At 72.5% G+C, this 56774-nt stretch carries 51 protein-coding genes (2 of these 51 only partly in view); 18 read left to right on the top strand and 33 right to left on the bottom strand.

Features of this window, described 5'->3' with window-relative positions:
• Positions 1-3395, bottom strand: the 5' portion of a protein-coding gene (smc, locus tag ABZU74_RS16715; protein WP_355424118.1) for a chromosome segregation protein SMC. Its footprint begins 220 nt before the window's first position; the window shows 3395 of its 3615 coding nt (coding positions 1-3395); its start codon is at positions 3393-3395; its stop codon lies beyond the left edge, outside the window.
• A gap of 347 nt (positions 3396-3742) precedes the next feature.
• Positions 3743-3937: a hypothetical protein gene (locus tag ABZU74_RS16710; RefSeq protein WP_007456482.1), complete on the bottom strand. Its 195-nt coding sequence runs from the start codon at positions 3935-3937 to the stop codon at positions 3743-3745.
• 371 nt (positions 3938-4308) lie between these two features.
• On the opposite strand from ABZU74_RS16710, the gene ABZU74_RS16705 reads away from it, so the two are divergent.
• Positions 4309-5472, top strand: a complete 1164-nt coding sequence (locus ABZU74_RS16705) for a CAP domain-containing protein (protein WP_355424115.1) — start codon at positions 4309-4311, stop codon at positions 5470-5472.
• 117 nt (positions 5473-5589) lie between these two features.
• Entirely contained in the window at positions 5590-6432 is an 843-nt protein-coding gene (locus tag ABZU74_RS16700) for an endo alpha-1,4 polygalactosaminidase (protein ID WP_355424112.1), read from the top strand.
• 123 nt (positions 6433-6555) lie between these two features.
• On the opposite strand, the gene ABZU74_RS16695 is transcribed toward ABZU74_RS16700, so the two are convergent.
• From ABZU74_RS16695 to ABZU74_RS16680, 4 genes are all read right to left on the bottom strand, one after another.
• The gene (locus ABZU74_RS16695; RefSeq protein WP_355424109.1) at positions 6556-10269 is read right to left on the bottom strand and encodes a S8 family serine peptidase; all 3714 of its coding nucleotides are present in this window, start codon (positions 10267-10269) and stop codon (positions 6556-6558) included.
• 236 nt (positions 10270-10505) lie between these two features.
• Complete coding sequence (locus ABZU74_RS16690) at positions 10506-11114, bottom strand: bifunctional 4-hydroxy-2-oxoglutarate aldolase/2-dehydro-3-deoxy-phosphogluconate aldolase (RefSeq protein WP_355424106.1); 609 nt, start codon at positions 11112-11114, stop codon at positions 10506-10508.
• A gap of 67 nt (positions 11115-11181) precedes the next feature.
• Positions 11182-12207 (bottom strand): sugar kinase, encoded by a 1026-nt coding sequence (locus tag ABZU74_RS16685; protein ID WP_355424103.1) that lies wholly within the window; start codon positions 12205-12207, stop codon positions 11182-11184.
• 85 nt (positions 12208-12292) lie between these two features.
• Positions 12293-13153 (bottom strand): S1 family peptidase, encoded by an 861-nt coding sequence (locus ABZU74_RS16680; protein ID WP_355424101.1) that lies wholly within the window; start codon positions 13151-13153, stop codon positions 12293-12295.
• Positions 13154-13325: 172 nt separating this feature from the next.
• On the opposite strand from ABZU74_RS16680, the gene ABZU74_RS16675 reads away from it, so the two are divergent.
• Positions 13326-14507: a low temperature requirement protein A gene (locus tag ABZU74_RS16675; RefSeq protein WP_355424098.1), complete on the top strand. Its 1182-nt coding sequence runs from the start codon at positions 13326-13328 to the stop codon at positions 14505-14507.
• 144 nt (positions 14508-14651) lie between these two features.
• The gene (locus ABZU74_RS16670) at positions 14652-15839 is read left to right on the top strand and encodes a low temperature requirement protein A (protein WP_355424096.1); all 1188 of its coding nucleotides are present in this window, start codon (positions 14652-14654) and stop codon (positions 15837-15839) included.
• Positions 15840-15849: 10 nt separating this feature from the next.
• Here the strand turns inward: ABZU74_RS16670 and ABZU74_RS16665 are convergent, their stop codons facing one another.
• The 14 genes from ABZU74_RS16665 to ABZU74_RS16600 form a co-directional block, all read right to left on the bottom strand.
• Positions 15850-16422 carry a nucleosidase gene (locus ABZU74_RS16665; protein WP_355424093.1) on the bottom strand — a complete coding sequence of 191 codons (573 nt, stop codon included), beginning with the start codon at positions 16420-16422 and terminating at the stop codon, positions 15850-15852.
• Positions 16423-16459: 37 nt separating this feature from the next.
• Positions 16460-19150 carry an Hsp70 family protein gene (locus tag ABZU74_RS16660; protein ID WP_355424090.1) on the bottom strand — a complete coding sequence of 897 codons (2691 nt, stop codon included), beginning with the start codon at positions 19148-19150 and terminating at the stop codon, positions 16460-16462.
• 102 nt (positions 19151-19252) lie between these two features.
• Complete coding sequence (locus tag ABZU74_RS16655; RefSeq protein WP_355424087.1) at positions 19253-19711, bottom strand: GNAT family N-acetyltransferase; 459 nt, start codon at positions 19709-19711, stop codon at positions 19253-19255.
• 202 nt (positions 19712-19913) lie between these two features.
• Positions 19914-20471 (bottom strand): DinB family protein, encoded by a 558-nt coding sequence (locus tag ABZU74_RS16650; RefSeq protein WP_355424084.1) that lies wholly within the window; start codon positions 20469-20471, stop codon positions 19914-19916.
• Positions 20472-20565: 94 nt separating this feature from the next.
• Positions 20566-21273 (bottom strand): dihydrofolate reductase family protein, encoded by a 708-nt coding sequence (locus ABZU74_RS16645; RefSeq protein WP_355424081.1) that lies wholly within the window; start codon positions 21271-21273, stop codon positions 20566-20568.
• A complete protein-coding gene (ribA, locus tag ABZU74_RS16640) occupies positions 21270-21962 on the bottom strand; it encodes a GTP cyclohydrolase II (RefSeq protein ID WP_355424078.1) in 693 nt (230 codons plus the stop codon). Before ribA ends, ABZU74_RS16645 begins: the two co-directional genes overlap by 4 nt.
• Positions 21963-22020: 58 nt before the next feature.
• Positions 22021-22959: a lysylphosphatidylglycerol synthase transmembrane domain-containing protein gene (locus tag ABZU74_RS16635; protein WP_355424075.1), complete on the bottom strand. Its 939-nt coding sequence runs from the start codon at positions 22957-22959 to the stop codon at positions 22021-22023.
• A gap of 66 nt (positions 22960-23025) precedes the next feature.
• Positions 23026-23844 (bottom strand): class I SAM-dependent methyltransferase, encoded by an 819-nt coding sequence (locus ABZU74_RS16630; RefSeq protein ID WP_355424072.1) that lies wholly within the window; start codon positions 23842-23844, stop codon positions 23026-23028.
• Positions 23841-24869 carry a glycosyltransferase family 4 protein gene (locus tag ABZU74_RS16625; protein ID WP_355424256.1) on the bottom strand — a complete coding sequence of 343 codons (1029 nt, stop codon included), beginning with the start codon at positions 24867-24869 and terminating at the stop codon, positions 23841-23843. Before ABZU74_RS16625 ends, ABZU74_RS16630 begins: the two co-directional genes overlap by 4 nt.
• Positions 24870-24931: 62 nt before the next feature.
• A complete protein-coding gene (locus ABZU74_RS16620) occupies positions 24932-25330 on the bottom strand; it encodes a 6-carboxytetrahydropterin synthase (protein ID WP_355424069.1) in 399 nt (132 codons plus the stop codon).
• Positions 25331-25332: 2 nt separating this feature from the next.
• On the bottom strand, positions 25333-26316 hold the full coding sequence (locus ABZU74_RS16615) for a dehydrogenase (RefSeq protein WP_355424066.1): 984 nt from the start codon (positions 26314-26316) through the stop codon (positions 25333-25335).
• Positions 26317-26524: 208 nt separating this feature from the next.
• Positions 26525-28078: a hypothetical protein gene (locus ABZU74_RS16610; RefSeq protein WP_355424063.1), complete on the bottom strand. Its 1554-nt coding sequence runs from the start codon at positions 28076-28078 to the stop codon at positions 26525-26527.
• A gap of 9 nt (positions 28079-28087) precedes the next feature.
• Positions 28088-28951: an alpha/beta hydrolase gene (locus tag ABZU74_RS16605; protein ID WP_355424061.1), complete on the bottom strand. Its 864-nt coding sequence runs from the start codon at positions 28949-28951 to the stop codon at positions 28088-28090.
• Positions 28952-29087: 136 nt separating this feature from the next.
• Entirely contained in the window at positions 29088-29684 is a 597-nt protein-coding gene (locus ABZU74_RS16600; RefSeq protein ID WP_196923396.1) for a helix-turn-helix transcriptional regulator, read from the bottom strand.
• A 75-nt stretch (positions 29685-29759) separates the two neighbouring features.
• Between ABZU74_RS16600 and ABZU74_RS16595 the strand changes: the two genes are divergently transcribed.
• The 3 genes from ABZU74_RS16595 (at position 29760) to ABZU74_RS16585 (ending at position 34846) form a co-directional block, all read left to right on the top strand.
• Entirely contained in the window at positions 29760-31334 is a 1575-nt protein-coding gene (locus ABZU74_RS16595; protein ID WP_355424058.1) for a bifunctional NAD(P)/FAD-dependent oxidoreductase/class I SAM-dependent methyltransferase, read from the top strand.
• 255 nt (positions 31335-31589) lie between these two features.
• Entirely contained in the window at positions 31590-33266 is a 1677-nt protein-coding gene (locus ABZU74_RS16590) for a hypothetical protein (protein ID WP_355424055.1), read from the top strand.
• A 185-nt stretch (positions 33267-33451) separates the two neighbouring features.
• Positions 33452-34846, top strand: coding sequence for an FAD-dependent oxidoreductase (locus tag ABZU74_RS16585; protein WP_355424052.1), 1395 nt, complete (start codon positions 33452-33454; stop codon positions 34844-34846).
• A 26-nt stretch (positions 34847-34872) separates the two neighbouring features.
• Here ABZU74_RS16585 and ABZU74_RS16580 read toward each other — a convergent pair whose 3' ends face one another.
• The 3 genes from ABZU74_RS16580 to ABZU74_RS16570 are packed head-to-tail and all read right to left on the bottom strand — an operon-like array spanning position 34873 to position 37500.
• The gene (locus ABZU74_RS16580; protein ID WP_355424049.1) at positions 34873-35640 is read right to left on the bottom strand and encodes a nucleotidyltransferase domain-containing protein; all 768 of its coding nucleotides are present in this window, start codon (positions 35638-35640) and stop codon (positions 34873-34875) included.
• A 37-nt stretch (positions 35641-35677) separates the two neighbouring features.
• Complete coding sequence (locus ABZU74_RS16575) at positions 35678-37018, bottom strand: hypothetical protein (protein WP_355424046.1); 1341 nt, start codon at positions 37016-37018, stop codon at positions 35678-35680.
• Between the two features lie 5 nt (positions 37019-37023).
• Positions 37024-37500, bottom strand: a complete 477-nt coding sequence (locus tag ABZU74_RS16570) for a hypothetical protein (RefSeq protein ID WP_355424044.1) — start codon at positions 37498-37500, stop codon at positions 37024-37026.
• A 103-nt stretch (positions 37501-37603) separates the two neighbouring features.
• On the opposite strand from ABZU74_RS16570, the gene ABZU74_RS16565 reads away from it, so the two are divergent.
• The gene (locus ABZU74_RS16565; RefSeq protein ID WP_355424041.1) at positions 37604-38470 is read left to right on the top strand and encodes a copper resistance protein CopC; all 867 of its coding nucleotides are present in this window, start codon (positions 37604-37606) and stop codon (positions 38468-38470) included.
• A gap of 248 nt (positions 38471-38718) precedes the next feature.
• The gene (locus tag ABZU74_RS16560) at positions 38719-41124 is read left to right on the top strand and encodes a ricin-type beta-trefoil lectin domain protein (protein ID WP_355424038.1); all 2406 of its coding nucleotides are present in this window, start codon (positions 38719-38721) and stop codon (positions 41122-41124) included.
• A 32-nt stretch (positions 41125-41156) separates the two neighbouring features.
• On the opposite strand, the gene ABZU74_RS16555 is transcribed toward ABZU74_RS16560, so the two are convergent.
• Together ABZU74_RS16555 and ABZU74_RS16550 are read right to left on the bottom strand one after the other, a co-directional pair.
• A complete protein-coding gene (locus ABZU74_RS16555) occupies positions 41157-41558 on the bottom strand; it encodes a hypothetical protein (RefSeq protein ID WP_355424035.1) in 402 nt (133 codons plus the stop codon).
• 122 nt (positions 41559-41680) lie between these two features.
• A complete protein-coding gene (locus ABZU74_RS16550) occupies positions 41681-42067 on the bottom strand; it encodes a DUF2267 domain-containing protein (RefSeq protein ID WP_355424032.1) in 387 nt (128 codons plus the stop codon).
• 180 nt (positions 42068-42247) lie between these two features.
• Between ABZU74_RS16550 and ABZU74_RS16545 the strand changes: the two genes are divergently transcribed.
• The 4 genes from ABZU74_RS16545 to ABZU74_RS16530 all read left to right on the top strand — a co-directional run bounded on the left by ABZU74_RS16545 (position 42248) and on the right by ABZU74_RS16530 (position 44641).
• Positions 42248-42580, top strand: a complete 333-nt coding sequence (locus tag ABZU74_RS16545; protein ID WP_355424029.1) for a nuclear transport factor 2 family protein — start codon at positions 42248-42250, stop codon at positions 42578-42580.
• A 34-nt stretch (positions 42581-42614) separates the two neighbouring features.
• The gene (locus ABZU74_RS16540) at positions 42615-43451 is read left to right on the top strand and encodes an oxidoreductase (protein ID WP_355424026.1); all 837 of its coding nucleotides are present in this window, start codon (positions 42615-42617) and stop codon (positions 43449-43451) included.
• A gap of 155 nt (positions 43452-43606) precedes the next feature.
• On the top strand, positions 43607-44158 hold the full coding sequence (locus ABZU74_RS16535) for an ATP-binding protein (protein WP_355424253.1): 552 nt from the start codon (positions 43607-43609) through the stop codon (positions 44156-44158).
• A 105-nt stretch (positions 44159-44263) separates the two neighbouring features.
• Positions 44264-44641, top strand: coding sequence for a nuclear transport factor 2 family protein (locus ABZU74_RS16530; RefSeq protein WP_355424023.1), 378 nt, complete (start codon positions 44264-44266; stop codon positions 44639-44641).
• 7 nt (positions 44642-44648) lie between these two features.
• Here the strand turns inward: ABZU74_RS16530 and ABZU74_RS16525 are convergent, their stop codons facing one another.
• The 4 genes from ABZU74_RS16525 to ABZU74_RS16510 form a co-directional block, all read right to left on the bottom strand.
• A complete protein-coding gene (locus ABZU74_RS16525; protein WP_355424021.1) occupies positions 44649-45170 on the bottom strand; it encodes a hypothetical protein in 522 nt (173 codons plus the stop codon).
• 108 nt (positions 45171-45278) lie between these two features.
• Positions 45279-46061, bottom strand: a complete 783-nt coding sequence (locus tag ABZU74_RS16520) for a nucleotidyltransferase domain-containing protein (protein ID WP_355424018.1) — start codon at positions 46059-46061, stop codon at positions 45279-45281.
• Complete coding sequence (locus tag ABZU74_RS16515) at positions 46058-46756, bottom strand: nucleotidyltransferase domain-containing protein (RefSeq protein ID WP_355424015.1); 699 nt, start codon at positions 46754-46756, stop codon at positions 46058-46060. The genes ABZU74_RS16520 and ABZU74_RS16515 overlap by 4 nt, the downstream gene beginning before the upstream one ends.
• A 97-nt stretch (positions 46757-46853) precedes the next feature.
• On the bottom strand, positions 46854-47324 hold the full coding sequence (locus tag ABZU74_RS16510) for a molybdenum cofactor biosysynthesis protein (protein ID WP_355424012.1): 471 nt from the start codon (positions 47322-47324) through the stop codon (positions 46854-46856).
• A gap of 105 nt (positions 47325-47429) precedes the next feature.
• Between ABZU74_RS16510 and trpB the strand changes: the two genes are divergently transcribed.
• Genes trpB through ABZU74_RS16495 form a run of 3 tightly spaced genes read left to right on the top strand, consistent with a single transcriptional unit; the run spans position 47430 to position 50118 of the window.
• A complete protein-coding gene (gene trpB, locus ABZU74_RS16505) occupies positions 47430-48611 on the top strand; it encodes a tryptophan synthase subunit beta (protein ID WP_355424009.1) in 1182 nt (393 codons plus the stop codon).
• Positions 48608-49330, top strand: a complete 723-nt coding sequence (gene trpA, locus ABZU74_RS16500; protein WP_355424006.1) for a tryptophan synthase subunit alpha — start codon at positions 48608-48610, stop codon at positions 49328-49330. The genes trpB and trpA overlap by 4 nt, the downstream gene beginning before the upstream one ends.
• Before the next feature lie 56 nt (positions 49331-49386).
• Positions 49387-50118, top strand: a complete 732-nt coding sequence (locus tag ABZU74_RS16495) for a GntR family transcriptional regulator (protein WP_355424003.1) — start codon at positions 49387-49389, stop codon at positions 50116-50118.
• On the opposite strand, the gene ABZU74_RS16490 is transcribed toward ABZU74_RS16495, so the two are convergent.
• Together ABZU74_RS16490 and ABZU74_RS16485 are read right to left on the bottom strand one after the other, a co-directional pair.
• Positions 50115-52238: a PQQ-dependent sugar dehydrogenase gene (locus tag ABZU74_RS16490; RefSeq protein ID WP_355424000.1), complete on the bottom strand. Its 2124-nt coding sequence runs from the start codon at positions 52236-52238 to the stop codon at positions 50115-50117. The genes ABZU74_RS16495 and ABZU74_RS16490 overlap by 4 nt on opposite strands.
• A 37-nt stretch (positions 52239-52275) precedes the next feature.
• Positions 52276-53220, bottom strand: coding sequence for a LamG-like jellyroll fold domain-containing protein (locus ABZU74_RS16485; protein WP_355423998.1), 945 nt, complete (start codon positions 53218-53220; stop codon positions 52276-52278).
• Positions 53221-53354: 134 nt separating this feature from the next.
• Here ABZU74_RS16485 and ABZU74_RS16480 point away from each other — a divergent pair, with 134 nt between their 5' ends.
• Both ABZU74_RS16480 and ABZU74_RS16475 read left to right on the top strand, forming a co-directional pair.
• Positions 53355-54389, top strand: a complete 1035-nt coding sequence (locus ABZU74_RS16480) for a LacI family DNA-binding transcriptional regulator (RefSeq protein ID WP_355423995.1) — start codon at positions 53355-53357, stop codon at positions 54387-54389.
• 86 nt (positions 54390-54475) lie between these two features.
• Complete coding sequence (locus tag ABZU74_RS16475) at positions 54476-55351, top strand: alpha/beta hydrolase (protein ID WP_355423992.1); 876 nt, start codon at positions 54476-54478, stop codon at positions 55349-55351.
• A 15-nt stretch (positions 55352-55366) separates the two neighbouring features.
• Here ABZU74_RS16475 and urtE read toward each other — a convergent pair whose 3' ends face one another.
• Together urtE and urtD are read right to left on the bottom strand one after the other, a co-directional pair.
• The gene (gene urtE, locus ABZU74_RS16470) at positions 55367-56059 is read right to left on the bottom strand and encodes an urea ABC transporter ATP-binding subunit UrtE (protein ID WP_355423989.1); all 693 of its coding nucleotides are present in this window, start codon (positions 56057-56059) and stop codon (positions 55367-55369) included.
• On the bottom strand, positions 56059-56774 hold the 3' portion of the coding sequence (gene urtD, locus ABZU74_RS16465; RefSeq protein ID WP_355423986.1) for an urea ABC transporter ATP-binding protein UrtD. Its footprint extends 61 nt past the window's final position; 716 of the gene's 777 nt are visible here — the last part of the coding sequence; the start codon falls outside the window, past its right edge; its stop codon occupies positions 56059-56061. The genes urtE and urtD overlap by 1 nt, the downstream gene beginning before the upstream one ends.

Here is a 56774-nt window from a genome sequence, read left to right as displayed (position 1 = left end):
GCCGCCTCGACCTCGTCCATGATGTAGAACGGGCTGGGCCGGGCGCGGAAGATCGCCACCAGCATGGCCACCGCTGTCAGCGACCGCTCACCACCGGAGAGCAGCGACAGCCGCTTGATCTTCTTGCCCGGTGGGCGGGCCTCCACCTCCACGCCGGTGGTGAGGAGGTCGTCCGGTTCGGTGAGGATCAGCCGCCCCTCGCCACCGGGGAAGAGCACTGTGAACACCTGCTCGAACTCGCGGGCGGTGTCCTCGAAGGCGCTGGCGAAGACCTCCAGGATGCGCTCGTCCACGTCCTTGACCACTGTGAGCAGGTCCCGACGGGTGGCCTTGAGGTCCTCCAACTGCTCGGAGAGGAACTTGAAACGCTCCTCCAGCGCGGCGAACTCCTCCAGCGCGAGCGGGTTGACCTTGCCGAGCAGGGCGAGTTCGCGTTCCGCCTTCGCGGCCCGCTTCTCCTGCACCGGCCGCTCGTAGCGCACCGGCTCGGGCACCGGCAGACCGTCCCGTTCGGCCGCCGCGACGTCGACAGCGGTCGGCGGAACGGGCTGACTGGGGCCGTACTCGGCGACCAGGGTCTCCACGTCCAACCCGAAGTCCTCGGCGGCCTTCGCCTCCAACTGCTCGATGCGCAGCCGCTGCTCCGCTCGGGCCACCTCGTCGCGGTGCACCTGGCTGGTCAGCCGCTCCAGCTCCGCGCCGAGCCGCTTGGCGGCCCCGCGTACCTCCTGAAGCTCGGCCTCCCGCGCGGCGCGCTCCAGGGCGACCGCGTCGCGGTGCTCCTCGGCCGTCGCGATCGAGGCGGTCAGCCGGGTCAGCGCCTCCCGGGCGCCACCGGCGACGGACCGGGCGATGCCCGCCCCCCGGGCGCGGGCGGCCCGCCGGGCCGCCGCGCGCTCACGGGCGGCCCGTTCCGCGGTGGCCTGCCGGGCGAGCGAGTCGGCCCGGCCGGCGATCGAGGAGACCCGCTCCTCGGCGGTACGCACGGCGAGCCGGACCTCCATCTCGTTCTGCCGGGCCTGCGGCACCATGGCCGCCAGTTGATCCCGTTCCTCGGTGGAGGGCTCGGCGTCGACCGGGGTCTCCTCGGCCAGCCGCAGCCGCTCTTCCAGCTCGGCGAGGGCGGTGAGGTCCCGTTGGCGGGCGGCCTCGGCGCGGGAGCGGGAGTCGCCGAGCCGGTCAGTCTCGGCCTTCGCCGACCGGGCCGCCGCGCCCAGCTCGGCCAGCCGGCGGGCGGCGGCGTTGCGGTGGCTCTCCGCCTCGCGCTTCTCGGCGGCGGCGTGCTGCACGGCCTCCTTGGCGACGGCCACCTCGGCGCGCGCCTCGACCAACTGATCACGCAGCTCCAGGCCGGCGCGTTCGGCGGTGAGCCGGTTGGCGCGGGCCTCCTCGACGGCGGCCTGCACCTCGATGTAGCTGGGGGCCTTGGCCGACCCGCCCGCCGCCGCGTACGCCCCGACCACGTCGCCGTCCGGGGTGACGGCCCGCAGCTCGGGGTTGCTGGCGACCAGTTCGGCGGCGGCGGCGAGGTCGTCGACGAGCGCCACGTCCCGCAGGGCGCGGTGCACCGCCGGACGCAGCTCGGCGCTGCACTCCACCAGGTCGGGCGCCCATCGGGCGTCGTCGGGCAGCTTCGGTCGCAGCGCGTCGGCGGAGCCGGTCATGCCGGGCCCCGCCGGGCTGCCGACCAGCAGACCGGCCCGGCCGGCGTCGGAGATCTTCAGCAGCCGCATCGCCTCGACGGCCTCGTCGACTCCGCTGACGGCGACCGCGTCGGCGAGGCCGCCGAGCGCGGCGGCCAGCGCGGCCTCGTGACCCGGCGCGACGGTGAGCAGGCTGGCGAGGCTGCCGAGCAGGCCGGGCACGTCCCCGGCGCGGGCGAGCAGCGCCCCGGCGCCGTCCTTGCGCCGCAGCCCCAGGGCGAGCGCTTCCTCGCGGGCCTTCCAGGTGGCGGCGTCCTTCTCCGCCGCCCGCTCGGCGTCGGCCAGCGATCGGACGCTGGCCTGCGCCCGCTCCTGCACGGCGACCGCCTCGGCGTGCCGGGCGTCCAGGTCCGCGTTGTCTCGGTCGGCCTCGGTGGATTGGGCGGCGACCGCGTCCAGCTCGGCCTGTGCCTGCTCGGCGCGGCCCAGCGCGTCGGCGTGCGCGAGCGCGAGGCGTTCGATCTCCTCGCCGGCGCTTGTGGTCCGAGCTCGGGCAGAGTTGACCTGGCCGGTGAGCCGGGCCATCCCCTCCCGCCGGTCGGCGATGGCCTTGGCCGCGGCGACCAGCTCGCGCTCGGCGGCGGCGAGCTGCCGCTCCAGTTCCTGGCGGTGCTCGACCGCCTCGGCGAGTCGGATCTGGTCGTCGGTGAGCGCGCCGCGCAGCTCCTCCTCCTGCTCGCGGACGCGTTCCGCCTCGGCCTCCAGCTGGTCCGGGTCGCGGCCGGGTCGTTCGTCGTCGCCGGTGGCGCTGAGGTGCCGCAGCCGCTCCCGGGCCAACTGCTCGATCGAGCGGAACCGTTCCTGCAGGGCGGAGAGCTTGTACCAGGTGTCCTGGGCGGCGGCGAGCAGCGGAGCGTCCTCCGCGAGGGCGGCCTCCAACTCGCCGAGCCGGCCCTGCACCTCGGCGTGCTCACCCTCGATCTGCTCGCGCCGCTCGCGCAGCGCGGTCTCGTCGGCGATCTCCCGGTCCAGGGTGGTCCGCAGCGTGGCCAGGTCGTCGGCGAGCAGGCGCAGCCGGGCGTCACGCAGGTTGGCCTGGATGGCGGCGGCGCGCCGGGCCACCTCGGCCTGCCGGCCGAGCGGCTTGAGCTGACGACGCAGCTCGGCCGTGAGGTCGGTGAGCCGGTTGAGGTTTGTCTGCATCGCGTCGAGCTTGCGCAGCGCCTTTTCCTTGCGCTTGCGGTGCTTGAGGACGCCCGCCGCCTCCTCGATGAACGCCCGGCGGTCCTCCGGCTTGGCGTGCAGCATGCCGTCGAGCCGGCCCTGCCCGACGATGATGTGCATCTCCCGGCCGATGCCGGAGTCGGACAGCAGTTCCTGGATGTCGAGCAACCGGCAGGAGTTGCCGTTGATCTCGTACTCGCTCTCGCCGGAGCGGAACATCCGGCGGGTGATGGAGACCTCGGTGTACTCGATGGGCAGCGCGCCGTCGGTGTTGTCGATGGTGAGGGTGACCTCGGCGCGACCCAGCGGTGCCCGGCCGGCGGTGCCGGCGAAGATGACGTCCTCCATCTTGCCGCCACGAAGGGCCTTGGCGCCCTGCTCGCCGAGGACCCAGGCGATGGCGTCGACGACGTTGGACTTGCCCGAGCCGTTCGGGCCCACCACGCAGGTGATCCCGGGCTCCAGCTTCAACGTCGTCGCGGAGGCGAAGGACTTGAACCCCTTCACCGTCAGGCTCTTGAGATACACCTACTCGATCCTCGTCCGGTGGCCGCCGTACCGTCGCCGGCTGTGGGGACCTGGGTGAACTCGCAGACTAACCCGGCGGTGGGAGCGGGCCGGCACGCGACCCGCCCCGCGTCGCGTCGACGGTGGGCGCGCTGTGGTTCCGTTGACCGCGAGAAAGGTAAGCGCCTTTCATGATCGGCTTATCGGTCGACGCGCTTTTCGGTAACTGTGCGCGGCGCTTCCGGCACGCTCGATACAAGATCATGAATCGTCGACGTCGAAAAGGCGCCGGACAGTGTTGCGCGCCGGCACAGAGGTGTCGGCGCGCATTTTTGCGGTGGTGCGATTCAGTTTTTACGACCTGAAGATCAGGTCAGCGCCGGCTCGGCCAGACGGAGCAGATCGTCCGCCTCCGCCGCAGCCGCCGCGAGCCGATCATTGTCGGCACGCAGACGCGTGATCTCGAACTCCAGTGCCTGGACCCTGGCACGCAGTCGGGTGACCTCGTCGAGCAGACGCCGGTCGGGCGCTGCACCTACGTGGCCGTAGAGGGCCTTCGCCATGCTGACTCCTTGATATGCGCTGCCGGAAAGGCCGGCCAACGCGCGCCCAATTTGTACGCGGCTGTCATTCCAGGTGTATCTGGGCATGACCGGGCGCGACTGGCGACACCTATATATTGAGCCGCAAACCCCTCCTTCGTCAAGTTCTCGCAGGCCGTAGATCATCTCCACGTCGACCTGTCCACTTGTCGGGGGGCTGCCGCAAGGCACGGACACTCTCTGTCCGGACGCCTTTACTGTACGCCCGGATCTGCGGAAGTCCGCACCCTGGCGTCCGACTTCCCCTTAACTCTTTCTTAGCCACGTTGCCGCAGGTCGTAGGCGCGCCGTAGCGTCACCCCGGCCCGCAACGGACCCCTGGAGGCATAGGCGTGTACGGCTGGACCGATCCGATGGACCCGAACGGCGCCCCCCGGCGCGCCGAGGGACCGACCGACGAGCCGGCCTGGCTGCACGACCGCCCGGAGCCCCGCTCGGCCTACCTTTTCGGCGACGAGCCCGGTCAGCCGGGCGACGAGTGGCACCGGCAGCAGCCCTCCGGCGGCTGGCAGGAAGACCCGGCGACCCCCGCCGAGGCGGCCGACGCCCACACCGCCGCCTGGCCGGCTCACCAGCCGGAAGACGAGACCGGCGGCTGGGGCGACAACCGCCCGGCCCGGGACACCACCGCCGGTTGGCGCACCGAGGCGCCCGGCGGCTGGCACACCGACACCGACCCGGAGACCACCGACGGCTGGCGCGGCGCCGCCGAGACCGGACGGCCCGGCGAGGGACGACACCGCTCCCCACGCCGCTGGCGCCGACCGCTGATGATCGGGGGCGCCGCCGCGGCCGCCACCCTCGTGGTGAGCTTCGGCGTCGGCGCGCTCACCCTGCCCGGTGGTGACGACGGGGCCGCGCAGCCGACCGCCGTCGACGACACCTTCGCCGCGTCGGCCGCGCCGACCGAGGAACCGGCGCTGGACACCCTCACCGCGCCCTCCCCGTCCGCCACCCCCAGCCCGACGTCTCCGAGCCCGTCGCCGAGCAAGGTGGTCAAGCCCACGCCGGCGTCGTCGCGGAGCACCGCCGCGTCGCGCCGCAGCGTCCAGCGCACCAGCGCGCCGAGCAACACCGGCAGCTCCCCTGGTTCCACCGGCTCCAGCGGCACCGTCAGCGCCCAGGCCCGCGAGGTGGTGGACCTGGTCAACGCCGAGCGGGCCAAGGCCGGCTGCAAGGCGCTGAGCATCGACACCAAGCTGATGACCGCCGCCCAGCGGCACAGCCAGGACCAGGCCGACCACAAGAACATGTCGCACACCGGCAGCGACGGCAGCAACGCCGGCACCCGGCTGGACCGGGTCGGCTACGCCTGGCGTACGTACGGCGAGAACGTGGCCTGGAACCAGCAGACCCCGGCCGCGGTGATGGACGCCTGGATGAACAGCTCCGGCCACCGGGCCAACATCCTGAACTGCGCGTTCACCGAGATCGGCGTCGGCATCGCCAACAGCAACGGACCGTACTGGACGCAGGTCTTCGCGGCGCCGCGCTGACCGCGCGTCGTTCCCGACCCCGCGCTCGTTTGACCCGGTGAGGTACGCCGGTCCGGAGCGTGCGGGCCGCGTACCGGTGCGGACGGCGAAGGGCCGTCCGAGACCCGGGAGCTGCCGATGCGGATCCGGCCGCGGCGACGCGACGCCGTACGCCCACTGCGCCGCGTCCTGTCCGCCGGCGTTGTCCTCGTGCTGGTGGTGCCGGCGTACGGGTGTCGGCCCGCGCTGACCCCGCCCGGCGCGCCCACCGCGTGGCCGGCGGCGCAGGCCCGGCACTGGCAGTGGCAGTGGCAGCTCAGCGGCCCACTCGACCCGACTGTGGACGCCGACGTCTTCCTGCTCGACCCGGTGGCCACCACCGCCGCACAGACCGCCGAGTTGCGCTCCCGGGACCGCCGGTTGATCTGCCAGGTCAACGTGGGGTCAGTTCGCTCCGCCGACCCGGACGCCAGCCGATTCCCGGAGGTCGTCCAGGGCGCGGCCGGGCGTCGACCCGACAGCCGGTGGCTGGACGTCCGGAGTTGGGACGCGCTCCGTCCGGTGCTGGCCGACCGGTTCCGGCTCTGCCGAGGCAAGGGCTTCGGCGCGGTGGCGCTCTTCGACGCCGACGGGTACGCGGCGCGCACCGGCTTCGCGCTCGACTTCGACGACCAACTGCTGTTCAACCGCCAACTGGCCGAGCTGGCCCGCTCGCTGAGCCTTTCCCCGGGGCTGGCCAACGATGTGCCGCAGCTCGCCGCGCTGGCCCCGGACTTCGACTTCGCGGTCAACGAGGAGTGCGTTCGGCTGGCCAAGTGCGCCAAGCTGCTGCCGTTCAGCGACGCCGGCAAGCCGGTGTTTCACGTCGAGTACACCGGCTCGACAGACGACTTCTGTGTCACCACCGTCGGCTACGGCTTCGCGTCGATCCGCAAGGACCGCACGTTGGACGCGTCCCGGCAAGCCTGCCCCCTGCCCTAACGCCACCCACCCCGCCCCGCTGCCGGGCCCCGCCGCCCCGCCCCGCCCCGCCCCGCCCCGCCCCGCCCCGCCCCGCCGCCGCGGGGGGGGGGGCCCCCACCCCGGCGGCGGCCGGCCGTGCGGTCAGCGCAGGCCGAACGCGCGGGTGATGCGCTGACTCACCGTGTTGCCGGCGGTGTCCCGCGCGGTGGTCCGCAGGCTCACGAAGCCGGCCTTCGCGGGTGCGGCCAACGAGGTACGCCAGCCGTCGCCGTGCCGGGTCAACTGCTGCTTCTGCCAGGTCGCCCCGTCGTCGTAGGACACCTCGACGGTCACCGCGTCGATCGTGCCGGTGACGTCGGGCAGGTGGGACGCGACCACGGTCAGCGGTGCCCGCCGCGACGCCGTGCCGGCGGAGTCGATGGCCACCTGGTAGTCCAGCTGGATCATCGGCAGCACCTCGGCCGACTCCTCCCCGGTGACCGCCGAGTGGAAGCCCCACTCGGTGCGGGTCTGCCGGGAGTACGGGTTGGTCCAGGCGGCCCGGTCGTTCTCCACCACCAGCCGGTACGGCAGACGCTGCTCGGCCAGGCCGGGGACCTGGAGGTACTCGGCGTTACCCCAGTTCAGCTCCTTGTCACCCTGGTAGAGGGTGGTCCGGTTGACCATGTCGTAGTTGGCGTACGCCTCTCCGATGTGACCGCCCCCGTCGCCCCACCCGGGCGCGGGCAGGTAGACGGTGTCCAGGTACCGGACCGGCACGTAGCTTCCGCCCATCCGGGGTCGCTGGATCGGCCCGAACCAGGTGACGGCGCTCGGCTTGCCGGCCGGGTAGGTCGTCACCGCCTGCAGGTGCTGACCGGTCTCGCCGGCGATGAACGCGTCGTCGATCCACCGCTGGTCGGCGCTCACCCAGTCGGTCCGCCGGCCCTGCGCCGGGGCCGGCTCCTGGTTGCTCGACGCCCAGCCACGCCAGATGTCGGTGCGGAACTCCAGCGCCTTGCCCTGCCGGTAGTTGCGGAACTCCACGTCCACCCGGGCCAACTGAGCCTTCGTGGGCCGGTAGGTGGGGTCGGCCGGCACCGTGCCGGTCCAGTGGTGCGCCACGTCGTACAGGTAGCTGGTCTCCGGGTGCGACTCGACGGTCAGCCGCACCGCGCCGCGCTCCAGCGTGGCGATGAGCTGCCCACCCTCGTCGGCGCCGAGCGTGGCGACGGTAACCGGGGCCGGGCTCTCCGGGCTCCACGCGAACTCGTCCCAGGGCTGGAGCCGACCGATGCCGTCGTTGACGACGAGCAGCAGCTTCGCCCCGGCCGCCGCGGCGGCCTGCGCCTGGGTGGCGATGTCCACGCTGTCACTGCGGCGCACCACCACGGCCCGGTCCCGGACCGGCCGCTTGGCCAGCCCCGCCGCCGACGCGTCGGCGACGTAGACCGCGTCCAGTTGGCGACGACCGGCGGGCAGCGCCGGGGTCGCGCGCTTCACCAGCAGATCGTCGTACGAGCGACCGCCCGCCGAGACGGTCAACGCCGGCTGCTCCAGCCGCCACCGGGCGCCGAACTCGAACTCGCCGTCGGTCACCGGGCGGCTCGTCGGCAACGCCCACATGCTGTCGTACGAGTCGTCGGGCAGCACCTGACTCTCGGTGAGACCGTTCTTCGTGGACCGGTGGATGTCCATCCGCAGCGCGCTGGCGGTGGCCTCCTGCGGCACCCGGGCCTGCACCTGTCGGGCGGCCCGCGCGTCCAGGATGACGGTCTGGTCGCGGTCCAGGTTGACGTCGGTGAAGCTGAGCATCGCCATGCCCTTGGAGTGCGGCCCGTGCGCGCCGCGCACGTCCGCGGAGATCCAACCGTTCCAGCTCGCCACCGGCAGCCGCAGCGTGGCGGTGCCGCTCTCGGGCAGGTCCACGGCGGTGAACAGGGTGTCGGCGGTGAGGATGACCTTGCCGGCGAGCGGCTTGCCGTCCCGGTCCTTCGCGACAAGCGTCAGGTTCTGCCGCTGGCCTTCCTTGCCGGCCCCGACCAGGGTGCGGCCGCGCACCGTACCGGCGTCGTCGGTCGCGACGATCATGCCGCTGACCTGCTTCTCGACCGGCAGCTTGTCGTACGCGGCGGTCACCGTCACGGTGGCGGTGCCGCCCGCCGGCACGGTGACCCGGTCGGCGGAGAGCGCGAAGAGGCCGGCCGGCGCGGTGGCCGCGTCGAGGGCCAGCTTCAGGGCCACCGGCGTGCTGCCGAGGTTGGTGTAGGTGACCGTACGGTCGACTGTCGCGCCCGGCTGCTGCGGCCACGCCTGGAAACCGGAGTAGGCGCTCGGGGTGGCGAAGACCGTGGCGTGCGCGGCGGCGACCGCGTCGACCCGGCCGGCACCCGCCTGGTACGGGGTGTATTCCGGGGTGGCCTTGACCGTGCTGACCAGCGCTTCCTTGATCCGCTGACCGGTCCAGTCCGGGTGTGCGGCGGCGACCAGCGCGGCCGTGCCAGCCACGTGCGGGGTGGCCATCGAGGTGCCGCTCATCAGCGTGTAGTCCCCCGAGCCGCCCCGCACCAGGTGCGAGCGGGCGGCCAGGATGTCCACGCCGGGGGCGGTGATCTCAGGCTTGAGCCCACCGTCGCCGGCGCGCGGGCCCTGGCTGGAGAAGTCGGCGAGGTGGTCGGTGGCGTCGACGGCGCCGACGGTGAGCGCCGAGTTCGCGGCACCCGGGCTGCCGATGCTGGCCGGGCCGCTGTTGCCGCCGGCGATCACGAAGAGGGCGCCGGTCTCGGCGCTGAGCCGGTCGACCGCCTGGCTCATCGGGTCGCTGCCGTCGGTGGACTCGCCACCCAGGCTCATGCTGACCACCCGGGCCTTCTGCTCCCGGGCCGCCCACTCCATGCCGGCGATGATCCAGGAGTCCTGCCCGCTGCCCTCGCTGTTGAGCACCTTGCCGATGTGCAGCCGGGCGCCGGGGGCCACACCCCGCTCGGCGCCACCGGACGCGGCGCCGGTGCCGGCGATCGTCGAGGCGACGTGCGTGCCGTGCCCCTTGTAGTCGAGGATGTCGGGCTCCTCGGGCACGAAGCTGCTGGACTCGGCGATCTGGCCGGCGAGGTCCGGGTGTTCGGCGTCCGCCCCCGAGTCGAGGACCGCGACGTCGACCCCGGCGGCGGTGTTGCCCTCGGCCCACAGCTTCGGCGCGCCGATCTGCGCCGTGGACTCGGCCAGGTCGGCGTGCACCCGGCCGTCCAACCAGACCTTCGCGATGCCGTTGGCCAGGGTCGGGGCGTCGCCGGTACGCCGGGTCGAACCGGCGGTGAGCGCGGTCCAGAACCGCTCGGCGGTGGCGCGCTGGCGGGTCAACGCCGCGCCCTGCACACTGTCCAACTGTCGGACCAGCTCGGCGCCGTCCACGGCGGGGCGGGTGCGGTTACGGGCCGCCGCGTCGGTCATCGTGACGATCAGCGGAAGCGCGTCGGTGTGCGCGTCGTCGTAACCGTCGGCGATGAGGTCGGTGACGTTGAACAGTTGCCGGTCCAGCAGGCCACCTGTCACATAGGACAGCGCCGCGTCCGGGTAGACGTAGGTGTCGCCGTCGCGCACGGTGCGGTGGAAGCTCGGGGTGCTGCCGTCCGGCCGACGCACTGTCGACACGGTGCTGCCGTCCGCCGCGGTGGTGACGGTGACCGTGTCACCAGTGATCAGGGTGACGGTGGACGCGCGTCCGGCGGCGGCCGGGGGTTGGCCCGCCGGGCGGCCGGGGTTGTTCGGCGGGGCGGCGGCCGCTCCCGCGCCGGGTGGGGTGAACCCGGCCGCCAGGGTGAGGGCGGCGCCGAGGGCGATCAGCCCGGATCGGCGGCGCCGGTGAGACAGAGTCACGATGACCTCTTTGTGTCGAGAAGTGGTACGCACCACAGCATCGACGCAGAGGCCACAGCAACCCCGCCCCGCACCCCGACGCACTTGCGCCATGGCGCAACCCCGCCACCCCATCCCGAGTCCCGCCCGCGCTCTCCCCCGCCCATTCCGCCGCGATCGTGCACTTGCTGTCCCGACCAAAGTCGCGAATCAGGACGAGCGGCGACCGTAAGTGCAAGATCGGCGGGAGGAGGGGGTTAGAGGGAGGGGCGGGTCAGCTTGGCCAGGGCGTCGAGTTGGGTGGGGTCGGAGAGCGCGGAGCCGACGGCCACCACGCGTACGCCGGCTTCCAGGAACGCGCCCGCGTTGCCCGCGTCGAGACCGCCGGTGGCGACGAAGCGCAGCTGCGGCAGCGGGCCGGCCACGGCCTTGAACCAGGCCGGGCCGAGGGAGATCGCGGGGAACGCCTTGAGCCAGGTGAGGCCGTGCCGCAACGCCTGCTGGGCCTCGGTGGGAGTGGCCACGCCGGGCAGGTGCGGCAGGCCACGCGCGGCGGCAGCGTCGGCGACCGCGAGGTCCAGGCCGGGCGCGACGGTGAACCGGGCGCCCGCGTCGGCCGCTGCGGCGACCTGTTCGACGTCGAGCACGGTGCCGGCGCCGACGATCCGGTCGCGTTCGGCTCCCGCCTCGACGGCGGCCCGCAGCGCCGGCACCGCGTCCGCGGTGGCCACCGGAACCTCCACCACGTCGATGCCGAGGTCCCAGGCCCGATCGGCGAGCCGAACGGTCTCGGCGACCGGCAGGCCGCGCAGGATCGCCATCACCCGGGCACCGCCGAAGATGTGGTCGAAGTCCGGTGTGGTCATGGTGCACTCCATCCGAGGTCGCGGTGAAACTGTTGCTGCTGGCCGGGTCGCCACCCGGCGGCCCGACTCAGGTCGTCGCCCCCGGGTCGGTCAGGTCGAGCGGCGACCAGGCGTCGGCGGGGGCGTCGATGAGTTTCTCGAACCAGGCCCACGGCGGGACCGGGGCGTTGTCGCCGCTGCTCGTCAACGCCTGCGCGGCGACGAGGTGGCCGAGGCGCAACCGCCGCACGGGGTCGAGGTCGCGCAGCAGCCCGGCCAGGTAGCCGGCGGCGAAGGCGTCTCCGGCGCCGACCGGCTCCACCACGGTCACCCGGGGCGCGGGCACGAAGACCGGTTCGGCGTCACGGACCAGCGCGGTGGCGCCCACCGCGCCGTCCTTGATGACCACCGTCTCCGGTTCGGGCAACAACTCGCGTACGGCGGTCGGGTCGGTGGTGCCCCAGAGGGTCTCCGCCTCGTCCTGCCCGACGAAGACGAGGTCGCAGCGGTTGGCGAGGTCGCGGAGCACCGGCGCGGCCTGCTCGGCGGGCCACAGCCGGGCCCGGTGGTTGACGTCGAAGCTGACCAACGACCCTGCCAGCGGTCGGTCGGTCACCGCGTGCTCGACGAGCGCCCGGCAGGACGCGGAGAGCGCCGGGGTGATCCCGGACAGGTGCAGCACCCGGGCACCGGCCAGCGCCGGGTCGGCCAGCGTGGCGGGGTCCATCCGGGCGGCCGCCGAGCCGGCCCGGTAGTAGTGCACGGCGGTCCCCTCCGGGCCCGGGTCCTTGACGTACAGGCCGGTGGGGGCGGTCGGGTCCACGCACACCTGGTCGACGCGGACGCCGGCGGCGGCGACGTGTCGGATGACGGCCCGACCGAAGGGGTCGTCGCCGACCCGGCTCACCCAGCTCGTCCGGTGTCCCAGCCGCGCCAGGTAACCGGCCACGTTGGACTCGGCGCCACCGACCGACACGGCGACCCGCTCGGCGTGCTCCAGCGGCTCACCCGGCGCGGGGCAGAGCACCACCATCGTCTCCCCCACCGCGGCCACCTCGACCGACGGGAGGCCGGCCGGGACACTCGCCTGGTCAGGTCGGGGATCGGTCGGCATCGGGCACACGTCCTCGCGGCGGGGGTGCTGGGCGTCGCCGAGCCTAGGTGTCCCGCGCGGGACGGGCAACTCGGTGTCCCACCGGTCAGGGCAACGTCAGCCCGTACGCGGCCAGCACCTCCGCGATCGGCTGGTAGTAGGTGGTGCCGCCGGCGGTGCAGTTGCCGGTGCCGCCGGAGAGGATGCCGAGGATGGTGCCGGTGGAGGCCACGTAGAGGGGTCCACCGCTGTCCCCCGGCTCGGCGCAGATGTTGGTGCGGATCAGGCCGTAGATCACGCCGGTGGAGTAGTTGACGGTCTGGTTGAGACCGGTGACAGTGCCGCAGCGCACCCCGGTGGTGCTGCCACTGCGGCACACCGCCTGACCGATGTACGCGTTGCCCGGGCCGGTGATGGTCAGCAGGCCGGGGTAGGTGTAGACCGCGCTCGGGTGGGTGATCCGGCCGGTGTAGCGGATCAGCCCGTAGTCGTTGGTGGGGTAGCTGGTGGCGGTGCGGTTGCCGAGCACGGTGGTCTGGGCGCTGTCGGCGTACCAGGTGGCGGCGGCGGTGGTGCAGTGCCCGGCGGTGATCACGTAGTAGGTGCTGCCGCTGCGCGCGTTCGCGCCGAGCGAGCAGCGCGCCCCGCCGCCGTAGATGGCCTGCCCGCCGGCGATCAGGGGGCGCAGGGTTCCGGGTTCGCGGCGCAGCAGCACGCCGGCCCGGTCGGTGATCGCCCGCAGTGCGGCCAGTTCGCCGGGGGCAACGGTGTCGTCGACGGTGAGGGTCATCCGGCCGGTGGCGGGGTCGAGGCCCCAGGCGGTGCCCGCGGTGCGTACCCCGGTCAGCGTGGCCGCCTGGTCGGCGGCGGGCGCGGCGGCCTGGTCGGGGACGGCGGCCTGCGCCGCGCCGGGCGCGATGAGCAGCAGGGCGGTCAGGACGAGGGCGATCAGCGGGGAGCGGCGCATCCGAACCTCCGAAGAGATCGAGCTTGATGGATGCGGCCAAGCATCGCCCGACGCCCGACGCCGTGGCAACCTCCGGCCGCCCTCTTCCCCGACCAGCGGGAATCACCGATCCGGGGACGGCCCGTGTCGATGCCGCCGATAATTCCCCGGGAGACGCGGCGGGAGGCCAGGCATGACCACCAAAGGGAATGCGGCGCTGGTACGTCGGCTGGACCAGTCGACCCGGGCAACACTGCTGGAGTTGCTCTTCGACGTGGTCTTCGTGGCCGCCCTCGCACTGACGTCGAAACTGTTGTCCGAAGAGCTCTCCTGGTCCGGCGGCGCCAAACTGCTGCTGATGCTGACCGCCGTCTGGTGGACGTGGTCGGTCACCACGACCACCACCGAGTTCTACGATCCCCAGCAACGCCCGATCCAGGCCATCCTGATGATCGCCATGGTCGGGTCGGTGGGGATGGCGGCATCGCTGCCGATGGTCAGCATCGGGCACCTGATGCTCTTCGTGATCTCGTACGTCGGCACGCACGTGATTCGCTGCATCATCCTGGTCGCCGCCCTGCACCTGAAGGGGCACCGGACGGCCAGGGAGCGGGCCACCCGGTTTCTCTTCTGGTTCACGGTGTCCGGCGTCTTCTGGGTCCTCGGTGCGCTGTCGGAGACTCCGAACTGGGGGCTCTGGACGATCGCCATAACGATCGACCTGCTCGGCGGGGCGGCCCGCTACCCCACACCCCGGCTGGGCCGGGTGCCGCTCGCCCAGTACGGGCGGACCACCGAGCACCTGGGCGAGCGGTACCAACAGTTCATCATCCTGGCCCTCGGCGACATCATCCTGTTGCCGACGCTGCAGGTCAGCCGGGGCCACCTCGACCACCTCCGGCTCACCTCCCTGCTCTGCGCCTTTGCCACCATGCTGCTGCTCTGGCAGGTCTACGTCTTCCGCGCCGGCGAGTTGTTGGTGGCGGCCGGGGCCCACGGGAGCCGGGCAACACGACTGGCCCCGTTCACCCATCTGGTCATGCTGGCCGGCGTGGCCAGCACTGCCGCCAGCTTCGACCTGGTCGTGACCAGGCCGACCGGAACGACGCCGGTGCCGTGGCTCGTACTGATCATCACCGGCCCGACGCTGTTCGTGATCGGCCGCGTCATCTTCACCCTGGCGGTGTCGTGGGTCATGCCGTGGCGGCGAGTTGCCTGGCAGCTCCTGCCGCTGCTGGTGCTGCCGTGGGCCGGCGGCTGGCCGCCGGTGCTGGTAGCCACGATCGTGGCGCTCGGGTTGGCCGGTCACATCCTGTCTCCCGGTGCGGCCCGGGAGACCACACCGGGCCTGCGGATGCGGCAACCCGACAACTGACCCGCCACGCTCAGCCGGAGTGTCGACCGGCGCTCGCCGTGGCAACCTCCGACCGCCCTTGCCCGACGGGCAGGAATCGCCGATCCGGGGACGGGCCGCGCCGGCACCGCCGATAATTTTCGGAGACACGGCGGGAGGCCGGGCATGACCACCGGAGGCAGCGCGGCGCTGGTACGCCGTCTGGACGGGTCGACTCGGGCGACGCTGCTGGAGTTGCTCTTCGACGTGGTCTTCGTGGCCGCCCTCGCGCAGACCTCGAAGTTGCTCGCCGACCAAGAATCCTGGGCGCGCAGCCTGGCGGTGTTGCTGATGCTGACGGCGATCTGGTGGACGTGGTCGGTCACCTCCACCACGACCGAGTTCTACGACCCGCAACAGCGCCCCATTCAGGCCATCCTGATGGTCGCCATGGTCGGATCGGTGGGGATGGCGGCATCGCTGCCGATGGTCACCAGAGGGCAGTCCCTGGCCTTCGCGCTCGCCTACGTCGGCACCCACGTGGTACGCGGCATCGTCCTGGTCAGCACGTTGTACCGGCAGCAGCACCCCTCGGCCATGGCGCGAGCAACCCGATTCCTGTTCTGGTTCCTGGTGTCCGGCGTCCTCTGGATCGTCGGGGCGATGGCAGGCACCGCTCGGTGGTGGATCTGGACCACCGCGATCGCCATCGACCTGCTCTCCGCGGCGGCGCGCTACCCCACACCGTGGCTCGGCCGGGTGCCTCTCGACCAGTACGACCGGACCACTGCGCACCTGGGCGAGCGGTACCAGCAGTTCGTCATCCTGGCCCTCGGCGACATCATCCTGGTGCCGACCCTGGAACTCAGCCGCAGCGAGTTCGACCGCCTCAGAATCATCGCCCTGCTCTGCGCGTTCGCCATCATGCTGCTGCTGTGGCAGATCTACGTCTATCGGGCCGGCGAGTTGCGCGAAACCGCGTCCGCGTCAATGCCCGGCCGGTCCTCCCGGATCGCTCCGTACACCCACCTGGTAATACTGGTCGGCGTGCTCGTCACGGCGGCCTCCTTCGATCTTGTCGTCGACCGACCGACCGGAACGACACCGGTACGGTGGCTGCTGCTGATCATCGGCGGACCGCTGGTGTTCGTGCTCGGCCGGGCAGTGTTCGCCTACCTGCTCTCCGTCCGCGTGCCGTGGCGGCGAGTGGCGTCGCAACTGCTCCCCCTGCTGCTGCTGCCCTGGGCCGGCGGCTGGCCACCCGTGCTGGTCACCGCGATTGTGGCCCTCGCGCTGGGAGTGCACGTCCTGTTCCCCAGGGGCGGCCGCCGGGAGACCCGGCGCGGGCTCGGGCCACGACCGCCCGCCGGATGACCCTCGACGGTCAGGCGAGGTGCCGACCGGCCCAGTCGGCGAGGTCCCGGGCGCAGGCGTCCACCGACTCCTGCCAGGTGCGGGCCGCGCCGTCGCCCGCCTCGTCGCTGACCTGCTTGACCAGCCGGCACGGCACACCGGCCTGGGCGGCGGCCCAGGCCACCGCGTACCCCTCCATGTCGACCAGGTCGGCGCGCTGCGCCAGCCGGTCCCGCTCCGCGTTGTCGGCCACGAAGGTGTCACCGGTGGCCAGCACCGCGCCCTCGGCGGCCAGCGACAGCGGCGCCCCGTAGGTCTCGCCGGTGAGCGTGCGCAGCAGGTCGGTGTCCAGGTCGTGCTGGAGCACTGTGGCGACCTCGTGGATGCCGGCCAATCCGGGGCGCAACGCCCCGGCCGTACCCAGGTTGAGCAGCAGGGCGGGGCGCGGCCCGGCGGCCAGTACCGCGGCCACCGCGCTGGCGGCGTTCACCTTGCCCATCCCGGTGAGCAGGACCGGCAGCTCGGGCGGCAGATAGCGGGCCTCCTCCCCGACGGCGAGCACCACCAGCGGACGATCGGCGCGGACCGTGCCTCGAAGATTCACCGGAGCATCGTACGAGCCGACCCGTTGGCCGTTGACGTCAGTCGTCGGTAAAGCGGTACACCACGAAGTCCTTCTCCGCGCCACAGGCGATCACCTGGGTGTTCCACGAGCAGGACGAGCTGCGCACGTCCTTCAGCTCACCCAACTCGTCGACCTCGCCGGACTCGGCCCACACCCCGGCCAGCACCCGGTTGTCCGCGACCACGCTGGGCGCCTTGGCGAAGACCAGCAGGTTGCCCTCGTCGAGGCGGACCGCCACCCCGCCCCGGTCCCGCAGCACCGGCTTTCCGGCGGCGTCGAAGACGGTGACGGTCGGCTCCGGGAACTCCCGTTGGGCGAGCACCTGCTCACCCAACGGGACCAGGCTGGTCACGCCCGGCGCCGACCATTTGGTCATGCGCTCGCCCTCGGTGGCCGCCACCACCTCGGTGCGCGCGACGTCGTTGTTCGGCACCTGCAACAGGCAGGCCCGCCGAGCACCGCAGGCCACCAGCTCTTTCGGGCGGTAGTCGTCGTTCCCGGACCGGTGCAGCACCACCGGTTCGGCGTCGGAACCCAGGTCGTACGCGAGCAGCTGGAAACCACCCTCGTTGGCGGCCACGTAAAGACGGTCCTCGTGGGCGACCACCAGGTCGTCGAGGTCGGCGACGCTGCCCCACTGACGCAGCACCGCGCCGGATGCCATGTCGAGCAGCCGCACCGACCGGTCCGCACCCACCTGGACAAGTCGCCGCCCCTTGCTGGTCCACGGGTCGCGGGGCGTGCCGTCGAGGAAGGCCGGCCCGGCCGCCGCCGCGTCGGTGCCGACCGGCCGGACCACGGTACGGCCACCGGTGAACTGACCGCGGGGGTTGGGTGTGGTCCACTTCGCCGAGCCGTTGGTCAGGCGCAGGCCAACCAGTTCGTCAGCGGCCCGGTCCACCAACACCGCCGTGTCGTCGGCGAAGTAGACGTCGTCGTCACCACGCAGAACGCGCTGCCAGCGCTGTTCGCCGGTACGCCCGTCGAGGACGGCCAACGGTCGGGGGGTGCTGTCGCCCGGCGCGTCGGCGAGGACCGCGACCGCCCCCGGGACGGCGATGATCGCCTCCCAGTCGTCGGCCCGCACGTCGGTCTGTTCGCGCCACACCTCGCGGCCGTTGCCCGCGTCGACGGCCACCACCTCCAGCCGGCCGTCCGACAGCGGAAACGCGAGGTAGGCCCGATCGTCGAGCACCGCCGTCCACATGTCGGCCGGACGCTCGGCACCGGCCGAGTGCCGGGACAGCTCGCGCAGCGAGGAGAACTCCAGATCCGGGTAGCGGTCCCGGGTCAGGTAGAGCGTCGCCGCGGTGGCCAGCCCGGCCAGGGCCAGCACCGCGCCGAGCACCACCCAGCGCGCCCGCCGCCAGCGGGTCGCGCCACCCGGCGGGGTCGGGGTGGGGCCGGCCAGGCCCGGCCCGGGGGGCGGGCCCGCCGGCGGGGTGGATCCCGGCCAGGGCTGCGACGGTACGACCGGGGCGGGGGCTGCGGCCGGGGCGGGTGGGCTCACCGGAGCCGGCGCGGGTGGCGCGAGCGGCGGTCCCGCGTACGCCGGGGCGGGTAGCGCCTTGCGCAGTGGCAGGTCGGTCAGGGCGCCCTCGGCCACCGGCAACTCCGGCTGGTCCAGCACCGTCGGCGCGATCCCCAGCTCGGCGTGCAGCATGCGGGCCACCAGCGGGATCCGCGACGATCCGCCCACGAGGAACAGCCCGGCCAGCTGATCGGGGCTGAGGCCGGCGGCGGCGATCACCTCCCGGGCCCGCTGCACCGCGCGGCGCAGCAGCGGCGTGGCCACCCGTTCGACGTCCGCCCGGGTCAGCTGGATCGTCTCGGCCACCCCCGGCACCGCGACCGGGGCGGTCGCAGACCGGGACAGGGTCTCCTTCGCGCCTCGTACCTCGTCCCAGAGCCGGACCTGGTCGCGGCGCTGCGCCGGATCCGCCGGCCGGGTGAGCCGGGCCCACTGCGCGGCGTGCCGCTCACCGATCAGCTCACCAACGCGCCGCACCAGCGCGGCGTCGAGGTCCAGGCCGCCCAGGTCGGGCAGCCCACCGTCGGCGACCACGCTGAAGCCGGAGTCACCCCACGGGTCCGCGCCCTCGTTGCGCAGCACCGCGACGTCGAGCGTCCCGCCACCGAAGTCGAACACCGCGATCGCCCCGCCGACCGGCACCGGACGGTGCAGCACCTGGGTGTAGTAGCGGGCGGCGGCCACCGGTTCCCGCAGCAGGCGGGTGCCCGGCGGCGTCGGCCCGGCGAGGGTGTGCTCGGCCGCCTGCGGCCAGCCCGCACGCAGCAGCGCGTCGGCGAGGACCTGCCGCCGCGTCGCGTCCCAGGCGGCCGGGCAGGTGACCACGGCCGGGGGCAGGAAACCCACAGCGCCCACCGCGGCCCGTCCGACCGCCGCCAGCACCGCGGCGAGCAGGTCGGCCGGACGGTACGCGCGGTCGCCGAGCCGCACGGTCGGCTCGTCCACCCGACGCTTCGGGTTCGCCTCGAACCGGGCGGGGTCGGCCTGCGCCAGTCGGCGGGCGTCCCAGCCACTGTGCAGGGTGCCGTCCGGGTCGGCGTAGACAGCGGACGGACTGAGCGGTTGACCGTCCATCAGCAGCGGACGGGTCCGCCCGTCCGGCCAGCGCAGCACCGCGACGGTGTTGGACGTACCGAGGTCGACGCCGAGAGCGAAACCCTCGTGCTGGCCTGCCATTGACCGATACCTCCGCCACGACGAGGGGAACTCGACCCCGCATCGTACGCAGGCCCCGCCGCACTGCTGATCACTCGGTCCGGGGTGGCCGGCGGCGTCCGCTCAGTGAGTGGTGTGGACGCCCACCACCTCGTCCTCGCTGGTCTCCCCGGTCAGCTGGAACCCGAGTTTCAGATAGAACCGCTCCGGGCCGTCCGGCCCCGGCTTCCATGTCGTGTAGACGTGGTCGTGCCCACGTCGGCGGGCCTCGTCGCGGACGGCCTGTACCGCGAAGCGGCCGTACCCCCGGCCCTGGTGCTCGGCGGCGATGTTCAGCCGCCACAGCCCCGAGCGCCTGTCGTCCGGTTGGGCCGGGTCCCACACGATGTCGAAGAAGCCCATCAGGAAGCCGACGATCTCGTCACCCTCGACGATCAGACGCGGCCACGCGATGTCGGGCTGCGCGTACGCCTCGGCGAGGGACCAGGCCACCGGAGACGAGAACTTCTCCTGGTCGGGCCGCACGCTCACCCGGCACGCGGCCTCCACGTTGTCTTGAGTGATTTTCACCAGTCGCGGCACGCCGGCCACCCTACCGAGCGGGGCTGCGCAACAGGCCGTCGATCAGCCCGCACAGTCCGAACGGGAACCAGGTGTCCAGGTCGGTGTGGCGTCCCGGCAGCCGACGAGGTCACCGTCGGTCGCCTTCGTCCAGGCGGATACCGCTCCTCGGCAGATCGAGCTGGTGGGCCAGCCGAACGCAGCGTGGAGGCGGCCAGGTAACTCACGGTCGAGTTGGTCGAGTCGGGCCGTCCGGATCGGTCCGTGCGGCACGGAGCAGCCGGAGCTGACCGATCTCCGCGACGTTCTTCATCAGCTCGGAGTTGACCCACCCGATCGTGTGCGTGACGGTGTGGTCGGTCCCGTCCGGCCAGGGGAACGTCGCGATGCGGTCGAGGTCACGCTCGCTGAACTGGTCGAGTAGACCCAGCCACTCGGAGCGCAGGCCACGCAGCCAGGCGACACTCGGCTCGCCCGGGCCCGGCCAGGCGACAGCCGTGCGGTCCCGCGCCGGCACCCCCCGGAGATGGTCCATCGTCACGGTCCACCACCAGCCGACGTGCCAGGTGAGCCAACCGATCGTCGGCACCGGGACCGGGTCGGGTTCGGTGTCGGCCCAGTCCGGAACCCAGGTGCCGTCCGTGCCCTGCCGCACCGACCAGCAGTGGGCGGCCGGCTCCCACAGGAAATCCGCGGCATCGAGTCGCTCGAGGTGGTACTCGAACAGCGACCAGGTCAGGTCGAACTGCCAGCGCAGAAGGGCCAGCGGCGGAACGGACATCCGGGAATTCTGTCCGGGCGCCGGCACCGCCGTCGACAGAATAATCACCCGACGGCTCGCGACAGAGCCCGGCGGCTCGGTGCGGCGGCCCTGATCAGTCGGCGGGGCAGCGGTCGGAGAGGGCGTAGCGGAGCAGGACCACGTCGCCGATCTGGCGGGCCTCGGCCAGGCGGGCGCGGCGACCCGGGTGCCAGGGGAAGCGACCCTCGCCGACGAACCGGGGCGCCCGACCGTCACCGACGAAGAACGGGGCGACCACCAGGTGCAGTTCGTCGGCGAGACCGGCGGCGAGGAACTGGGCGTGCACCGTCCCGCCGCCCTCCACCATCAACCGCTGTACACCCCGCGCGACCAGGTCGGTCAGCACCCAGGCCGGGTCGACGGGCTCGCCCGCGTCGACGACGGTGGCCAGTCGACCGACCCGTTCCTGGGTCTTCACCAGCGCGCCGGTGGCGCAGTAGACGAGCCGGGCCGAGTCACCGGCGGTGAAGAAGCGGGCGGTCGGGTCGAGGTCGCCCCGGGCGGTCAGGGTGACCTTGGTGGGAGAGGCGGGCCGGCCGGCCGCCACCCGCTCGGCCCGGCGGCTCGGCGAGCGCACCAGCAGCCGAGGATCGTCACGGCGGACGGTGCCGGCGCCGACCAGAATGGCATCGCAGCTGGCCCGGACCGCGTCGACGCGGTCCAGGTCCGCCTCGTTGGACAGCAGCAACCGCTTCTCGGAGGCGTCGTCGATGTACCCGTCGATGGAGGCGGCACAACTCAGCAGCACGTACGGGCGCGCCGGCTCCGACCGCCAGCTCATCGGGAGACGGGCCGCTCAGAAGGACGACCCGCGAGAGCCTCCGCCGCCTCCGCCGCCTCGACCTCCGCCGCCTTGGCCGCCTTCGCCGCCAGGTAGTCGGCGTTGGCCGGCGAGAGGAAGATGCTGGTGAGCACCCGCTCGGCCACGTCCACGCCCAGCCGGGTCAACTGCTCGGCCTTGTCCGGGTTGCTGCTCAGCAGTCGAACCCGCGGCACACCCAACGTGGCAAGCATCTGCGCGGCGGCGCTGTAGTCCCGCTCATCCTCGCCCCGCCCCAGCGCGACGTTGGCCTGGTAGGTGTCCAACCCGGCGTCCTGCAACGCGTACGCGTCGAGTTTGGCGTACAGGCCGATGCCGCGGCCCTCCTGTCGCAGGTAGAGCAGAAAACCGCCGGTCTCGGCGATCCGCTGCACCGCCTCGCGCAGTTGCGGCCCGCAGTCGCAGCGTTGGCTGCCGAACACGTCGCCGGTCAGGCACTCGCTGTGCGGACGGACCAGCGGGGCTTCTCCCCCGGCGGCGAGCCGGTCCAGGGTGCCCGCCCAGTCGCCGAGGCCGAGGGCCAGGTGCTCCCGACCGTCCACCAGGCCCTTGAAGGTGAAGACCCGGGCGGTCGTGGTGTAACCGTCCGGAAAGGCCAGCGGCACGGTGACCTGCGTGCGGATCGTGGCAACCGGCAATGCTTCGGGCATGGGACTCCTTTGTCCGGCGCCGCCGCCGTCCGGCGACGCGTACCGTCTCACAACCGACTCAACAGTCGCCGCCGGAAGCGGCTTCCCGGGCGGCGACCGGAATCCGACGCCGACGGGCCAGCAGCACGGCGGCCCCGGGCAGGCTGGCCACCAAGACCAGTGCACCGTAGACAGTCGCGGTGGCGACACCCTCGGCCGCGCTGAGGCCGGCCGCGCCGAACACCCATGCTGCCACCCCCTCGCGCGGCCCGAAGCCGGCCACGTTCAACGGCAGGCCCATCGCGAGCAGGGCGAGCAGCGTCAACGGCAGCAGTCGGGACAGCGGGGCGTCCGAGCCGGCGGTACGCGCCGCCACCAGGAAGGTGGCCAGGTGACCGGCGACCATCACGGCCGAGGTGACCAGCACACCGAACCAGGTACGCCGCGCCAACAGCCCCGACCGCACGTCCGCCACTGCGGTACGCAGTGCCGTCGCCCAGCGCGAGCCGCCGCCGTTCGGGAGGGCCCGGGCCACCAGCACGGCGACCAGCCCACCGGCGAGGAGCAGCGCGGCGGCGACCGGCAGGTACGGCCGTACCGGGGACGGGAAGGCCGTGAGCACCACCAGCGCGACTCCGACCAGGACCACCTGCCCAGCGGTACGCTCCCAGACCACCGCGCGGATGCCCCGGCTGACGTCACCGGCGTCGCGGCCGTGGCGTACCGCCCGGTGCACGTCGCCGAGCACCCCGCCGGGCAGGGTGGCGTTGAGGAACACGGCCCGGTAGCAGTGCGCCACCGCGGTGGCCAGAGGCAGGCGGACGCCGAGGCCGCCGGCGACAAGGCTCCACCGCCACGCCGCGCAGACAGTGGTGAGCACTCCGATGACCAGCGCCGCCGCCAACGCTGGCGCGTCGATCAGTCGTACTCCGGCGAGGAACGGGCCAGTGCCCACCTGCCACAGCAGGACGGCGAGAAGACCCACCCCGCCGACCACTCGTGCCCAGGCCCAGAACATCGGCGCCGGTCCTCCCCTTGAAGATCGTCCACTTGCCCTAGTGCACGTACCCAGGGCGTGAACGGTTCATCCACCGGCGAGGAGGTCAGTGTGGTCGACCAGGACAGTGAGTCGGCCGGCCGCCGCGTCGGCCAACCGGCGGCGGGCGTACGCCTGGGCGGGGCCGGCAAGGTCGGGGCGCTGCTCACAGGCCGCCCCCAGCCAGCCCCGGAACCACTCGGCGGCCAGGTCGGCCTGCTCCGGGCCGAGACGCCACGGGCTGGGCCGTTCCCGCACGTCCACGCCGCGCCGGGCGAACGCGGCGGCGGTGACGGCGGCGGCATCCGGGCCGAGCAGCCGCCGGCCGTCGACGGTACGCCGCTGGTGGTCGTTGAACGCTGCCCCGACCACCTCGTCGAGCGGGTCGACCGGGGTGAACCGGACCCGCCCGGTCACCGAGACGGCGAACAGGGCCGGCCGGCCAGCGCAGGCGGCCACCACCCGTTCGACCTCCTCCGCGGTCAGCATGTCCAACAGCGCGGACGCGGTGACCACTGACGCGTCGGCCAGGTCGGCGGCGGTCAGCCGGGTGAGGTCGCCGCAGCGGGTGCTGACGGTGACCGGGGCGCCGTCGGCGGCTCTCACCCCGGTCATGCCCTCGGCGGCCCGGGCCAGCAGGTCGGCGTCCCGGTCGTGCAGCACCCAGTGCTGCGGTCCGGGCAGTCGGGTGGCGAGCCAGCGGCTCATCGAGCCGGTGCCGCTGCCCAGGTCGTGGATCACCGTCGGATGCCGGCCGGTCAATTGGAGGCGTACGGCGTTCACCAGGTCCTCGTCACGGGCGGCCGCGTCGGCCGCCTCGCGCAGCATCAGCCAGTCGGCGAACGGCAGGGTCTCCTCGACGGTCATCCCGCCACCTCCTCGAGCACTGCGGCCAGCAGCGCGGTCGTCACCGGCCAGTCGGTCAGGGTGTCGCGCCGGGCGAGGGCCGCACACCGCAGCTGGGCCCGCAGCTCGTCGTCGCCCAACCACCAGCTCAACGCGCCGGCCAGCGCGGCCGGATCGTCGGGCGGGACCAGCAGCCCCGGCAGGTCACCGTCGGGAGTGCGGCCCAGCGCCTCCGGTAGTCCGCCCACCTGGGTGGCCAGCACCGGTAGGCCGCGGGCCAGTGCCTCGGTGACGACCATGCCGTACGTCTCGCCTCGCGACGGCAGCACGAGCAGGTCCGCGCTGTCGTACGCGGCGTCGAGCGCCGCACCGGTCAGCGGGCCGGCCAGTCGGACCCGGTCGGCGAGGCCGGCGCTGGCGAGCCGGTCGCGCAGCTGGTGCACCAGCTCGGGCTCCCGGGTCAGCGTGCCGGCGCAGACCAGCGTCCAGGGCCCCTCGGCCACCACGGACAGCGCGTCGACCAGCACATCGTGGCCCTTGTGGTGGGTGACCGCGGCCACGCAGAGCAACCGGCCGCCGGTGGCCGAGCCGGGGGGCGTCGGCGGCGCGGGCGTCACACCCGGCGGCGCGACCCGGACACGGTCGGCGGGCAGCGAATGGCGGGTCAGCAGACGGCGGCGGGTCCATTCGCTGGTGGTGACGACGGCCCGCGCGGTGGCCAGCGCCCGCCCCTCGGCCTCGTCGTCCAGCGGCATGTGCACGAGGACGACCAGGCGCAGGCGGTGGGCGTGCGGGGCGAGCAGGTCCGGCACGGCCGAGGCGATCAGACCGTCGAGCAGCACCACCGCCTCGTCGGGCGCGGCGGCCAGCAGCGTGGCCAACTCCGCCCGTTCGGCCTGGCCCGGGTGCGGCCACGCCCCGGGCACCGCATGCTCGTGCACCACCCAGCCGCACTCGCCGAGCCCCGAGCAGATCCGCCGGTCATAGGTGTTGCCGCCGCTGGGCGTGGTCGGGTCGTCGATGTCGCCGGGCAGGACGACGTGCACCACCCGGGGGTGCCGGCGGAGGACCGGGTCGGCGTCGCTCGCGTCCGACCGGCCCGCGTCGGTCACAGCGACCGTTCGTAGCTGGCCCAGGCGATGTGCGACTCGTGCAGGGTGACAGTGATGCCGGTCAGGTCGCGCGCCCCCGCGCCCAGCTCACCCGCGTGCACCCGCTCGACCAGTCGGTCCGCGACGGTACGGGCCAGCACCTCCGTGGTGGTGTTCACCCCGGCGAACGCCGGTTCGTCGTCGAGGTTGCGGTAGGTCAGCTCGCTCAGCACGGCCCGCAGCTGCTCGGTGGCCAGGCCGATGTCCACAACGATCCCGTCGGCGTCCAGCTCGGGCCGGCGGAACGTCGCGTCCACCACGAACGTCGCGCCGTGCAGGCGTTGGGCGGGCCCGAACACCTCGCCTCGGAAGCTGTGGGCGATCATCATGTGGTCCCGAACGGTCACGCTGAACACGATCACTCTCCGTCGTCGTAGGTGATGAGGTGACAGAGCGCGGGCAGGTCGCCCGAGCTGAGTCTGGCGAGCACGTCGGGCAGCTCCGCGAACCGGGACGCACCGGTGATCAACGCGTCGAAGGCCGGGTCGTCGAGCAGGTCCAGGGCGAGCGCGAGTCGGTCGGCGTAGCTGCGCCGGCCCCGTCGGGCGGGTGCCACCATGCCGACCTGACTGCTGCGCACTGTCAGTCGACCGGAGTGGAACGCGCCACCCAGCGACACCTGCACCGGCCGGTCGCCGTACCAGCTCAGCTCGATGACCGTGCCCTCCGGGGCGAGCAGGTCCAGCGATTGTTGCAGGCCGGCGGCGGTGGCGCTGGCGTGCACGACCAGGTCCCGGTCACCGCGGGCGTCGGCCGGGCTGGCGAAGTCGACGCCGAGCGCCCCGGCCACGCCGGCCCGGCGCGCGTCGGTGTCGACCAACTCGACGTGCACGCCGGGGAACCGGGCCAGCAGCGCCGCGACGCAGCAGCCCACCATGCCCGCGCCGATCACGGTGACCCGGTCACCGACCAGCGGCGCCGCGTCCCACAGCGCGTTGACGGCGGTCTCCACAGTTCCGGCGAGCACCGCTCGGGCGGCGGGCACCCCCTCCGGCACCGGCACCACAGCACTCACCGGCACGACGTACGCGCTCTGGTGCGGGTGCAGGCAGAACACCGTCCGCCCACGTAGCTCCGGCGGGCCCTGCTCGACCACGCCGACGCTGAGGTAGCCGTACTTCACCGGGCCGGGAAACTCGCCCTCCTGAAACGGCGCGCGCATCGTGGCGTACTGGTCGGCGGGCACCCGGCCGGCGAAGACCAGCGTTTCGGTGCCCCGGCTGACCCCCGAGTAGCGGGCCCGGACCAGCACCTCGTCGGGGCCCGGGTCGGTCAGGGACACCGGCTGGATCTCGGCCACGCCGGGTTCACGCACCCAACAGGCGGACGCCTCGCGGATCACCGTCGCGCACCTCAGCTCTGCTTCGGGCCGAACCGATCGGCCATGTCGGGGTCCCCCGGTCGGGGTTGTCGATCATAAACACGGAAGTTCGGCGCGCACAGTTCGAAGCCCGCCCGACATGACCACCATTCGAAGAGAGCTGAGATAGGGTGCTTCACCCTCACCAACCGGTCCGGCTCCCGCGCCACGATGACCGCGACAGTCACGGTCACTGATTCGGGGGTGGCGCCACCACCTCGGTCAACCGCCAGACCCTGGTCGCGACGTCGTAAACCATCCTGCGATCGACCTGCTTCGGAACCGCCCGGTCGAGCCGCCACGGTTCGGACATGGCGTGCAGATCGACGGTCACCGAGTCCCGCGTCGCGGTGTCGAGTTCGCCGACCCAGTGCCGGCTCTCCTCGATCAGGCTCTGCACGGTCTCGACGTCGGGCGCCGTCACCGCCACCGCCGTCGTGTCGACGAGCGCCGAGCCGACCAGCAGGGCCAGGAGCCGGCCGAGGACCGCGGCGGGCACCGCGCGGTCCGTCGTTTCGACAGCCACGTAGCAGTCGTCGTGCCCGGAGAACAGCAGGCGTGAGCCTGCGAGAGCAGGCAGGACCGGCTCGCCGAAGGTGGACGCTCCGATGACGACGATGATCTCGTCGATGCGCTCGGCGGAAGGGGAACCCGGCACGTCGACAAGTGTCAGCTCGTAGGGGTACCAGTCGGCCAGGAACCGCTGCAGCTGCTCCCGGCGGATCAGCAGGGCCTCTTCGCTGAGGCCGACGACCCCGGCTGCCAGCGCGCCGACCTGATGCACCTCGAAGCTGACGCCCTGCTCCGCCGCGATCTGCGACGGCCGCCACTGCTGATACTCCTCGTCCAGGAAGCTGTTGGTCTCCAGACCGACAACCATGATGGTGTCGTTCCCGGCAGGCATGAGCACGTCGACCAGCTCCGAGGCCTGCGCCGCTGTCGCGCTCACCATCCAGGAGCCGCCTGCCTCACGAACGCTGAAGCTCAACGGGAAGGGCACGCTGGCCTGTCCCACGGTGTTCACGGAGAACGCGCCATGAGGCCCGACCTCGACCGTCGCGGCGCCGTCCCCGGCGATCGGATAGCCGATCGCGGCGATGTCCGTCCGCAGGTCGGCGACACTGAGCCGCGGGTTCAGGGCCCGTGTCACGGTGTCGGTGAGCGGTCGATGGGCAACGATGTGCTCGACTGCCGCCCGGTCCACAGGCATCTCGTAGTAGTCGACGGCGAACTCGACGAAACGGTCGACGATGTCGTCGAGCAGGATGTCGAGCATGCCGGACCCGTCCGGGTCGCTGTCGTCGTACGGTCCGCGCGGTGGTCGGAAGGCGATGCGGTCGCCGGCGTGCCAGCGATCGTCCCCCGCCAGCCGCCACAGCACCGTCGTCGCGATGAGTCGTCCGGCCTCGTCGCAGAAGGCGGGTTCCGTCACCTGCGGACGCAGCACCTCCGGGACACCGTCGACCAGGCCCGGCCACAGCTCGTGGTCCGGATGACGGTACGGCGACATCGCCGACTCATGGTCGAAGAGTCGGATGAAGGCGCCGTCCGGGGTGAACACGACTGCCCACTCGTCGCCGCTGCCGTTGCTCATCAGCGCCGCCTCGTCCGTGCCCCAGCTCGAGGTGTAGGCGTAGTAGGGGTCCCCGCCGTCGATGATGCGCTCGAGCACGGCCAGTGCCTTGCAGCGCTGCCGCAGCCGGTCGATGTCAGGAAGTCTGGCGGCGATGTCGTGGGCGGTCACCGGGTCACCTTAGTGAGGCGGCGGCACCCCGGTGTCGGGCGCGAGGACTCGGGTGAAGAACGCCAGGCTGTCGCGGATCAGCGGCTCCAGCGGCACTCCGGCGAAACAGTGGTCGGCTCCCTGCGCCACCGACAACTCGACCTCGGCGCCCGCCGCGGTCAATGCCGCGGCAAGCTCTTCGCTCTGCCCGACCGGTACGACCAGGTCCTGGTCGCCGTGCACCAGCAGCATGGGCGGAGCCTGGTCGGTGACGAAGGTGATCGGACTGGCCGCCCGGCCCAGCTCAGGGTTCCCGGCCAACGGGGCACCGATCAGGCGGGACTCCGGCGAGTCGGCCGCGTCGTGGTCGATCGTCCCGGCTGGATGGGCCTGCGACTGAATGGTCAGCAGGTTCGACGGCGCGTACCAGCAGACCGCGGCCCGGACGCGGCTGTCGTCCTGGTCGTCCCCCGTCAGCGCGACCATCGAGGCCAGATGTCCACCGGCTGATTCGCCCCACACCCCGATCCGCTCGCGGTCCACGCCCACCGTCTCGCCCTGTCGGCGCAGCCAGCGCACCGCCGCCTTGACGTCGTCGAGTTGGGCGGGGAAGGGGGCCTCGCCGCTGAGCCGGTACTGCGCTGAGGCGACGGCGAATCCGGCCCGGATGGCGGCGGTGAACGGATCCGCTTCCATGAGCCAGTCCGCCGGCTGCTTGGGCGAGCCGAACAACCACGCGCCACCGTGGATCCACACCAGAACCGGGGCTGGTGCGGGGGCCCCGGCCGGCACGACAAGGTCCAACGTCAGCGGGCGGAAGCCCGGGACCTCGTTGACCACGATGTCGCGGTGCTCGACCCGGTCGGTCCAGCCTCGGGATGCCGCATCGATCATCACGCCATCTTCGCACCGACGATCCCGGGTGTGCCGAGCAGCGGACCGGACACGTCTGGCCTTGATCGACACCGGGTGGGTGCTGTCGGGGTGTCCCGGTGGCGGGGACGCCCCGATGTCACGAAAGCCGAGTCGATCACTGCTGCTTGTCGGGCGCGGCGGGGCGGGCGCGGACGTGCAGCCGCTCCCCCTGCGGCCCGAAGAGACTGAGGGCCTCGGCGGTGCCGGGGCCGGGGTTGAAAAAGAGGTGCGGGATGCGGGTGTCGAACTCGGCCACCTCCCCCGGGGTCAGCGTCAGATCACGATCGCCGAGCAGCAGGCGGAGCCGGCCGGAAAGCACGTAGAGCCACTCGTACCCCTCGTGGGCCTGCGGGATTCGGCCCCCGGCGGACGGGTCCGGCGGGAAGATCTGCTTGAACGCCTGGACACCGCCCGGTCGGCGGGTCAGCGGCAGGTACGTCACGCCGTGGATGACGATCGGCTTCGGGCGTACCCGGGGGTCGCCGGTGGCGGGGGCGTCGACCAGTTCGTCGAGCGCCACCTGGTAGGCCCTCGCCAGTGGGAGAAGCAGCTCCAGGGTGGGGCGGCGGCTACCGGACTCCAGCCGGGACAGGGTGCTCACCGAGATGCCTGTCAGATCGGCGAGCTGGGTCAGCGTGGTCCCGCGTTGGTGACGCAGGGCACGCAACCGGGGGCCGACGGCCGCCAGTGCGGCGCTGTCCTCGTTTGCCATAACGGCAAGGATAGTTGCCACCTTGCCGACGGCGACGGATCGTGGGCGCAGCCGACAGAGCAAGAGGAGATACCGGTGGACGAGACATATGACGTGGTGGTGGTGGGCGGCGGCGCCGCAGGGCTCAGCGGAGCCCTGGCGCTGAGCCGGGCCCGACGATCGGTGCTGGTGATCGACTCCGGTGAGCCGCGCAACGCGCCGGCCGACCGGATACACAACTACCTGGGCCGGGAGGGAACGCCGCCGGGCGAGCTGCTCGCCATCGGCCGGACCGAGGTGGCCGGGTACGGCGGGCAGTTCCGCACCGGTCGGGTGAAGGCCGCGACCCGGGACGACGACGGGTTCCGGCTGAGCCTCGACGACGGGGCGTCGGTGCGGGCCCGCCGGCTGCTGGTGACCACCGGTCTGACCGACGAGCTGCCCGACGTGCCCGGCCTGGCCCAGCGGTGGGGTCGCGACGTGCTGCACTGCCCGTACTGCCACGGGTGGGAGGTTCAGGACCGGCGAATCGGCGTCCTGGCGACCAGCCCGCTGAGCGTGCACCAGGCCGAGATGTGGCGACAGTGGAGCTCCAGCGTGCTGCTCCTGCTGCACGACGCCCCGGCGCCGGACGCGGAGACCGCCGAGCGGCTCGCCGCCCGGAGCATCGCGGTGGTGCCCGGTCCGGTCGCCGCGGTGGAGGTGACCGACGACGCGCTGACCGGCGTACGGCTCGCCGACGGCCGGGTGGTGGCGCTCGACGCGATCGTGGTGGCGACGCGGTTGACTCCCCGCGCCGACGTGCTGGTGGGGCTGGGTCTGGCCCCGGAGGAGGTGACGATGGGTGAGCACGTCATCGGCGCCCAGATCCCGACCGACGCCACAGGTGCGACGACAGTCAGTGGTGTCTGGGTGGCGGGCAACGTGGCCGACATCCGCGGTCAGGTGATCACGTCCGCCGGGGCCGGGCTGAACGCGGCAGCGGCGATCAACGCTGATCTCATCGCCGAGGAGACCCGCGACGCGGTGGCCGCGTACCGGCAGTTGGTGGCCACGACGTTCGAGGAGCCGGCGTGGGAGGAGCGCTACCAGTCCCGCCCGTCGGTGTGGAGTGGTCGGCCGAACCCGCAACTGGTCGCCGAGGTCACCGACCTGGCCCCGGGACGCGCGCTGGACGTGGGCAGCGGCGAGGGCGCCGACGCGGTGTGGTTGGCCGAGCGCGGCTGGCAGGTGACGGCGGTGGACATCTCCACCACGGCGCTGAGCCGGGCCGCCGCGCACGCCGAGACCGCCGGCGTGGGTGACCGGATCGAGTTCACCCACGCCGACCTGCGGGACAAGCCGCCCACAGAGGAGGCGTACGACCTGGTGTCCGCGCAGTTCATGCACCTGCCCCCGGCGCAGCGGCGGGAGTTGTTCGGCCGGCTGGGCGCGGCGGTGGCACCGGGCGGCGTTTTGCTGATCGTCGGGCACCACCCGTCGGATCTGTGGGGGTCGGCGCACCGGATGCACATGCCGGACATGATGTACACCGCGCAGGACGTGGCCGCCGATCTGGACCCGGCCCGCTGGGAGGTGCTGACGGCGGAGGAACGCTCCCGCCTCGCCACCACCCCGAACGGCGAGGAGGTCACCCACCACGACGCGGTCCTGGTCGCCCGCCGACGCTGACCTCGCCCCGCGTCCCCACGTCGACCTGCGTCGATCATGGACTTACGCCGGATGACAAAGGTGGTGGAGCACCACAGTTCCGGCACCACGAGTCCATGATCGGCGCGGGAACGGGGCAACGCGGGGCGACAACGTGAGAGGTGGTGGGGCAGGACTTCGCCTGAGGTCCGCTCGGCGGTAGCGTTGCGCCACACTGACGGCCCGTGGGGCAGGCGACCGCCGACCCTGACGCCCCGATCGTACGGAGGATGGTGCATGTCCATCGGCGCTGAGCCGCACGCAGCACGCGACGATGCGGCCTCCCGGCCGAGCTTCGAGCTCGCCCTGCGCGGATACGACAAACGCCAGGTGGACCGGCACCTGGAGCAGCTCGACGGTCAGATCGCGATGCTGAGTGGGGAGCACGGGCGCTCCGCCGTCCGCGTCCGTGAACTGACCGCCGAGGTGCAGCGGCTGCGTGCCGAGCTGGCCGAGCTTCAGGAGCAACCCGTGCAGGTGGACCGCGCCTCGTTCCACGATCTGGGCCCGATGGTCGGCGAGATCATGGCACTCGCCGAGAAGCAGGCCGGCATCATCACCGAGTCGGCGACCGACCGGGCGAACGAGCTGCGCAGCGAAGCGGAGCGGATTCTCGCTGACACCCGTGAGCGGGCCGCGCAGGCACGTCAGGACCTGTCCGAGGAGCTGGCCGCCCGGCGGGCCGAGCAGGAGCAGGCGCACGAGGAACGGCGCACCCTGGCCGAGGCCGAGTTGACCGCGATCCGCGAGCACGCCGAGCAGTTGCGGGCCGACGGTGAGGCCGCGCACGAGCGCGCCCAGCACGAGGCCAAGCGGATCACCGAACAGAGCGCGCAGCAGCTCAACCAGACCCGCGTCGCCGCAGACGCGCTGATGAAGTCGGCCCGAACCCAGATCCAGCAGGAACTCCAGTCGGCCCGCTCCAAGCACCAGCAGGAGATGACCCAGTGGCAGGCCAGCGTGGAGCGGGAGGTCAACGAACGGCGTACCGCAGCCGAGCAGGACATCGCCGAACAGCAGGCCGCCGCCGAGCAGGAGCTGGCCGAGCAGCGCAGCGCGACCGAGCAGCAGATCGCCGCGCTGCTGGCCGAGGCACAGCAGCACGTCACCGAGCTGCGCAACCGCGCCGACGAGCAGGCCGCCAGCCATCAGCAGCAGCTCGCCGTCCTGCAGAAGGAGCTTGAGGAGCGCCGGCAGGAGGCCGCGGAGCTGCACGCCGAACTGGACACCGGCCGCCAGCAGCTCGCCGAGATCCGCCAGGAGGGCGAGGCGCTGGAGAACGAGCTGTCCCGGATGCAGCAGCGGCTCAGTGACGTCCGCCGGGACCTGACCGCCGAGAGCGCCCGACTGGAGGAGGCCCGCCGCGCCGGGGACTCCGCCGAGCGGCACGCCAAGGAGGTCCGCGCCCGCGTACAGCGGGAGGCGAAGCGGGTGGCGGACCTCGCCGCCGCCGCGGTCATGGCCGCGGCAGCCGGCGGTACGGAGACCGCTGAATACCCGATGGTGGGTTCCCGTTCCAGCGTCGACCGACCCGCCCCCGAGCGGGTGAGCGTCGAGCGGCTCAACGTCGACCGCGTCGGTGTCGACCGGCACTCCACCGAGCGTCCCACCCCGGACGATGCGGACGCCGACCGCGCCACTGCCGGCCGCGCCCCGCTCGACAGTGGCCCCGCCGACCAGGCCCCGGCCGGGCAGGTGAACGGCGACCAGGCCCCGGCCGAGCAGGCGAACGGCGAGCACGGTGGCGCACCGGCGGCGGACGAGCCGGCGCCCGACCGTACGGCCACCCGGGAGGTGAGCGCCGACGACGCCGAGCCGGCCTTCCCTCGGCACATCGGCACGGACGCGCCGACGCCCGTACCGTTCCTGGCCTTCGGGCAGCCGGTCAGCGAGAACGGCGCGTCCCGGCACTGACCTCAGCGGTACGCGAACGACAGGTCACGGGCAATGGCTGACCAGCGGCGATCAGGTCCGGATGGTGGCCCGGACGGATTCTGCGCGGAACCGGATCGCCGTACCCGACGGAGCTGGCAGGCTGGGCTGGCCGCCGCGCACCAGCGGTGGCCGCCGGCCTGGCCGGTGACCGAGAGGAGCGCCCGGTGACCGACCAACCGGAGGAGTTCGACCTGCTCGTGGTCGGTGGCGGCAAGGCCGGCAAGACGTTGAGCATGGACGTCGCCCGTTCCGGGCAGCGGGTCGCCATGGTCGAACGCGGCATGATCGGCGGCAGCTGCATCAACGTCGCCTGCATCCCGACGAAGGCGTTGGTGACCAGCGCACGGGCCGCTCGTCAGCTACGGGACGCGTCGGCGCTCGGCCTGGTGGTGGAGGGCGGCCGGGTCGACGTGGACCTGTTGCGCGCGCACAAGCAGGACGTGGTCGAGGGGATGGTCGCCGCGAACCGGCAGCAGTTCCTCGACTCCGGCCTGCACCTGGTGATCGGTGAGGCCGGGTTCGTCGGCCCACGGACCGTGCGGGTGGCACTCGACGACGGCGGTGAGCGACTACTGCGCGGCAGTGACGTGGTGATCAACACGGGCACCCGCCCCCATCTGCCGTCGGTGCCCGGGATGGCCGAGGCCGGGGTGCTCACCAGCGAGGAGCTGCTGCGCCTGGATCGGCTGCCGGCCCGGCTGGTGGTGCTCGGCGGCGGCACCGTCGGGGTGGAGTTCGCGCAGATGTTCGCGTTGTTCGGCAGCGCGGTGACGCTGGTCGAGGGCGGTCCACGGCTGCTCACCCGGGAGGATCCCGATGTGAGCGACGCGGTGATGCGCGTCTTCCTCGACGATGGCATCGACGTACGGGTTGGTGTCGCGGTCGGGCGGGTCGACCGGGACGCCGACGGCGCACTGCGGGTGACGCTTGACGACGGCAGCGTGGTGATCGGGGACGACGTGCTGGTGGCGGCCGGCCGGGAACCGGTCACCGACGGGCTCGGCCTGGACGCGGCCGGCGTACGTCTCAGCGAGCGGGGCTTCGTGGAGGTCGACGAACACCTGCGCACCAGTGCCGAGCGCACCTGGGCGGCCGGAGACGTCGCCGGCAGCCCACAGTTCACCCACGTCTCGTTGGACGACTACCGGATCATCCGGGCGAACCTCGCCGGGGGCCAGCGCAGCACCGCCGACCGGCTGATCCCGTACACCGTCTTCACCACCCCCGAGCTGGCGCGGGTCGGGCTGACCGAGACCGAGGCGCGCCGGGCCGGGTACGACGTCGAGGTCGCCCACCTGCCGGTCGCCGCCATCCCCCGGGCCCGCACCCTGCGTCAGACCCGGGGAATGTGGAAGGCGGTCATCGACACCAGCACCGACCGGATCCTCGGCGCGGCGTTGCTCGGCGCAGAGGCCGGCGAGGTGATCACCTCGGTGCAGTTGGCCATGCTCGCCGGGATGCCGTGGACCGCCCTGCGGGACGCGGTCATCACCCACCCGACCATGACCGAGGGTCTCAACCTGCTCTTCGCCTCGCTGGAATCCCGCCCGGTCCGCTGAGCGGCGGGAAGTCGCCCGCGCAACGGCTACCCGGCGATCTCGTCGCGTACCCGTTGCTGGAAGGCGCGGGCCTGCGCCCCGGCGGGCGGTGGTCCGCCGTGCCGCGCGGCGACCGCCCGCTGGATCACCTCGGCCGGGTCGCCCGCGGCGATCAGCCGCTGACCGGCCGCTGTCTTCGCGAGCCAGATGCCGTCGCGGTGGCGCACCAGCGACCGGCAGGCCCCGAGCACGGCGTCCTCGGTGCCGGGTGCGGGCTGGTCGGCCGGCGGGGTGGGTAGGGCGAGCCACCAGGTCAGCGCCTCGATGAGCAGCCGGCGCAGGTCGGCCGGGGCGAGGTCGGCGAAGACCTCCCCCGCTGGCGGGCCGAGCAGTGCGAGTCCGCTCTGGTGCAGGATGCTGCGGTCGAGGCCGTACCAGAATCGGCCGTCGGCATCCGGGCGGTCGGCGGGGTCGAGGGTGCGCCGGAACGGCATGCCGGCCCCGGTGTTCAGTTCGACCTCGAAGCCGGGCTCGGGGGTGCCGGAGGCGGCCACCGCCCGGTCGTAGACGACCAACTCCAGCCCGCGCGCCGGACAGGGCAGCGCCTCGTGCCGCAGCCGCGCGACCAACGTCCGCTTGGTTGCCTCGGCGAGCGGCCCGGCGCTGAGCAGCGCCACGTCCACGTCGCTGCGGCCCGGCTGGTACGCCCCGAGCCCGACCGAGCCGGCGGCGTACGCCCCGACCAGGTCGGTGCCGAGCACGTCCCGGGCGGTGCTGACCAGGTCCTCGAGGTAGCGCTGAAGATCGGAGTGCACGGGCCATCATGACGCACGGGCTGGGACCGGGCCGGACCTACCCCGCGTAGAGCAGCAGCAGACCGGCGACGGTGTAGGCGACCATCAGCGCCAGCAGGGGTAGTTGGCCGGCCACCGCCCGGGCCCGGGGGAACAGGTACAGGGCGCGGTCGTGGGCGAGCAGGGTGCCGAGCAGGTGCCCGAGGATGATGACGGTGATCTGCAGGGCGGCCACCCCGGAGGGCGTGACCAGTGCGGTGTTCGGCTCCCAGTCGGCGGTGCCGAGCCAGTTGGCGCCGGTGCCGAGCGGGTCGGAGAGCAACGCGACGGTGCGCTGGCCCTCGAGGATCAGCAGCGAGTAGTAGTGCGCCACCACGTACCCCACTGCGATCGGCACGATGGAGTGGGCGATCTCGCCCGGCATCGCACGGGCGTCGCCCGCGTCGGCGCGACCGATGCGCGCCGCGGCGCCGGTGGCGGCGAGGTACGCCACAGCGACGGCGGCGATGACGAGGCTCAGACCGGCGGTGCCGGTGACCGCCGGGTGCAGGCCGTTCTCCTGGCTGAAGCGCAACCAGCCCGGCGCGTTGGAGAGGCTGTCGTACATCGTCGAGCCGAGCAGCACGATCACCACGGCGACCAGCCCGGGGCGGGGTCGCAGGCCGGCGATCCCGTCGAGCGGGTTGCGCCACACCAGGACGCCGTCGGCGGCCCGGCCGAGCGGGGCGAGCTGTCCGATAAGGCTGCTGTACGCCTCGAACGGGTCGGCGTGGTCGAACCATCCGGCGCCGAACACCACGGCCCCGGCCAGCAGGACCACCGCGTACCCGGTCAGCCAGGCGGTGATGACCGGCAGTGTGGCCCGGTCGGGGGCGACAAGTTCCAGCCAGACGAACCCGAACACCGTGGCGGCGGCCGGCCACCACCCGACGCTTTCGGGCAGCTCACGCAGCCCACGGTTCGGGTCGCGCCGCGCCGCCAGCGCCGCGAGCAGGTGCACGGTGCGCAGCGGGTTGACCGCCCGCCAGACCGGGCCGAGCAGCAGCGACAGCGGGGCCAGCCCTACCCAGAGCAGCACGTAGAGCGCGCCGGCGGTCGGGTTGTCCACGGTGTCCGGCCCGCCCAGCAGACCGAGGCAGAACCAGGCGGCGGCGAGCAGGCCGAGCCCGCGCAGCGCCCACCGGAAGGCGGGCGCGTCGACGAGTAGGGCGAGCCGGCGCGGCACCGGGCGACCGCCGGTGGCGTCCCGGTCGAGTCGGGGTTCGCGCCAGAGCAGGCCCAGCGCCAGGAACGTGACGACGAGGGTCAGCGCGGCGGCGACGACGAGCTGTGGCAGCGTGATCGGCAGGTCCTGGCGGCCACCGACGCCGTGTGCCAGCAGCGTGGGAGCGGCCGTCATGCCGCTCAGCGGACGACGAGCTGGAAGAGCACCAGCTCGGAATCGTGCGTCTCCACCTCGAACAGCCCGGTCTTGTCGGCCCGGAACTCCACCGAGCCGGGCGTGCCGGCCGGCAGCCGGGCGCCCAGGTCGTAGCCGTGCACGTGCAGTTCGTCGGCCACATCCGAGGTGACGGTGATCCGGACCAGCTGACCCTTACTGACGGTGACCCGTCCGGTCGGCGGATCGACCCGCTTCTTCGCGATCGTCACGGTGATCTCTCGGTCCACGGGGGCGGTGCTGGCGGAGACGCTGGGTGTGCCGGTGGCCGTCGGGGTCGGCGCGGCGGGGGTGGCGCTCGACGGGGCGGCGGACGTCGGCACCGTCGAGGGGGTGGCCACGGAGGGGTCGTCGTCCTGCCCGCACGCGCCGAGGAGCAGGGCGGCGAGGGCGGTGGCGGCGAGGGTGGCGGCGGTGCGGGCGGCGGGGGTACGGACGAACACGGGCGGACTCCGAACGACGCGAGGGGGACGGGTGTCGGGTTGATCGTCGGGGAGGAGAACTCTACGTCTTGTTCGGTGACGGGGAAATGACCATGATGAACGGATGCGATCGAAGCCGGCCACTGTGCGTAAGGTCCTGAGTCTTGCCGTGGCGGCGCTGGCGGCGACCCTGGTGGTGTCGCTGCTGCTGCCGGTCGGCCCGGCGTCCGCGCACGGCCAGCTGGCGACCTCCACTCCGCTGAAGGGGACCGTGGTACGCCAGCCGCTGACCCAGTTGGCGTTGTACTTCACCGAGAAGCCGGCGTCGAACGCGCACTTCGCCATCAGTGGGCCGGACGGGTCGCGAGTGGACAATGGCTGGTCCCACGGTGAGCCGAAGCGACTGGACAAGCCGGTCACCGAATACTTCATGGTCAACGGCGTGTTCGAGCCACGGCTGTACCACACCGGCTTTCCGGCCATGGTGACCGTGGCGCACTGGCCGGCAAAGGGCCGCTACACCGCCAGCTACCTCTCGGTCGCCTCGGACGGTGAGGCGGTGCGGGGCGAGGTGACGTTCGACTACCAGGGTCCTGGCACGGCGGCCCCGGCCGGCTGGTCGGCGCCGACGGCGGGGCCGGACCCGGCGCTGCTCGCCCAGGCCGAGGGCGAGGGCTCGACCAGCTCCGCTGCCACCGGCAGCCCGGTCGCCCCGACCGGCACTCCGGCGGACGACCCGGCCGGCGCCGCGCAGGAGCAACGCGGCGGTGGGTTCCCGGCCTGGCTGGTCCCGGCCCTGATCGTCGTCGTGGTCTCGGCGATGGTGCTGGTGGCGGCCCGCCGGCGGCCCGCAGCACGCGGAGCCTCCACGCCTGCTCGTCGGCCCGCCGGCGCGGCGGGCCGGGGCGGCGCCGCCACCCGCACGTCCGTCAGCCCGACTCGGAAGACCGGCAATCGGTCCGGTGGTCCGGCGCGGCGCGGACGGCGCTAGGGGCACCGCAGTACCCGGCATTCTTCGCGTACCGCCCCGAACTTTCGCACGGACATTGGAAACTTTTGATGTATCGAGGCGAAGCCATGGACAGTCCAATCGAAACACCTTAATGTTCCGAGCCATCCACCCGGTGTTTCCGCAACGTCACTCGTCGGCGTCGAGGACGTTACGGAGCCGGGCCGACGGTCATCCTCACCGCTGATCCACGCCGGCCGTCGGACACTCCACCGCCTCCTGGAGGATCGATGGCCACACCCCTGCTACGCCGCCTCCACCATCCCGTCCTGGGTGCCCTGGCACTCGTCCTCGCCTCCGGTCTCTGGGCCGTCCCGGCGACCGCCGCCCCCGCGCAGGAACCAGGCGTCACGCTGCGCGTCTTCGACGTGCAGGTGCCGCTGTCCGAGCTGTGCACACTCAAGCCCGCCCAGACCCCGAACGTGGACAAGCTGATGTCCACCATCAACTGGACCTCGGCGGCCGACTTCGGCTTCGAGGACAACTTCGTATCGCAGGTGCTCGGCAACATCACCACCACCCAGGCCGGCAGCTACACGTTCCGGCTCAGCAGCGACGACGGCTCCAAGCTGTCGATCGACAACGCCGTGGTCATCAACCATGACGGCCTGCACGGCGCGACCCCGCCCAAGGAGGGCACCGTCACCCTCACCGCAGGTCTGCACCCGCTGCGCATCGACCACTTCGAGCGTGGGGGCGGCCAGCAAATCACCCTGGAGTGGAAGACACCCGGTTCGTCGGCCTTCGTGGTCGTACCGAACTCGGCGCTGAGCACCGACGCCGGCGTGGTCCGGGTGACCGCACCCGGACGCAAGGAGTGCGAGGGGGTCGCCGACTCCCCCGGTGACGGCCTGCCGCTGACCGGCGTGCACCCCGGATACACGCTCACCAACCTGCGGCCCAGCGGCTTCCAGCCGAAGGTCACCGGCATGGACTGGCTGACCGACGGCCGCCTGGTCATCAGCACCTGGGGCGGTAGCGACCAGTCCGGCACCTCCCAGGACGGCGAGGTCTGGATCCTCGGCAACACCGGCGGGTCGACGAGCCCGGGCACCGTGACCACCAAGAAGATCGCCGGCGGCCTGAAGGAACCGATGGGGCTCAAGGTTGTCGACGGGGTGGTCTACGTGACCGAGAAGCAGCGGTTGACCCGGCTGGTGAACACCGGCGGTGACGAGGTGGCCGAGCGCCTGGAGACGGTCGCCACCTGGCCGTACGGCGGCAACTTCCACGAGTTCGCATTCGGCCTGCTCTACCAGGACGGGTTCTTCTATCTGAACCTGTCGGTGTCGATCAACTCGGGCGGCGCCACCACCAACCCGCAGCCCGCCACCAACCGGGGCACCACCCTCAAGGTCAACAAGGACACCGGCGCGGTCAGCTACGTCGCCGGCGGCCTGCGTACGCCGCACGGCATCGGTTGGGGCCCGGAGGGCGGCATCTTCGTCACCGACAACCAGGGTGGCTGGCTGCCCTCGTCGAAGCTGGTGCACGTCAAGCAGGGCCGGTTCTTCAACCACTACACCAACCCGGCGGGCCCGTTCGACACCGCACTGGTCACGCAGCCGGTGCTCTGGATGCCGCAGAACGAGATCGCCAACTCGCCCAGCACGCCGCTCTATCTGACCAGCGGTCGCTACGCCGGCCAGTTCGTCATCGGCGACGTGACCTACGGTGGCCTGCAACGGGCGAATGTGGAGAAGGTCAACGGCGAGTACCAGGGCGCGCTGTTCCGGCTCACCCAGGGCCTGGAGGCGGGTGTCTCCGAGGTCAACGTCGGCCCGGACGGCGCGATCTACGTCGGCGGGCTCGGCGCGGGCGGCAACTGGGGCCAGACCGGCAAGCTGTCGTACGGCCTGCAGAAGCTCACCCCGAACACCTCCACCACGTTCGAGATGCTCGCGATGCGCGCCACCACGACCGGCTTCGAGGTGGAGTACACCCAGCCCGTCTCGGCGGCGACCGCCGCCGAGCTGGCCGCGCGCTACAAGATCAAGCAATGGCGGTACGTGGCGACGTCGAACTACGGCGGCCCGAAGATCGACGAGGAGACACTCACCGTCACCTCGGCCACCCTATCGGCCGACGGAAAGAAGGTGAGCCTCGCGGTGGCCGGTCGCAAGGCCGGCCGGGTGGTGCACCTGCGTTCGCCGCGCCCGTTCACCTCCACCAGTGGCCAGTCACTGTGGAGCACCGAGGCCTGGTACACGCTCAACTCCATTCCGGGCAGCCCGCCGCCGCCGACCGGCGGCACCATCACCGGCGTCGGCGGCAAGTGCCTGGACGTCGACAACGCCGGCACCGCCGACGGTACGAAGATCCAGCTCTGGACCTGCAACGGCACCGCGGCGCAGTCGTGGACGCGGGTCGGCGACACCTACCGGGTGCTCGGCAAGTGCCTGGACATCGACAACGGCGGCACCGCGAACGGCACGAAGATCCAGCTCTGGACCTGCAACGGCACCGGCGCGCAGGTCTGGCAGCCGCAGGCCGACGGGTCGATCCGCAACCCGCAGTCTGGCAAGATCATGGAGGCCGCCGGCGGCAACACCGGCGACGGCACCCAGATCCAGCTCGGCACGTACGCGGGCAGCGCACACCAGAAGTGGGTGGTCAGTAGCGGGGTAACCGGCTGACCGTCGACAAGGGGCGTGGTCTGACCTGCCGGTCAGGCCGCGCCCCGGGTCGTCCGGCGCAGGTCACCGGCGAGCAGGGCGTACAGCGCCAGCGCCGCGGCGAGAACCCCGGTCACCGCGATGACGAACCCGCGCTCGGCGCCCTCCGGCGCCAACCCGACCCCGACCGCCAACGCGGCAAGCGCGGCCACCGCCATCAGCAGGCGTGCCGCGTCCGCCAGGCGCCGAGTCCGGCGTCGGGCCGCGAGCATGATGGTCAGCACGCCGAACGCACCGGCCGCTCCGATGATCGACCAGGACAGCCCCAGAGCGCGGGTCGGCGCGTCGACAGCGGTCACGCCGGCATATGCCAGCAGGCCGAACGCGGCGAACAGCAGACCGCCACGCAGCCGGGCGCGCGGTCCTTCCACACCATCCGGGGTACGGGTTGCCATCGCCTGACCTCCACGGTCGACCACTGTCGCACCGGCATCATCCCCCGCCGGTCCCCGCCGGGAGAAGACCGCCGTTCAGAGTGCCGTGGGAGACACGCCTCGGGTCGGAGCCGAGGTGTCGGTCAGGGGCCGTGCGGCAGCGGCTGCGCCAGCGCCCGCAGGTCCGCCGGGAGTTGGGCCAGGGCGTCCTCGAACTCCCGGTGCCCGATTACCCGATGCATCGTCTGGAGCACCGCGCGGGTGCCCCGCTCGGCGGCCGGGCGGTCGATGCCGGCGCGGTCGGCCACCCGGCGCAGGAACTCGTCGTAGCCGAACGTCTCCGGCGGCTCGGCTGCCTTGACCAGCAGCGGGCTCAACTCGTCGGCCAGGTGGGGTGCCAGAGCGCCCGCCTCACCGCCGGAGAGCCGCTCGGTGAGGGTCCGTAGGACCGCCTCGGTGAGCGGGCGCGCCTGCTCCGGCGGGAGACCCGCCCGTGCCGCAACCTTGTCGACGAACGCCAGCTCGGCCATGCCCCCGCCCTTCGCCTTCGGAGACGCGTGGCTACCCAGGCCCGCCGCCAGCAAACCCGGCAGCCGCAGCGGGATGGTTCTGCTTGTTGCTCCGCGCGCTGCGGTCCACTTCTCGTACGGTGAGGTCGGACCGGGAACCCGACGGCTGCCCGACGGCGGCCCGTGCCGCAGGAGGAGCAGATGGCCCTCGACCTGCCCGACGTGATCGACCGGTACTTCCGGGCCGTCAACGACCGGGACCTGGACGCCTTCGTCGGCTGCTTCGCGGACACCGCGAGCGTCGCGGACGAGGACCGGCTGTACGACGGGCGGGCCTCGATCCGCGCCTGGCGGCAGAAGACGATGGACGCCTACGCGTACACCGCCGAACCGGTCCGGGTCACCCCGCAGGCGGGCGACTCCTACCTGGCCCTCACCCGGGTGTCCGGCGACTTCCCCGGCAGCCCGATCGAGCTGCGGTACCGGTTCACGCTCCGCGACGGGCTGATCGGCGCCCTCGACATCCGTCCCTGACGGCGAGCTGATCCACCGACACGAAGGGAAGCCCGTGCCGCGAGTCTGGCTCATCACCGGCTGTTCGCGTGGCCTCGGCCGCGCCCTCGCCGAGGCCGTTCTGGCCGACGGCGACCACCTGGTGGCCACCGCCCGCAACCCGGCACAGCTTGACGGCCTGGTCGACCGGCACGGTGACCGGGTCCGCGCGGTGGCCCTCGACGTCAACGACCCGGCCGCCGCCCGCGCCGCCGTACGCACCGCCGTGGACACCTTCGGGCGGCTGGACATCCTGGTCAACAACGCCGGGTACGCCGACGTCGCCGCGATAGAGGACATGTCGGAGGACGACTTCCGGGCGCAGATCGAGGCGAACTTCTTCGGCGTGGTCAATCTGTCCAGGGCTGCCCTGCCGGTGATGCGCGAGCAGGGGCGGGGGCACATCGTGCAGATCTCCAGTGTCGGCAGCCGGGTCGCGAGCACGGGTCTGGGCGCGTACCAGTCCGCCAAGTGGGCGGTCAGCGGCTTCTCCGCGGTGCTCGCCAGGGAGGTCGAGGCGTTCGGGATCCGGATCACCAGTGTCGAGCCGGGCGGGCTGCGCACCGACTGGGCCGGCTCCTCGATGAGCGCTCTGCCGATCAGCGAACCGTACCGGCCGGTCATCGACCCGGCAGTGCAGCGGCTGCGTCAGACCAGTGGCGCCCAGCCGGGCGATCCGGCCCGCGCCGCCCAGGCGATCATCCGGATCACCCGGGTCGACGACCCGCCGCTGCGGTTGCTGCTCGGCGCCGACGCCGTGGCGGCCGCCCAGGCGGCCGCCGAGACCCTCGCCACCTCGGACGCGCGGTGGCGGGAGCTGAGCGAGTCGATCGCCTTCGACGCGTCTCCCTGACCCGCCCCCTGCCGGACCGGCGGGACCGGCGGGGCCGGCAGGGGGGCGGGACGGCCGGGCTCATCGGGCGTGCCCGGCGTGCCGAGGCTGGTCGGGCCGGCCCGCAGGTGATCAACCGCCGAACGGACGAGACAGCGAAGAGGTCAGTGGGTGACATGATGTGGCGACTACAGCTGTCGCTACGAGAAGGGTTCCGGCTGCCCGATGGCGCACTTCGAGGCTCGCACGCCCACGACACCCGCGCGGAACGCGGTGCCGTTGGCCGGGCAGCCGCAGCGGGCGGGCTGATGCCGGGCGAGCGACGGGAGACCGTGGCCGAGCAGAGTGCCCCCACCCACCCCGCGGACACCATGACGTATCAGGTCGCGACCGACATACGAGCGCTGCGCGCGTTCGTCAGCGCCGGGGCGCTGGCCCGCGGCCTGTCGGCAGAGCGGGTGGAGCTCCTGACGCTGGCGGTCAGCGAGCTGGCCACCAACACGTTGCAGCACACGACGGGCGGCGGCTGGGTCCGGCTCTGGGCCGAGCCGGGTCAGCTGTTCTGCGACGTGGTCGACCAGGGGCCGACGCGGGTGTTCGGCCGGAGCATGCCGGCCGCCGACTCGGTGCGGGGTCGCGGGCTGGCGATCGTCGAGCAGATCTGTGACGAGGTAGCGGTGCTCACCGGCCCCGAGGAGACCGTCGTACGGATTCGTCTGAGTCTGTGAACGTCGGCGGCGATCCCCGCCCGCCCAGGCCAGGTTGGCTGCCACAATGCGGACAGCCCGGGCCGACTGTGACACCGGGTCGGATCCGAACGGGAGGACGTCACGATGCCGGACAGCGCACGTGAGGCTGAGCTGCTCGACGCCGAGCGCACCCTGCAGGCCGCCCAACGGGCCGGCGACGTCGCGGCCCTCGATCAGCTGCTGGTCGACCAGCTGATCGCCATCGGCCCGGACGGGCGTATCCACACCAAGCAGGATGACCTGGCCGCCCACCGGGAGCGCCGCTCGGTCGTCGAGGAGTTGGTGGAGGAGGAGCTGGACCTGCTCGTCGTCGGTGCGACGGGAGTGACGTTCTTCCTGGGCCGGGTGTCCGGCGTCTTCGAGGGGGCGCCGTTCTCGGCGCGGCTGCGCTACACCCGCACGTGGGTGCACGACGACCCGCACGGCTGGCGGGTGCTGGCCGCACACATCAGCCCGGTCTGACTCGACGTCAGTCCCCGTCGTCCTCGTCGAGCAGGCCCTGCTCGTCGAGGAACGCGAACCACCTGTCGTCGGCCGGGGTCAGGTCGGCGTAACCCGGCCCGAGCAGGTAGTAGTCCACGAAGGATTCCACGTCGGGGGCGAGCTCCTCGAACGCCTCGGACATGAACCACTCGGTGCCGTTCGGGGGGAAGTACCAGATCGCTCCCGTGCCACGATCCATGAAGATCGGCTCGTCGCTGCGGGTGCCGACCACCAGCCAGCCCGCCCGGTCCTGCGGGATGGACGAGAAGTCCGGCGCGTAGTCCAGGTGGTACTGGATCCCCGGGAGGGTCGACAAGGACGCCAGCTCGACCCGACCCGCCCGCAGCCCGTCGGCCACCAACAGGAGGTCCCGCAGGTCGGCCGGGAGCCCCGCCGGTACGGCGTCGATGGCCGCTCCCTCGCCGAACTCGGCGTACGCCAGGCTGTCCGGCAGATCGGCCAGCTCAGCCCGCAGCTCCTCGATGAGCTGCCGGAGCTCGAGGTCCACTGCACCACCTCTGTTCGGATGAGGTCCCGTCCGGCAAGGCTCCGGCTGCCCGGAGACCCACGAGCCGATGCGCGGTTTGGTTCTACCACGCATCGGCTCGCCGCGGCGTCACCTCGCCGATTCGGCCAGCCGGGCCGTCACCACCAGTTCGTCGAGCTGTGCCGCCCCGGCGGGTTGCTCCGGCAGCCGGCTGTCCTGCTGCGCCTCGTCGAGCCGCGCCGTCAGCTCGGCGAGGTCCCGGCCGAGGACCGGGCCCGTGACCAGGCCGTCCAGCCCGCCGTGTTCGGCGGACCGCTTCGCCGCGATCAGCTCAGCGAGGTACGCCGGCGCGGCCTCGGCAAGCAGCAGGCTCGGCAGGTGCGCCAGCATCCGGCCGGTGCGCATCAGGTGGACGCCGGTGAGCAGCGCCCGGAAGGCGTAGAGCAGTGGCTTCAGCTCGCCGGTCGTATCGAACAGCCGCCGCTGGCCGGCAGCGAAGCCGCGGTAGTGGTGCGCGTGGTGCCGGGTCAGCACCAGCGGCGCCAGCTCGACCAATGCCGCGTGCACCGCGGTGGTGTGCGCCACCAGCGGTGACAGCAACTGTTCGAGCACGTACCCGTTGCGACGCAGCATCAGCCGCACGAACTTGCGCAGGTCATGGGTGACCAGGTCCAGCTCCACGCCGCCTCGGTCGGTCATCACCGTGTGGGTCTCGCTCGGCTGCGTCAACCCGATCAGGTCCCGCACCGGAAGGAGGTGCGCGCCGCGCAGGTCCACGTCCGAGTCGATGGAGGGGAACCCGTACAGGTGGGCGCCGGAGACGGTGGCGAACACCAGCGGGTGCGCCTGCTCGGCGACGATGCCCGTCAGATCGACGCCGACCGGCAGGCCCGCGCCCTCCCAGGCCGTCACGCCGCGCACCGTACGGAGCGTTCCCGGACCGAGATCAACCACTGGTCGACCCTGGCCTCGTCGGGCTGGTCGGGTAACGGGCTGGTGGCCAGGTCGGCCGTCATCCGGCTCACCAGCCGGTCCCGCCAGGCGACGATCTCGGCCCAGGGCACCTCACCCGCCTTGACCGCCAGCAGCCGGTCCCGGTCCGCGCCCACGTCCAGCACCAGGCGGCCGGCGCGGACCAGGTCGCCCCCGGCGGTCAGCAGTCGGATCAGGTGCATCACGTGCCGCCACGCCGGAACGCCGGTGCGGGCAATCCCGCGCTCGGCCCTGCCGAACTGCGCGGTGGCGTACCGCAGATAGGTGTCGGCCGCCCGCCGGGACAGGAAAGCCGGCGTGAGTGCCCGGAGTTCCGCACCCAGCGGGGTGCACGTCTCCACCAGCGGAGAGTGCAGCACCTCCAGGACCGTGGGATTCGCCGCCAGCCCGAGCGCGCAGACCCTCTCCACCTCCCACCGCACCTGCTCGTCGAGCGGCCCGTCGTGGTGCCGGGCGGGTTTCCGTAGCCCCCAGAACGTCGAGGCCGGCAGGGCGTACACCCCGCGTCGGTCGGTGTCCGAGGTGGCGCTGGACAGCCCGAACGCGCGGGAACCGACGACCACCTGCAGGATGGTGTGGTCGTCGACCAGCTGATCCGTCAGCGTGTGTTCCACTGCCGCCGCCTTCCCCGAGCGCTGCGTCGACCGCCCAGGCGGCCGTTGTCCGGTGCACACCATGCCGGTCCGGGTGTGCTGACGTCGAGCCCTTTCCTCAGCTCACGACGGCGTCGATCGGGCCGACGCGCAGGGTGCCGTCGTTGAGGGGTGTGCAGCGGATGCCGCCGGTGGTGCGCAGCGCCTTCCACGCCCCCGGGCCGACGGTGACGTCCATCCAGGCGCACGGCCGGGCCGCCCGGTTGACCCGCAGGCTGACCGGGCCGTCGCCGGAGTCCAGCACCAGCACTTTGCCGATCAACTCGTCCACGGCGATCCCGGTGGTGAGGATGTTGCGCCGCACCTCGGCCAGGCCGATGCCGGCCGGCAGCGACTCCTGGGCGATGACTGTGACGCTGGCGTCGCGGTGTGCCTGTTGGCCGAAGTACCGGTCGCCGACGATGCCGAGGCCGGCTCGGATCCGGACGACGTCGACCAGCTCCCCGGGCGGGGCCGCTGCCGGGCCGTCGGCGGGCCGGCCCAGGAAGCGGTGCACGGGCGAGGCCAGCAACTCGACGATCTCCGGCATGACAGGAATTCTACGAAGCGGACCGGGTGCCGCGGAGCAGGTCGACGGATGACCCCGGCGCATCTCCTGTTGCCAGGTTGAACCCATCTGTTCTATAACTGCCACATGAGTTCTATAACAGCACGGCCCTCAGTGATTTCGGGGCGGTACGGAAGCTATGGCGGGCGGTACGTGCCGGAGTCCCTGATCCCGGCCTGCGAGGCGGTCGCCGACGCCTTCTCGCAGGCGTGGGCTGATCCCGGGTTCCGGGGCAGCTTCGCCGCGCTGCTGTCGGCGCACGTGGGACGGCCGACCCCGCTGACGCCAGCCCTGCGGCTGTCGGGCGAACTCGGCGTGACGGTGCTGCTCAAGCGGGAAGACCTGACGCACACCGGATCACACAAGATCAACAACGTCCTCGGGCAGGCGTTGCTGGCCCGACGCATGGGCCGTACGCGCCTGATCGCCGAGACCGGAGCGGGCATGCACGGCGTCGCGACGGCGACGGCCGGTGCCCTGCTGGGCTTACCGGTGAAGGTCTTCATGGGCGAACGCGACGTGCAACGCCAGGCGCACAACGTCTTCCGGATGCGGCTGCTGGGCGCCGAGGTCGTTCCGGTGACCACCGGCAGCCGAACGCTGAAGGACGCCACCAGCGAGGCCATGCGCCACTGGGTGACAGACGCCGACGAGGCGTACTACTGCGTGGGCTCGGTCATCGGTCCGCACCCCTATCCGACGATGGTCCGTGAGTTCCAGCGCGTCATCGGTGACGAGGCCCGGCGGCAGTGCGCGGCCGAACTGCCCGCTGCCACCCCCGACTACGTGGTCGCCTGCGTCGGCGGCGGCAGCAACGCGGCGGGCACGTTCGCCGGGTTCGTCGAGACGTCGGCGAAGCTCGTCGGGGTGGAAGCCGAGGGCGGCTCCGGTGCGGCGAACGGGGAGGTGGGCGTCCTGCACGGTTTCCAGTCGCTCTTCCTCCAGGACGAGCACGGGCAGATCAAGGAGGCGCACTCGGTCGCGGCCGGGCTGGACTACCCGGGCGTCGGCCCCGAGCACGCGTACCTGCGCGATCTGGGGCGCGCCCGGTACGTCACCGCCTCCGACGAGGAGGCGGTCGCGGCCGCAGTCCGGCTGGCGCGGGCGGAGGGCGTGCTGCCCGCCATCGAGTCGGCCCACGCGATCGCCTGGGTCGTACGCGCCGCCGGCACGCCGGAGCTGCCCAGCGGATCGACGGTGCTCGTCACCCTCTCGGGGCGCGGCGACAAGGACGTGACCACCCTGATCGCGGAGGCGGACCTCGGATGAAGCTGCTGATGCCCTACGTCACCGGCGGGATCGTGCCAGGCTGGACGGCGTTCCTGAGCGCCTTCGAGCAGGCCGGAGCCGACATGATCGAGGTCGGGCTGCCGTTCTCCGATCCCACTGTGGACGGCCGCACCATTCAGGAATCCTCGGACGCGGCGCTCGCCCGAGGTACCACGCCCGCCTCGGTTCTGGCAGACCTCGCCGGAGCGCGGGTAGGCATCCCCGTCGTCGCCAGCACGTACGCCAACATCGCGCTGCGGCCGGGGTTCGGCGACACGCTCACGGCGGCCGGGGTGACCGGGCTGATCGTGCCCGACCTGCCCCTCGACGAGCTGGCCGGACTGGACGTGCCGGGCGTCCAGGTGAGTCTGCTCGCCTCGCCCGCCACGCCGGACGACCGGCTCGCCGAGATCGGCCGGCGCAGCCAGAGTTTCGTGTACGCCATCTCGGTCATGGGCACGACCGGCGAACGCGATCGGCTCGCGCCGTCGGCCGTCACGCTGGCCGCCCGGCTCAAGCAGGTCACCGACCTACCCGTGTTGCTGGGCTTCGGCATCTCCACCCCGGAGCAGGCGGGCGAGGCGGCGGCGGTCGCCGACGGAGTCATCGTCGGCGCGGCGGTCATGCGGCGCATCCTCGACGGGGCGAGCCCCGCCGAGGTGGGCGCCTTCGTGGCGTCGCTGCGGGCCGCGCTGTCCGAGGTGGCCCCCGTGCGATGATCGGCGGTGGCCGTCGATGACGGGAGGGGACAGTCGACGCATCGGGAGGCAGACCAGTGGCACGCTATCGGGCCATCGCCGCCGACCTCGCCGCCAAGATCCGCGACGGCCACTACGTGCCGGGCGAGGCGCTGCCCGCGCAACGCGAGCTGAGCACGGCGTACGGCGTCACACTGATGACACTGCGGCAGGCCCTGCGCGAACTGAGCGCCGAGGGGCTGATCGTCCAGCAACCCGGCAAGGGCACCTTCGTCGCACCGGCCCACGCGGCGTACCAGCTGGGATCCTTGCGGAGCTTCGGCGACGACCTGCGCGAGCAGGGCCACGAGGTCCACACGACGGTGATCTCCCGCGCGCAGCGCCGCGTGCCCTCGCGCGTCGCGGCCCGGTTGCGGGTCCGCGAGGCCGAGACGGGCCTGCGTCTCGAACGGGTCCGCGCGTTCGCTGGCCGCCGCGCCATCCATCAGATTTCCTGGGTACGGGAGCCGCACGCGAGCCGGTTGCACGACGTGGACTTCACCGGCACATCGTTGTACGCGGCCCTGGCCGACCTCGGGCTGGTGGTGGCCCGGGCCGCGGAGACGATCCGGCCGGAGGTGTTGAGCGCGGCAGCGGCCCGGCATCTGGACGAGGCCGAGGGAGCGCCGGTGCTGGTCAGCGACCGAATCACGTACGCGCGCGACGGGACGGCCCTGGTGACGGACCGGGCGACGATGTTGGGAAGCATGCTGCAGATCACCGCCGACCGGGCCGCCACCGGGCTGTCCCTCCATTACGGGGCGGTCTAGCTCGACCGCGACCCGGTTCCGGCCGGTGTGCCGGTGACGGTCAGGTTGCGCAGTCGGCCCACGTTGTCGAACGAGCCGAAGCCGACCCGCCCCGAGCCGAACGTGGTGTCCTTCGCGGTCAGCAGCGGGTCCCGGTGCCCGTCGACGTAGACGGCGATCTCACCGGTGGCCGGCAGGTGCACCACCCGCACGCGGTGCCAGTCGGCGTCGGTGATCGCCGGGTTGGCGCCCCGGGACCGGCCGTTCCACTGGTGGTCGATGCGCTCCCGGTCGGCGTTGTTCACCTTGAAGATGCCGTTGTGCGGATAGATCGTGTTGTCGGTGGAGAGGTGGGCGTAGTAGAACTCGGTGTCCGAGCGCCAGCCGAAGACGATGATCACGTCCCGGTTGGTGACCTCCACCGGTGTGTCGAGTCGTACCTGGGCGTCGACCCGCACCGACGACCACGCCGGGCCGTTGGTCAGCACGGCGTACTCGAAGGGCCGGCGCGGACCCGGTCGGCTCTCCCCGGCCTCGGCCAGGATGACCTGGTCGCGGGTGAACTGCCACTTCGCCGGTGTCACCGGCGCCCAGTTCGCGGCCCCGGCGGTGCGGCGCACTGTGACGTCTCCGACGTCGCCGCTGGCGAACTCCCTGGTGCCGGTCACCTTCCAGACCTTCCCGTTGGCCTTCGCGAGGACGTAGAGCTCACCGGCGGCGTCGGTGCCGAAGCGCAGGTCCACCCGGTTGGGGTCGCCGGGCGCGCCCGGCGACGACAGCTCGCGCATCCGGACCGGGGTGCCCGCCGCGTTGAAGAGCGCGAGCTGGTGGATTGTGGCCAGTCCCCGTCCCCGGCGCATCTCGCTGGCCTCGGTGTAGAGCACCCGGCCGTCGACCAGGTCACCGAAGACGTACTTGCCCCGCAGCGCGGGCAGCGCCCGCCCCCGGTAGACGAAGCCGCCGGCCACCGCGACACCGACATCGTCGGTGCAGTTCCAGCCGGCGGCGGGGTCGTGGTCGTACGCGGCGACCGGGTAGGTGTAGCCGTAGCTGGCGTCGTCGGCGGGCAGCGGGAGCAGCCGGTCGCAGGGGTTGGTGGCGGTCTTGTCGAAGACGAACGAGCCCTCGCGCTCGCTCCAGCCGAAGTTGTCCCCGGCGCGGACCTCGTAGATCGCCTCGACGGCGTGTTCGCCGATGTGCCCGAGGTACATCCGGCCGGTCGCCCGGTCCCAGCTGAACCGGTGCGGGTCCCGGAAACCCACTGCGTAGAGCTCGCCGAGCGCGCCGGCCCGGCCGACGAACGGGTTCGTCGGCGGGATGCCGTAGCGCCCGTTCGCGGAGTTGGTGCCCCGTGGGTCGATCCGCAGCAGCTTGCCGTGGGGCAGGGCCAGGTTCTGCGGGTCGGTGTTGCGGGCGCCCTGGCCACCGTCGCCGACCGCGAGGTACAGCAGGCCGTAGTCGCGGTCGTGGCGCTTGGCCGTGGGGTTGAAGTTGATCTCCTGGATGCCGTGAATCTGGCCGCCGAAGCCGATGCGCAGCACCTCGCGGTGCGTACCGACGAAGGTGGCGGCGGCCGGATCGGTCGCCGTCCACTCGGTGATGACCCCGTGGAAGAGCGTGTTGGGCTGGGCGAAGTCCGGGGTGGCGGTGGTCGTGGACGCCAACTCGGTGTGGATGGTGTAGAACCGCCCGTTCACCCCGAACTCCGGGTGGAACGCGACGTACCCGAAGCCCTGGCCCAGCCCACGACCGGAGAAGAACCGCGGTGCGAACGTCGCGGCCACGTCCAGGTAGACGTGTGGCACGCCGCCCTCGACCAGGTAGAGGCTGCCGTTGAGGTCGGGCACCGCCCGCCGGCCGGAGCCGTCGGGCACCTCCATGATGGTGTTGATCCGCGCGGTACGCATCAGCCGCGCGTCGGTCGGCGCCGGTGTGGGGTACGACTGGGGGAAGCTGGCGTACTCGCTGAGGACCAGCCCGAGACGGGACTGGACCGGCATCTCGGGGATCGGGTCGTAGACCGCGTCGGCGGCCCGCGCGGGCGTGGCGACCAGTGTGGACAGGATCAGCACGAGGGCGGTGAGGCCGGCCCTCACTGTGGGCCGGCGGACGGTGCCGGCGCGGCGGTGCAGGGTGCGCACGCGTGTCTCCTTCTCGGTGGGACGGTGCCGAGGGTGGTCAGCGGGCAAGGTGGTGGTACTGCCTCCGCACGTCGGTCGCGGAGACCACACTGTCGAAAAACATCAGGCCGTCCATCCGGCAGTCGCACGGGTTGCGTTCCAGGGTGTCCTGGGGAAAACTGCCGCCGATCTTGATGCCCCGGGGGTCGGACGCGGTGGTCAGGTGCGGGCCCGGCCCGGACACCAGCCACGGGTCATCGGCGCGGGTGTAGAAGCCGTCCACCGGTTCGCCGTTGCGGTAGAGGGCGAGCGCGCCGGTGTCGAAGTCGAAGGTGGCGGCCAGGTGCACCCACTCCCCCACCGGCAGCAGCTCGCGCCAGTCCTGGGTGGCGGCGAAGGTCTGCGAGTTGCCGCCGTCGAGCCGCCGGCCGAGCGCGACGAGGCGCAGCTGCCCGTCGACGTCGATCAGCTCCAGCAGGGCGCGGACGCCGTGGCCGTCGGAGTCGCCGGTCAACACTCCGGCCAGCCCGATGGCGTTGTACCTGTCGTCCGGGTCTGCGGTGGTGGAGTTGGGCAACGGGCTGTCCATGTTCAGCTTGAACCAGCCCATGACCGTGGTGCCCGCGGTGGCGCTGAAGGCGCGCAGCGTCCGCACCCCGCTGGCCGACCAGGTGCCGGCCTTCCAGTCGTCGTTGCCAGCAACCGTGGGGTCGACCTGCCGGGTCTGCACCGCGTTGCGGCTGCCCCGGTAGGCGCGGTCCGGCACCCGCATGGCGGCGCCGCCGTTGATCAGCTCGATCTCGGTGCCGGAACGGCCCTGGTCGCGTTCGAGGGCGGGGTCGCCGGGCACCGGGTGGTCGAAGTCGTACGCGGCGACCAGGTGCGCGCGCAGCGCCGGGTGGACGTCGGGTGAGCTGCCCCGATCCGCCTGCGCCGGTGGCGTACCGGCGGTCAGTGCGCCAATCGTCAGCAGGGAGATGGCCGCTCGTCGGGCCCTGGACATGGCTGTCACCTCGTTTCGCGGCATGCCGGATGCCGGTCACGTAAGCGCTTACGTAAGCGCTTACGTACCCTAGGCTTCGATCAATGTCACTCGCAATAGATCGGGTGACACGAATGTTTCCGGAGGGTTGCGGATTGCCCAGGGCCAGCCGGCGCCCGCGCCTCGCGGACGTCGCCGAACACGCGGCCGTCTCACTGGCGACCGCCTCCCGCGCCCTCGCCGGCCGTGCAGGGGTCAGCGCCGAGGTCGCCGGCCGGATCCGGCAGATCGCCCGGGAGCTGGGCTACGTGGCCAACCCGCACGCCCGCACCCTGGCCAGCGGCGCCACCTCCACAGTGGGGTTGATCGTCCATCAGATCGACGACCCGTACTTCTCCGAGATCGCCGCCGGGGTCATCCAACTCGCCGCCGAACAGGGGCTGCTGGTGCAGATCTGCCAGTCCGGCCGCGACCCCGGCTACGAGCTGCAACAGCTGCGCCACCTGATCGCCCAGCGGGTTGGCATCGTCCTGATCAGCGGTTCCGGGTACGACGACCCGCGGATGGAGAGCGCGGCCCGCGCCGAACTGGACGCGTTCCAGGACCACGGCGGACGGGCCGCCGCCATCGGACGGCACGCGCTCGGCGTCGACGCGGTCCTGCCGGACAACGAGGCCGGCGGCCACGCCCTCGCCCAGCACCTGATGGATCTCGGCCACCAGCGGATCGCGGTCGCCGCGGGAAGCGCCGGCCTCACCACCGTCGCCGACCGGCTGGCCGGAGTGTCATCGGCCCTGCGGCAGCGCGGGCGATCCCCCGCCGACCTCGCCGTCGTACACAGCGACTTCACCCGCGGCGGTGGCCGGGCCGCCGCCGAACAGATCCTCAACGACCATCCCGAGACGACGGCGATCATCGCGCTCAACGACGTGATGGCCATGGGCGTGCTGTCGACCCTGCGGTCCCGCCGGGTGCCGGTGCCGGCGCGGATGTCAGTGGTCGGCTTCGACGACGTCTCCGTGGCGGCCGACCTCGCACCCAGCCTCACCACCATCCGCCTGCCGATGACCGAGATGGGCCGCACGGCACTCACCCTCGCGCTCAAGCCGCGCACGACCCGCCCCCGCCGTCGTCCCACCGGCCACCTGCTGGTGGTCCGCGACTCGACCGGGCCCGCGCCAACGGCCTGACCGGCCGCGGCGATGCCACCTCATGACGACTGGACTTCTGGCACGGTCAAGGGAGCCCACCAACCCGTGACGTGTCAGGAGAGGTCATGGCCGACATCGCTGTACGGCACCGGACGGTCGAGGTCGACGGCATCACGATCTTCTACCGCGAGGCCGGTCCCGTCAACGCGCCGGTCGTGCTGCTGCCACACGGGTACCCGTCGTCGTCGTTCCAGTTTCGCCACCTGCTGCCCGCGCTGGCCGACCGCTGGCGCGCCATCGCACCCGACTACCCCGGCTTCGGCTACAGCGACCTGCCCGATCCCAGCCGGTTCGCGTACACCTTCGACGCCCACGCCGACCTGCTCCAACGCTTCGTCGACACACTGGGGCTCACCCGCTACGTGGTCTACCTCCAGGACTACGGCAGCCAGTTCGGGTTGCGACTGGCGATGGCAGCGCCGGGGCGGGTCGCCGGCCTCGTCATCCAGAACGGCGACATCTACCCCGACCAGCACGGACCCAAGTACGAGCCGCTGAAACGATTCTGGCGTGACCCGACCGACGAGGGCCGGGAGCAGCTGGCCACCGCGATCACGGAGGAGGGCTTCCGGCGTGAATTCCTGGGCGAGCTGCCGGACCGGCTGACCGACCGGGTCAGCCCCGATCTGTGGCGGCTCTCCGGTGCGCTGGTGCGGGAACCCCGGCGGCGCGACGCCTGGCTGCGCCTCCTCGCCGACCAGGGCAGCACCGTCGCGTGGTTCCCCCGCCAGCAGGAGTACCTGCGGACCCACCGGCCGCCCACGCTGATCGTGTGGGGACCGCACGACGGCTACATGCCGGAGGGCGCCGCCCGCGCGTACCTGCGGGACCTGCCCGACGCCGAGCTGCACCTGCTCGACGGCGGGCACTGGCTGCTCGAGACGCACCTCGACGAGGTCGTCCGGCTGGTTCGCGACTTCCTCAGCCGCGTCCAGCCCTGACCAGCGCCCCGCCGATCAGACCGCCAGGGCCGCCCGGACCTCCCGCTCCGCCGTGACACCCCCGTCGCCGTGCGAGGTGACCCGGCCCGACTCCAGCACGTGGTAGCGGTCCGCCACCCGCAACGCGAAACCCAGGTGCTGCTCGACGAGCAGCACACTGAAACCGGACTGCCGGGTCAGCTCGACGATCCGCTCCTGGATCTCCGCCACCACCGACGGCTGGATGCCCTCGGTCGGCTCGTCGAGCATCAGCAGCCGCGGCCGGGTGATCAGGGCACGGGCGACGGCCAGCTGCTGGCGCTGACCGCCGGAGAGTAGCCCGGCCCGACGCCGCAGCAGCGGGCGTAGCGCCGGAAACAGGTCCAGCACCTCCGCGGTGGCCACCGCCCCGTCGCGCCGGCCGTCCGCGACCAGCCGCAGGTTCTCTGCCGCCGTCAGGTGCGGGAAGCACTGCTGACCCTGCGGGACGTACGCCATTCCCCGCGCCACCCGCTCGTGCGGGCCGGCGCGGGTGACGTCCTCGCCGTCCAGCTCGACGGTGCCGGCGCTCGGGCGCAGCAGCCCGGCCGCGACCCGCAGCAGGGTGCTCTTGCCGGCGCCGTTGTGCCCGAGGACGGCGGCCACCCCGTCGGGCGGGACCGCCAGGTCGACCCCGTGCAGCACCCGAGAGCGCCCGTACCCGGCGTGCACCCCGCGCAGTGTCAGCATCATGCCTCCCGGCCGGTACGGGCCGACCCGGCGTCGACCGGGTGGCCAAGGTAGACCTCCTGCACGCGCGGGTCCGCCTGGACCTGCGCCACAGTGCCCTCGCTGAGCACCCGGCCGGCGTGCAGCACTGTGACGCTGCGCGCGAACCGACGCAGGAAGTCCATGTCGTGCTCGATCACCACGACAGTGCGATCCCGACTCACCGTCTCCAGCAGGGCGCCCGTGGCGTCGCGTTCCTCGTGGCTCATCCCGGCCACCGGCTCGTCCAGCAGCAGCAGCCGCGCGTCCTGCACCAGCAGCATGCCGATCTCCAGCCACTGCTTCTGGCCGTGCGCGAGCGTCCCGGCGAGGTGCGCGGCCCGCGCGGCCAGTCCGATGGTCTCCAACGCGGCGGCGACCGCGTCCGGGACGCCCCGGCGGCGGCGGGCCAGGGTCGCCCAGCTGCGCCGGGCGCCGGCGGCGATGTCGAGGTTCTGCAACACCGACAGCTCCTCGAAGACCGTCGAGGTCTGGAAGGTCCGGCCGATACCGAGCCGACTGATCCGGTGCACCGGCCGGCCGAGCAGTTCCTCGTCACCGAACCGGACCGAGCCGGTGGCCCGGACCAGGCCGGTGATCGCGTCGACCAGCGTGGTCTTGCCGGCGCCGTTCGGTCCGATCAGGAACCGGATGTCGCCGGCGGGCACCTCCAACGAGACGCCGTCCACGGCGGTGA

Source organism: Micromonospora sp. NPDC005171 (genome assembly GCF_040608575.1).
Taxonomy (GTDB): domain Bacteria; phylum Actinomycetota; class Actinomycetes; order Mycobacteriales; family Micromonosporaceae; genus Micromonospora.
The sequence above is the reverse complement of the archived record's forward strand: the minus strand, read 5'-3'. Positions and strand labels throughout refer to the sequence as shown.

Excerpts from the sequence above, each read along its gene's own strand:
- ABZU74_RS16545 (WP_355424029.1), top strand. The coding sequence starts at position 42,248 with ATGGCCCTCGACCTGCCCGACGTGATCGACCGGTACTTCCGGGCCGTC.
- ABZU74_RS16485 (WP_355423998.1), bottom strand. The coding sequence starts at position 53,220 with ATGTCCAGGGCCCGACGAGCGGCCATCTCCCTGCTGACGATTGGCGCA.
- ABZU74_RS16650 (WP_355424084.1), bottom strand. The coding sequence starts at position 20,471 with ATGTCCGTTCCGCCGCTGGCCCTTCTGCGCTGGCAGTTCGACCTGACC.
- ABZU74_RS16590 (WP_355424055.1), top strand. The coding sequence starts at position 31,590 with ATGTCCATCGGCGCTGAGCCGCACGCAGCACGCGACGATGCGGCCTCC.
- ABZU74_RS16685 (WP_355424103.1), bottom strand. The coding sequence starts at position 12,207 with ATGCCGACCGATCCCCGACCTGACCAGGCGAGTGTCCCGGCCGGCCTC.
- ABZU74_RS16605 (WP_355424061.1), bottom strand. The coding sequence starts at position 28,951 with ATGATCGATGCGGCATCCCGAGGCTGGACCGACCGGGTCGAGCACCGC.
- ribA (WP_355424078.1), bottom strand. The coding sequence starts at position 21,962 with ATGCCCGAAGCATTGCCGGTTGCCACGATCCGCACGCAGGTCACCGTG.
- ABZU74_RS16670 (WP_355424096.1), top strand. The coding sequence starts at position 14,652 with ATGACCACCGGAGGCAGCGCGGCGCTGGTACGCCGTCTGGACGGGTCG.
- ABZU74_RS16635 (WP_355424075.1), bottom strand. The coding sequence starts at position 22,959 with ATGTTCTGGGCCTGGGCACGAGTGGTCGGCGGGGTGGGTCTTCTCGCC.
- ABZU74_RS16550 (WP_355424032.1), bottom strand. The coding sequence starts at position 42,067 with ATGGCCGAGCTGGCGTTCGTCGACAAGGTTGCGGCACGGGCGGGTCTC.
- ABZU74_RS16630 (WP_355424072.1), bottom strand. The coding sequence starts at position 23,844 with ATGACCGTCGAGGAGACCCTGCCGTTCGCCGACTGGCTGATGCTGCGC.
- ABZU74_RS16645 (WP_355424081.1), bottom strand. The coding sequence starts at position 21,273 with ATGAGCTGGCGGTCGGAGCCGGCGCGCCCGTACGTGCTGCTGAGTTGT.
- ABZU74_RS16660 (WP_355424090.1), bottom strand. The coding sequence starts at position 19,150 with ATGGCAGGCCAGCACGAGGGTTTCGCTCTCGGCGTCGACCTCGGTACG.
- ABZU74_RS16555 (WP_355424035.1), bottom strand. The coding sequence starts at position 41,558 with ATGGCAACCCGTACCCCGGATGGTGTGGAAGGACCGCGCGCCCGGCTG.
- urtE (WP_355423989.1), bottom strand. The coding sequence starts at position 56,059 with ATGCTGACACTGCGCGGGGTGCACGCCGGGTACGGGCGCTCTCGGGTG.
- ABZU74_RS16575 (WP_355424046.1), bottom strand. The coding sequence starts at position 37,018 with ATGACGGCCGCTCCCACGCTGCTGGCACACGGCGTCGGTGGCCGCCAG.
- trpB (WP_355424009.1), top strand. The coding sequence starts at position 47,430 with ATGAGTTCTATAACAGCACGGCCCTCAGTGATTTCGGGGCGGTACGGA.
- ABZU74_RS16680 (WP_355424101.1), bottom strand. The coding sequence starts at position 13,153 with ATGCGCCGCTCCCCGCTGATCGCCCTCGTCCTGACCGCCCTGCTGCTC.
- ABZU74_RS16475 (WP_355423992.1), top strand. The coding sequence starts at position 54,476 with ATGGCCGACATCGCTGTACGGCACCGGACGGTCGAGGTCGACGGCATC.
- trpA (WP_355424006.1), top strand. The coding sequence starts at position 48,608 with ATGAAGCTGCTGATGCCCTACGTCACCGGCGGGATCGTGCCAGGCTGG.
- ABZU74_RS16510 (WP_355424012.1), bottom strand. The coding sequence starts at position 47,324 with ATGCCGGAGATCGTCGAGTTGCTGGCCTCGCCCGTGCACCGCTTCCTG.
- ABZU74_RS16690 (WP_355424106.1), bottom strand. The coding sequence starts at position 11,114 with ATGACCACACCGGACTTCGACCACATCTTCGGCGGTGCCCGGGTGATG.
- ABZU74_RS16530 (WP_355424023.1), top strand. The coding sequence starts at position 44,264 with ATGCCGGACAGCGCACGTGAGGCTGAGCTGCTCGACGCCGAGCGCACC.
- ABZU74_RS16565 (WP_355424041.1), top strand. The coding sequence starts at position 37,604 with ATGCGATCGAAGCCGGCCACTGTGCGTAAGGTCCTGAGTCTTGCCGTG.
- ABZU74_RS16675 (WP_355424098.1), top strand. The coding sequence starts at position 13,326 with ATGACCACCAAAGGGAATGCGGCGCTGGTACGTCGGCTGGACCAGTCG.
- ABZU74_RS16600 (WP_196923396.1), bottom strand. The coding sequence starts at position 29,684 with ATGGCAAACGAGGACAGCGCCGCACTGGCGGCCGTCGGCCCCCGGTTG.
- ABZU74_RS16535 (WP_355424253.1), top strand. The coding sequence starts at position 43,607 with ATGATGTGGCGACTACAGCTGTCGCTACGAGAAGGGTTCCGGCTGCCC.
- ABZU74_RS16560 (WP_355424038.1), top strand. The coding sequence starts at position 38,719 with ATGGCCACACCCCTGCTACGCCGCCTCCACCATCCCGTCCTGGGTGCC.
- ABZU74_RS16710 (WP_007456482.1), bottom strand. The coding sequence starts at position 3,937 with ATGGCGAAGGCCCTCTACGGCCACGTAGGTGCAGCGCCCGACCGGCGT.
- ABZU74_RS16700 (WP_355424112.1), top strand. The coding sequence starts at position 5,590 with ATGCGGATCCGGCCGCGGCGACGCGACGCCGTACGCCCACTGCGCCGC.